We start from the raw sequence: 56,649 nt of genomic DNA, 5'->3' as shown, positions 1-56,649 counted from the left end.
CACGGTGCAGGCCGACATCCTCAAGGAGGACCAGGGCCAGAACACCTGCATCTTCTCCACCGAGTTCGCGCTCCGTTGCATGGGTGACATCCAGCAGTGGTTCATCGACCACTCGGTGCGCAACTTCTACTCGGTGTCGATTTCCGGCTACCACATCGCCGAGGCGGGGGCGAACCCGATCAGCCAGTTGGCGTTTACCCTGGCCAACGGCTTCACCTACGTGGAGTCCTACCTGGCCCGCGGGATGGACATCGACGACTTCGCGCCGAACCTGTCGTTCTTCTTCTCCAACGGCATGGACGCCGAGTACTCGGTGATCGGCCGGGTGGCCCGCCGGATCTGGGCGGTCGCGATGAAGGAGAAGTACGGGGCGGGGGAACGGTCGCAGAAGCTGAAGTACCACGTGCAGACCTCCGGCCGGTCGCTGCACGCCCAGGAGATGGACTTCAACGACATCCGCACGACGCTGCAGGCGCTGTGCGCGATCTACGACAACGCCAACAGCCTGCACACCAACGCCTACGACGAGGCGGTCACCACCCCCAGCGAGTCCTCGGTCCGCCGCGCGCTCGCGATCCAGATGATCATCGACAAGGAGTGGGGGCTGGCCGGCAACGAGAACCCGCTGCAGGGCTCCTACATCATCGAGGAGCTCACCGACCTGGTGGAGGAGGCGGTGCTGGCCGAGTTCGACCGGATCGCCGAGCGCGGCGGCGTGCTGGGTGCCATGGAGACCGGGTACCAGCGCGGCCGCATCCAGGACGAGTCGATGCTCTACGAGCACCGCAAGCACGACGGCAGCCTGCCCATCGTCGGCGTCAACACCTTCCTCGACCCGCACCGCGACGAGGCGCCGCCGCAGCCGGTCGAGCTCGCCCGCGCCACCGAGGCGGAGAAGCAGTCCCAACTGCAACGGCTGGCCGACTTCCACGCCCGGCACGCCGACGAGGCGCCCGCCGCGCTGGCCCGCCTCCAGCAGGTCGCCATGGACGGCGGCAACGTCTTCGCCGAACTCATGAACGCCGTCCAGTCCTGCTCTCTCGGGCAGATCTCCGACGCCTTCTTCGAGGTCGGCGGCCAGTACCGGCGCAACGTGTGACCGACGCAGCGGCGGCAGGGCGCGTCCCCGTGACGGTGGGCCCGCCCGGAGGCACGGCTGTCTTCTCCCTGCAGCTGCCGCAGGTGGGGAGAAGCTCCTGATGACGCCACCGCTCCCGTTCGACCCGGTGGGGCAAGCAGCCCGGCTGTGGCGCGAGCGCGGGTGGACCGAGGCTGCGGACGGCATGGCGGCGGTCACCTCGCTCATGCGTGCCCAGGCCATCGTGCAGGCCCGGGTGGACGACGTCCTGCGCCCGATGCAGCTGAGCTTCGCCCGCTACGAGCTGCTCATGCTCCTGTCGTTCACGCGCAACGGTGGCCTTCCGATGGCGAAGGCGGGCGCACGGCTGCAGGTCCACCCGGCCAGCGTCACCAACGCCGCCGGCCGGCTGGAGGCAGCCGGGCTGGTGGTGCGCCGCCCGCACCCGGGCGACGGCCGCGCCGTCCTGGTGGAGATAACCGACGCGGGCCGTGCTGTGGCCGCCGAGGGGACCGAGCGGCTCAACCGGCTGGTCTTCGGCCGGCCGGAAATGACCAGCGCCCCGATGCGGACCCTCGTGGAGATCCTGCGGGACGTGCGCCGGGAAGCCGGAGACTTCCAACCATGACCTCGGTGCCCCTGCCGGACGACCTGGGGACCCCGGTGGCGCTCGACCGGCCGCCGCGGCGGATCGTGTCGCTCGTCCCCTCGTTGACCGAGGCGCTGGCGCTCACCGTGCCCGGGCGGCTGGTCGGCGCCACCGACTGGTGCACCCACCCCGCCGATCTGGACGTCCCACGCGTGCGCGGTACGAAGAACCCTGACCGGGCGGCCATCGCGGCGCTCGCCCCGGAGCTCGTGGTGGCCAACCAGGAGGAGAACCGTCGGTTGGACGTCGAACGCCTGCGGGCGGCCGGTATCCCGGTCTGGGTGACCGTCATCGAGTCGCTCGATCAGGCGCTGCGGTCGATGCGCCGACTGCTCACCGAGGTGCTCGCTGTCGAGGAACCGGCCTGGCTCACCGCTGCGGCACGCGAGTGGGCGCGACCGGCGCCGAAGCGGACGGCCCAGGTCGTGGTCCCGGTCTGGCGCGACCCGTGGATGGTTGTGGGCAGCCGCACGTTCACCGGCGATCTGCTCGCACGCCTGGGGTTACGGAACGTGTACGGCGCGAGCGTGGAGCGGTATCCCCGCGTGGAACTCGCCGACCTCCACCGGGCCGGCGCAGAGCTGGTGGTGCTGCCCGACGAGCCCTACGTCTTCAGCCCTCACGACGGCCCCGAAGCCTTTCCGGGAGTGCGCACCGTGCTGGTGTCCGGGCGGGACATCACGTGGTACGGACCGTCGCTGGCGACGGCACGGGAGCGGCTGCTGAGGCAGATCGAGCGTTGACCTCGTCCTTCATGGGTCGCGCGACCAACCCGGCGGCGTGCGCTCCGACCGCCGGGGAGGACGTCGCTCGTGCGCATGATGCGGCTCGGTTCGGCCCCTGTTGAGGGGCACACGAACCCCGTCCCCCTGGTCAGGAGCCGCTCCACACCGGCTGCCGCTTCTCCGCGAAGGCGGTGGCTCCCTCGCGGGCGTCCGCGCTGGAGAAGACAGTCTCCATCTCCCGTTCCTGGAGCGCGTAGACCGACCTGTCCCAGTCGGTGCCGGCGCCGGTGGCGGCCCGCACCAGACGCTTGGATGCGCGCACGGCCAGCGGCGCGTTGGCGACGATCTCTGCTGCCAGGCCGAGGGCGGTGTCGAGCACCTCTGCAGCCGGAACCACCCGGTTGACGAGACCGTACCGTTCGGCGACCGCCGGCGCGATGGGCCGGCCGGTCAGGGCGTGCTCCATGGCCAGCTTGGCGGGCAGCTGGCGGGGCAGGCGGATCAGTCCGGCGGCCGCCGCGAACAGCCCACGCTTGACCTCGGGCAGGCCCAGTGCGGCATCGTCGGCCAGGACGGCGAGGTCGCTCGCGAGAACGATCTCCGTCCCGCCGCCGAGTGCGAAGCCATTGACGGCGGCGATGAGCGGTTTGGAGATCTCGTGCTCGACGAGGCCGGCGAAACCCCACTCGGGGTGGCCGGGCGCGCCGACGTCCAGGCCGGCAGCTATGGCTTTCAGATCGGCCCCCGCGCAGAAGGCCCGGCCGGCACCCGTGACGACGCAGGCCCGGATGCCGTCGTCCTGCTCGATCTCCTCCAGCGCCGCGCCAACGGACCCGGCGAGGTCGGCGTTGACGGCGTTCAAGGCCGAAGGCCGGTTCAAGGTGAGGATCGCGACACCGTCGCGCTTCTCGAGGATCGCAGCTGCGCTGTCGTTCATGAGTTCACATCCACTGGGTCGTCGTGGCGCGGGGCGGGGGAGCACCCGTGCGGCATGAGTGGCTCAGGTGCCGGCGTGCAGCGGGCGCTGCACCGGCGGTGTCGGCGCGGCCGTGGCCGGTGCGGGAAAGGCGTCGGACCGCATGAACACCCATCTGCCCTCGCGGGTCTGCTGCGCCACGGGCGAGGTCCAGAGCTGCTCCCTGTCGCGTCACAGGAGGTCGAGGCCGGCCGCCGCGACGGCCTGCACCTCGCGGTCGAGGTTCCCGAACGACTGGCCACCCATGGCGCCCGCGCTGGCGCGGACCGAGACACCCTGGGCGATGACGGCGAACTTGAAGTGCGCGAAGGCCGTGTAGAAGCCGAGTTCGCCGAGGTCGGTGCCGGTGGCGGCGGCGTACCGCTCGACCACGTCGGCGCGGGTGGGGAAGCCCGGGAGCTGGGTGACCCCGGGGGTGAGCGAGGAGACGTCGGGCTCCCCGGCGTGTCGCCAGAACAGCAGCAGCATGCCGAGGTCGGCGAGCGGGTCGCCGAGCGTGGACAGCTCCCAGTCGAGCACCGCCTTCACACGGCCGGGATCGACCGAGTCGAGGACGACGTTGTCGATGCGGTAGTCGCCGTGGACGATGGTCGCCGCCTGCTGCACCGGTATCCGGGCCGCCAGTCGGCGTCCCAGCTCCTCGACTTCGGGCACGTTGCGGGTGCGCGACTTCTCCCACTGACCGGACCACCGGCGCACCTGCCGCTCCATGAAGCCGGTGGGGCGGCCGTAGTCGCCGAGCCCCACGGCGTCCTGGTCGACCTGGTGGAGCGCCGCCAGGGTGTCGACGAAGCCGAAGGAGAGCGCGCGCCGCTCCTCCTGGGTGACGGCGTACCCGTCGGGCATGGTGTCGCGGATGACGTGCCCGTGCACCCGTCCCATGACGTAGCACTGGATGCCGATCAAGCCGCCTGGGTCGGCCAGCACGATGGGGGCCGTCGGCACGGGCGTCCCGGCCAGCGCGGACTGGATACGTGCCTCGCGCATCATGTCGTGGGCGCTGGGAAGCAGCGCGCCGGTCGGTGGACGACGGAGCACCATCTCGCCGGCGGTGCTGGTGAGCAGGAACGTCAGGTTCGACTTGCCGCCGCTGATCAGCTGCGCACGGACGTCGGACCAGCCGGGGTCGCCCGTTGCCTCCACCAGCGCCGGAGCCAGCCGGTCGGTCGGAACCAGCTCCGACTTCGCCGTCGCCTCGGTCACCGGGGCCCCTCAGACCCGTCCCGCAGCGATGCTGCGGCCGATGATGTGCTTCATGATCTCGTTGGTGCCGCCGAAGATCTTCTGCACGCGGGAGTCGCGGTAGGCCCGCCCCACCGGGTACTCCAGCATGAAGCCGTAGCCGCCGTGCAGCTGGACGCAGCGGTCGACGACCCGGTTTTGCATCTCCGCGGCCCACCACTTGGCCTGGGCGGCGTCGACATCGCTCAGCTCACCCGCGTTGTGCGCCTCGATCGCCCGGTCGATGAATGACCGGGTCACGTTGAGCTCCGTGGTCATCTCCGCCAGCTCGAAGCGGGTGTTCTGGAAGTCGATGATCGGCTGCCCGAACGCCGTCCGGGCCTTGGTGTACTCGACCGTGTCGGCCAGCACCGCGGACGCCAGGCCGACCGCCCAGGCCGCGATCGAGAGCCGCTCGAGGGGCAGCATGCGCTTGAGCTGCGCGAATCCGCCTCCGACCTCGCCCAGGACGTTGGCGTCAGGGACGAAGACGTTCTCGAAGAACAGTTCGGCGGTGTCCTGGGCGTCCAGACCGACCTTGTCGAGCTTGCGGCCACGGGTGAACCCGGCGAAGTCGCGTTCGACGGCCAGCAGAGTGAACCCGCGGGGCCCGCCTCCGGGGTCGGTGCGGCAGACGGTGATGACCACGTCGGACTGGATGCCGGAGGTGATGAACGTCTTGGCGCCGTTGACCACCCAGCCACCGTCGACCTTGGCGGCGGAGGTGCGGATGCCCTGCAGGTCCGAGCCGGTGCCCGGCTCGGTCATGGCCACCGCCATGATCAGCTCCCCGGCGATCATCGGCGGCAGCCAGCGCTGCTGCTGCTGCTCGGTACCCAGCTCCACGACGTAGGGGATGAGGATGTCGTCCTGGAGGGAGAAGGAGGAGGCCAGCGAGCTCGCGAACGCCTTGCCGAGCTCCTCGTGCACGACCATGCGGAAGCGGTAGTCGCCTCCGGCCCCGCCGAGGTGCTCGGGCGCGGTGAGGCCGAGGATGCCCTGCTTCCCTGCGGCCAGCCAGACGTCGCGGTCGATGAGGCGCTGCTGGTCCCACCGCTCCAGATTGGGCGTCACCTCGCGGGCGACGAACTCGCGGACGACCTGCCGGAATGCCTCGTGGTCCGCCGTGTACAGGTCACGCTTCACGGTGGTACTCCTTCAGGACCGCCGGGTCGAACGCCGGCTCGGGCATCGAACGGAAGATGTCGGGCAGGTCGGTACCCACCCGATCGGGGAACACAGGAGAGCGCTTCTCGAGGAAGGCGGTGAATCCTTCCTGCAGGTCGGCGCTGACGCCGCGGAGATTGATGGCCAGCGTCTCGACCTGGTGGGCGGTCATGGGGTGGGCGGCCTCCTGCATCCGCCAGAGCATCCGGCGGGCCAGCGACGCGGAGACTGGGGCGGTGTTGTCGGCGATCTCGCGGGCCAGGGCGCGGGCGGCATCGAGCAGGCCGCCGGGGGCGTGCAGGGTGCGGACCAGCTTCTGCTCGAGCGCCTCGGTCGCCGGGAAGACGCGGCCGGTGAGCACCCACTCCAGTGCGGTCTGCATGCCGACGACGCGGGGCAGGAACCATGAGGAGCACGATTCCGGCACGACCCCGCGCCGGTTGAAGACGAAGCCGAACCGGGCGTCCTCGCTGGCGAGCCGGACATCGCAGGGCAGCAGCATGGTCGCGCCGACACCGGTGGCCGGTCCGTTGACCGCCGCGATGACGGGCTTCAGCGACGAGTAGATGCGCAGTACCACGCGGCCACCACCGTCGCGTCGCATCGGCATGGACTCGCCGGGGACCTCGTACGTGGTGCCCTCCGGGGCGGTGCCGGAAGTCCGCCAGTTCACGAAGGCGGCGTCGCCGTCGCTCACGTCCATGCCGGCGCAGAAGCCGCGCCCGGCGCCGGTCAGGATGACGGCCCGCACGTCGTCGTCGGCGTCCGTGCGGTCGAACGCCTCTACGAGGCCGACCTCCATCTCGTCGGTGAAGGCGTTGAGCAGTTCGGGCCGGTTGAGGGTGATGGTGGCGATGCCCTCGTTGACGTCCAGCTGGACGACGCTCACTCGGTTCTCCTGTCCGCTCCGCGCTCAGAGCCGTTCGAGAATGGTGGCGTTGGCCATGCCGCCGCCCTCGCACATCGTCTGCAGGCCGTAGCGGCCGCCGGTCGCCTCGAGGTGGTTGACCAGGGTGGCCATCAGCCGGGTTCCGGAGCCGCCGAGGGGGTGGCCCAGGGCGATGGCGCCGCCGCGCGGGTTGACGCGGTCGATCTCGACGCCCAGCTCCTTGGCCCAGGCGAGAGGCACAGGGGCGAACGCCTCGTTCACCTCGAAGGCGTCGATGTCGTCGAGGCGGAGGCCGGAGCGCTCGATCGCCTTTCGCGTCGCCGGGATGACGCCCGAGAGCATGAGGACGGGGTCGCTGCCGGTGACCGAGAAGGTGTGGAAGCGGGCGCGGGGACGCAGCCCCAGGGCCTCGGCCTTCGCCTCGCTCATGATCAGCGCCGCGGACGCTCCGTCTGTCAGCGGCGAGGAATTGCCTGGCGTGATGTGCCACTGGATCTCGGGGTACTTCTCGGCCATGGCCTCGTCGTGGAACGACGAGCGGAGACCGGCCAGCCCCTCCACGGTGGTCGAGGGGCGCACGGTCTGATCGACGCTGTGCAGCTGCACGGTCCCGTCCTCGGCGGAGAGTTCGATGGGGACGATCTCGTCGTCGAAGCCGCCGGCGGCCGCGGTCTCGGCGGCGAGGCGGTGGGAGCGGGCGGCGAACTCGTCCAGGTCCGTGCGGTCGAGTCCCCAGCGGGCGGCCATCAGCTCGGCGCCGTAGCCCTGGGAGGGCAGCCCCTCCGGGTAGCGGACGGCAAGGGGGCCGAGCGGGTCGCCGTCGGCGACATTGGAGAACATCGGCACCCGGCTCATGGACTCGACGCCGCACGCGATCGCCACGTCGTACGCGCCGGCGATGACGCCCTGCGCGGCGAAGTGGGCGGCCTGCTGGCTCGATCCGCACTGGCGGTCGACGGTCACGCCGGGCACGTGCTCGGGAAGACCCGCGGCCAGCGCCGCAGTGCGGGCGATGTTGAGGGTCTGGTCGCCCACCTGGCCGACGCAGCCGGCGACCACGTCCTCGACCAGCTGGGGGTCGACGCCCGTGCGCTCGATGAGCGCCCGGATGGTGGTGGCGAGGAGGTCGGCCGGGTGCACGCCGGACAGGGCGCCTCCCGGCTTCCCCCGGCCGGACGCGGTGCGGACGATATCGACGATCACGGCGCTGGTCATGGGCGAGTCCTAACTAAACGTTCGTTTAGCCAATGGAAGCAGTCGAGCGCGCCGTTGGCAAGCGACGTCGCATTCCTAGTGGCCGTTCAGGGGGATGCGCGGCTCTACGAACAGGCCATCGACGGTCACGAGGGCGGTCCCGTCGTCCTCGAGCGTCGCGTGCAGCTCGCGCTTTCGCCCGTCGGCGTCGTCTGCCCAGGCCGTGAACCAGACGGGTGCACCGACCGGCACGGAGGCCCGGTACTGCACGTGCAGGCAGGCGGTCCGGGCGCGTCCCTCGCTCAGCTCCCGGCTGAGGCGGCCCAGGACGTCGTCGGCCCAGAGTCCGATCGCACCGCCGTGCGCGGTGCCGACGGAGCCGTGGTGGAAGCGGGCGAAAGTGACCGTCCCCTGCATCCGCCGGCCGTCCCAGGTGTCCACGTTGTAGACGGGGCTGAGCGTCTGTCCGCGGTTGACCGGCCCGGGACCCATGTGGAGGCGTCCCACCTCGTCGTCGGCTCCGGAGTCGCGGAGCTCGCGAGCCACCTCGGCGACGATCCCCGCGAGCTCCCGGGCCCGCCGGCCATCGATCCGGGTGCCGCGGACCTCGTCCTGCAGGGCGCGGGTCGCCTGTGCGAGTTCGGCCCGGGGTGTCCCGCGCTCGTCGAGTGGCGAGCTTCCGGGATGGGTCACACCCCGGCCTCCGTCACGGGCACGCCCATTGCCTTGGCCTCGACCCGGGCGCCCGGAACGGCCAGCGCGGCGACACCGAGAACGGTGATGAGCACGGCGCCGAAACCGGCTGCTTTCGCCGCCCGGCCGATGCCGCGGTAGACGTCCTGGACGTTGGCCTCGTCCAGGCCGACGACGTACACGTCGAGGGAGACGAGCCCCGATGCTCCCCTCCGACGCCGGCGAGCGCTGTCACCGCGTTGCTGACGGCCACCTCGGTCTGCTCCACGAGGTCGACTTCTCCGTCGCTCAGACGTGTGTCGAGGCCGGTCCAAGTCTGTCCTGCGGTGTGGTCATCGACGTCCTGACCGAGGACGAGGCCGAGGCCGTGGCCGTCGCGCGAAGGTATGTGCTGCAGATCTTGGAGACGTCGCACGATGAGTACGCCGAGCACGACCAGCGGCTGCTGCGCCATGTCGTCCCGGAGAACCGGCTCCGCGTCTATGACGTGCGCCGGGCCATGGAGCTGGTCGCCGACGTCGGATCGCTGCTCGAGGTGCGCCCGGAGTTCGGGGTCGGCATCCTGACCGCCTTCGCGCGGATCCGTGGACGGGCGGTCGGGCTCCTAGCGAACAACCCGCAGCATCTGGGCGGGGCGATAGACGCGCCCGCGGCCGAGAAGGCGGCCCGTTTCCTGCAGCTCTGCGGCGCGCACGCTCTGCCCGTCGTCTCGATGGTGGACACCCCCGGCTTCATGGTCGGGCCCGCGGCGGAGGAGACGGCGACCGTGCGGCGCTTCGGCCAGCTGTTCCTTGCGGGCGCGAACCTGCAGGTTCCCGTCGTCGCGGTCGTGCTCCGCAAGGGCTACGGACTCGGCGCGATGGCGATGACAGGGGGCGACCTCAAGGCGCCGCTCGAGACGCTGTCGTGGCCGACCGGCGAGTTCGGCGGAATGGGCCTGGAGGGGTACGTCCGACTCGGCTACCGCAAGGAGCTCGAGGCGATCGCGGACCCCGCCGCCCGGCAGCGCCGCTACCAGGAGCTGGTGGACGAGCTCTACGAGCACGGCAAGGCGCTCAACATCGCGAGCGTGCACGAGGTCGACGACGTGATCGATCCTGCCGACACCCGGTGGATCGTCTCCCAGGTCCTGTCGGCCGCTCGTCCGACGGAGCGCACCGGGCGCAGCTACATCGACGACTGGTGACGGCCGGGGAGCGCCGCCCTCACCTCCGGCGGCGGCGCTGCCCGGCCCCTGTCGTGTTCCGGGAGGCTCGGAGCGCCTCAGCGGTACCGGTACTCCGGTACGCGCTTCTCGAGGAACGCGGACCGGGCCTCGGCAGCATCCTCGGTCAGCGCGGTGATGACCTGCTGCCGGTTCTCGAACTCGATGGCCGTCGCGAGGGTCGGCATCTCCAGGGCCGCCCACATGCCCTGTTTGGTGAGCCTGACCGACGCAGGCGGGTTGAGCGCGATCTCGGCGGCCTTGGCGAGCGCCGCGTCCAACAGGGCGTCCTGCGGCACCACGCGGTGGAGCATGCCGATGCGCTCGGCCTCGTCGGCCGCGAAGCGGCGGCCGGTGAGCATCAGCTCGTGGGCGTGACCCGCACCGACGATGCGCGGCAGCAGCCACGAGACGCCGATGTCGCACGCCGAGTAGCCGGCCCGGATGAAGGAGACCGCGAAGACGGCCTCGGGGGCCGCGATCCGGATGTCGCCGGCCAGGACCAGCGCCAGCCCGCCGCCCGCCGCGGGGCCGTTCACCGCGGCGATCACCGGGTGGGGGAGGGTCTGCAGGCACTGCGTCAACCGGGCGATCTCCTGCTGCCGGTCGAGGGTCGCCAGCGGCAGGCCCATCCGCTCCTCGCGCTCCGGGTCGCCGTAGCCCCCGAGGTCGAGGCCCGCGCAGAACCCGCGTCCCGCGCCGGTGAGCACGACGGCCCGGCAGTCCCGGTCCGCGGCCACCTCGTCGAGGACCTTGTGCAGCCGGTGCACCAGCGAGCCGTTCATCGCGTTCAGCCGTTCCGGCCGGTTGAGGGTGACCTGGAGGACGCCGTCGGCCGGCCGGTCCAGCAGGACGGCGTCCTGCGCGTCGGCGGTCACGCTCCGGTTCCCATGCCGATCAGGCGCTTCCGCAGGTCCAGCTTGTCGAACTTGCCGGTGCTGGTGCGCGGGATCGCGTCGACCCGGTCGAAGCTGTCGGGGATCCACCACTTCGCCACCCGCTCCGCGAGGAAGTCCCGCAGCTCCTCCTCGTCCAGCGGCCCGTCGGTGACGACGAAGGCGTGCGGGCGCTCGCTCCACCGCGCGTCCGGGCGCCCGACCACGGCGGCCTCCCGCACCCGGGGGTGGGCCATCAAGGCGTTCTCCAGGTCGACCGAGGGAATCCACTCGCCACCGGACTTGATGGCGTCCTTCGCGCGGTCGCGGATCTGCAGCCAACCCTGCTGGTCCAGGGTGCCGACGTCGCCGGTGCGCAGCCAGCCGTCCACGGTGACCTTCTCCGAGGTCACCTCGGGGGCCTTGTAGTAGCCGCTGGCCACCGCCGGTCCGCGCACCTCCACCTCGCCGGCGGACCCCCCGTCCTGGGGGAGGACGCCGAGCTCGGGGTCGCTGATCCGGACCTGGTAGAGGGGGCTCACCCGGCCGGCCAGGCTGCGCCGGTGCCAGCGCTCCTCCCCGGGCGCGTCCGGCAGGTCCTGGCTGACTGTCGCTCCGGGGAAGATCTCGGTCATCCCCCAGCCCTGCACCACCTCGACGTCGAACCGGCGCTGGTACTCGCGCATCATCTCCGTCGGCACCTGCGTGCCACCGGAGATCACCCGGCGGAGGGACGTCAGAGAGACGTCCGCCCCGGCGGGGGAGTCGACGTGGGAGAGCAGGTCCATCCAGAGGGTCGGGACGCCGGCGGACCAGGTCGCGCGGTGCTCGGTGATGATGCGGCCGAGCGGCTCCGGCTGGAGGAACCGGCCCGGGAGGATCAGGTCCGCACCGACCGCGGAGGCGACGAACGGCAGTCCCCAGCCCATCGCGTGGAAGAGCGGAACCAGCGACAGCACCCGATCCTCGGCGGTGATCCGGTAGACCTCGGTGCCGGCCATCAGAATTGCGTGCAGGACGACGGCGCGGTGCGAGGACAGCACGCCCTTGGGGTCACCGGTGGTGCCGGAGGTGTAGCACAGCGACGCCGCGGCGTGCTCGTCCAGGTCGGGCCACGCGAAGTCCGGGGACTCGGCAGCCAGCAACGCCTCGTAGCTCAGTGCGCCGGGCACTTCCACGCCCTCGGGCAGGGTGCCGAAGACGATGACGTGTTCCACGTCCGGACAGCGTTCGAGCACTGGCAGAAACTGCTCGGCCAGGCTGGCGTCGAGCAGGACGACGCGGTCCTCGGCGTGGCGGACGGTGTAGGCGATCTGGTCGGTGTGCAGCCGCAAGTTGATGGTGTGCAGGACGGCGCCCATGCCCATCACGCCCCAGTACGCCTCGACGTGCTCCGCGGTGTTCCAGGAGAAGGTGCCGACCCGGTCGCCCTCCCGGACGCCGAGACGCGCCAGAGCCGCGGCGAGCTGCCCCGCGCGCAGAGCGGTCACCCGGAAGGACTGGGTGCGGGCGGCGCCGGAGGCCTCCTGCACCGAGACGAGCTCACGGTCGCCGTTCACCTCCAGCAGGCGGCGGTGCAGCAGCTGCGTGGTCAGCTGGACGTTCATCATCAGGCCGGGCAGCACCGGAGCAGGTAGCCGGGCGCTCGCGGGGGAGTACCGGGTGCCGACTGGCGTCGGAGCGTTCATCGTGCCTCCGGGTGTGGGGTGAGTTTGGTCAGGACCGTAGACCGGCACCGGCCCAGGAGCTAGTAAGCGCTCGCTCGGTTCGGGTCGTGCGCCTCTCTGTTAGACACGGGTTCCCAAGGGTTGACGGCCGGTGTGGCTCGCCGTAGGTTCCCGAACGATCGTTCGAATGCTCTGGACCACATGCCCTAGCGGCAGTCCAGGCCGACCGCCCCCCGCGGGGGTTCTGAGAGGACCAGCATGCGCACCAGGAAGCCCGTCGGCCTCATTGCCGCAACGTCGCTCGGCCTGCTCGCCGCGTGCGGCAGTGACGGATCGGACTCCGGGTCAGGTTCCGGCTCGGAGGTCCAGTTGACCGTGAGCAGTTTCCTCACCGAGGACCACCCGGCCTCTCGGGGCTTCGAGGCCTGGATGGAGGAGGTGACCGAGCGCACCGACGGGGCGGTCACCTTCGAGACCTTCTACAACGGCTCGCTCTGCGGAGCGGCCGACTCGATCGCCTGCGCGGAGGACCGCACGGCCGACATCGTGATGTCCGTGCCGGCGTACAACCCGGAGATGACCCTGGCCAACATCGGGTCGGTGGCCTTTCAGACCAGCGATCTCCAGGCGAACCAGGACGCCCTCAACAAGCTGTACCAGGACAACGAGGACTACCGGGCCGAATACGAGAACCGGGGCCTCACGATGCTCTACACATTCAACAACTCGATGCCGGTGCTCGCCTCCGTCGAGCCGGTGAGCTCCCTGGACCAGATCGCCGGCATGTCCCTACGGGCCTCCGGCTCCATGAGCACCGGCATCGCCGCCCTGGGCGCCAACCCCGTCGCCATCGACCCGGCCGAGATCTACGAGTCCCTGGAGCGCGGCGTCGTCGACGGCGCCACCTTCCCACTCGAGAGCGTCGTGGACTACCGGCTGACCGAGGTCGCGCCGCACGTCTACGACCTCGGCGAGTACATGGGCTCCTACGCCATGAACGCCTACACGATGAACCTCGACGCGTTCGAGTCCCTCAGCGAGGACCAGCAGGCGGTCGTGCGCGAGGTCAGCGAGGAGATCGCCGGCAGCTATGTCGAGGAGTTCCTCGTGCCGACCATGGAGGAGAACTGCAGCGCCCTCGCCGAGACCGGCACCACCGTGGAGCGTCTCGGCCCGGACGAGGTCGGCCAGGCGTGGGCCGAGCGGGCCGGGGACGCGCAGCGTGCCGCCTGGGAGGAGAGCGCCGCGGAGTTGACCGACGCGCCGGCGATGTTCGACGCCTACCTCAGCAACATCGAGGAGGCCTCCACGGGTGAGGCGCCGACCACCGCCGAGATCTGCGCCGGCGTCTGACCCACTGACACGACCGACCACCGTGACGTGGGGCCGGCCCTGCCCGGCCCCACGTCACGTGTCCCGGAGGACCGCATGAAGAAGTTGGACGACCTGGTTGGGAAGGTCTCGGCGCTGCTCGCCGTGCTCGCCGCGGTCTGCACGCTGGCCATGATGTTCACGATGATCGCCGACGTGGGCAACAGGCTCGTCGGGAACGGCTCGCTGGCGGGTGCCTACGAGTTGGCCGCCATGCTCCTGGTGATCGTGGTGTTCCTCGGCTTCGCGTACGCCGAGCGCACCGAGACCAACGTGCGGGTGACGCTCGGGACCTCGCGGATGCCGCACGCCGTCGCGCGGGTGGTCCGGCTGGTCGGCGGCGTCGTCTCGACCGTCGTGGTGGCCGTCTTCGCCAAGGCCACGTGGGAGCAGGCGATGGTCTCGATGGAGCGCGGCGAGTTCACCCAGGGCATCGTCGATTTCCCGGTCTGGCCCACCAAGCTGATCATCGCCGTCGGGTTCAGCTTCCTGACCCTCGAGTGCCTCCTCGGCCTGTGGCGCCGGTGGACCTCCCGGCCCGCGGTGGAGGGCCGGATGGAGCGGCCGGCGGAGGCGCACCTGTGAGCGTCGACCTGATCACCCTGATCGTCTTCGGGCTCTTCTTCTTCCTGCTGGCAGCGGAGACCCCCGTCTCCTTCGCCCTGGCCGCGTCGGGTGGCGTCGGCATCGCGCTGCTCCGCGACGCCGAACTGGCCACCTCGGTGCTCGGCTCCGTGCCGTTCAACGAGACCCACAAGTACAGCCTCGCGATCATCCCGATGTACATCCTGCTCGGGATGTTCGCGTTGCACGGCCGGCTGGCCGAGCGTGTCTACAGCGCCGCAACCGTCGCGCTCCGTCGGCTGCCTGGCGGACTGGGCATCGCCACTGTGGGCGCCTGTGCGGGCTTCGCCGCGGTCTCCGGCTCGTCGGTGGCCACCGCGGCCAGCATCGGCAAGATTTCGGCGCACGAGATGATGCGCCACGGCTACAAGGCACCCTTCGCCGGCGGCATCGTGGCCGTCGCCGGGACGCTCGGCATCCTCATCCCGCCGAGCGTCGCCCTGGTCCTCTACGGCGTCATCGCCCGCGAGTCGATCGCCGACCTCCTGATGGCCGGCGTGGTGCCCGGCATCGTGGCCGCGCTGGCGTACGCCGCCTTCATCGCGGCGCGCGCCCGCCAGAACGTCGTGCCCGGGCAGGTCCCGCTGGCGCAGGCGCTCGCCGCAGCGGGAGGCAAGGCGCCGTCGGCCGCGGACGAGGAGCAGGCCGAGGTAACGAATTTCCAGCGCTTCCGCGCCACCGCGTGGATCGCCGCCATCTTCGCCGCGATCCTGCTCGGGATGCTCACCGGCCTCTTCACCGTGATCGAGTCGGCGGCCATCGGAGCGCTCATCGCCCTGGTGATGCTCGTCTCCGAGAACCTCCGCAGCGGCCTCCGGCCGATGTTCTCGCGAGCCCGCGGGGCGGTGCTCGAGGCGGCGTCGGTCACCTCCATGGCCTTCGCCCTGGTGGTGGGCGCCGGAGTCCTGTCGACCTTCCTGGTGATGGCCCGGATCCCGATGCAGCTCACCCAGTGGGTCGTAGGGTTCGACGTCCCGGGCTGGGTCATCGTCGTGGGGATCCTCGCGGTCATGGTGCCGCTGGGCATGTTCCTGGAGACCCTGTCGATCCTCGTGATCGTCGTCCCGCTGGTCCACCCGGTCATCACCGAGCTCGGCTACGACGGTGTCTGGTTCGGCGTGCTGTTCGTGATGATGCTCGAGATCGGCCTCGTCACCCCACCGGTGGGCATGAACACGTTCGTGGTCTCGATGACCTCTGGTCTTCGCCTCGAGAGCGTCTTCCGCGGGGTCACGCCCTTCGTCTTCGTCTCCTTGGCCGTGGTAGCCGCGGTCTTCGTGGTCCCCGACATCGCCCTCTGGCTGCCCGGCCTGCTCGCCGAGTAGCCCACTGCCCGCAGCCGGCCGTCTGAGGGCGGGCGGGTGCCCACCTCGAGGAAGGAGCCAGCCATGGCCGCGACTCACCAGGGTGAGTCCACGGTTGGGGGAGTCATCCTGCGCGCACTGCGTCGCTATCCCCAGGACCGCACCGCCTTCACCTGGGGTGAGGGCCCGGACGCCGTCCGGGGCTCGCTGAGCTACGGCCAGGCGCTCGACGCGATCGGTCGCACGCAGACGGTGTTCGCGACCGCCGGCCTGGGACCGGGCAGCCGAATCGGGATCCTCTCGGGCAACCGGGTCGACTCGTGGCTCACCGCCACCGCCGCCTGGTGCAGCGGCCTCATCGTCACGTACCTGCACCCGCTGGGATCCCTTGCCGACCACCTGTACCAACTGGGCGACGCCGGCGTCCAGGCGCTGTTCGTCGATCCGGCGAAGTTCGCTCAGCGCGGCTGCGACCTCACCGAGCACGCCGGCCTGCAGCACCTCTTCACCTTCGGTCCCGCGGAGACGGGCCGCGACCTGCACGCCGCCCGGGAGCAGGTGGGCGCAAGCACGGCGGTGGACGTGGCGGACGCCGGCGACCTGGTGTGGCTCAACTACACCGGCGGCACCACCGGCAAACCGAAGGGCGTGCGCTACCGGCACTCCTCGGTGCTCGGGCACTCCCGCTCGGTCCTCACCGACTTCGAGCTGCCCGCCGAGCCCCGCTACCTGGCGGCCGGACCGATCACGCACGTGGCGGGCACCAAGATCCTGCCGGTCCTGCACCGCGGTGGCAGCGTGCACCTGCTCGACGGCTTCACGCCCACCGGCGCCTTGCGGGCGATCGAGGAGCACCGGATCACGATGGCGCTGTTCGTGCCGACGATGATCTACGTCCTGCTCGACGACCCGGAGCTGGACCGCACGGACATGTCGTCCCTGGAGCTCGTGCTCTACGGTGCCTCCGCCATGTCGCCGACCCGGCTGGCGGAGGGGCAGGAGCGACTGGGGGACGTCTTCGCCCAGCTGTACGGCCAGAGCGAGTGCTATCCGATCAGCTACCTGTCGCGGGAGGACCACCGCCGTGGTCGCCTGGAGGACACGGGCCTGCTCGTCTCGTGCGGATTCCCCGTTCACGGCACGTCGGTGACGCTGCTCCGGCCGGACGGGGCACCGGTGCCGACCGGGGAGGCGGGGGAGATCTGCGTTCGCGGACAGGCGGCGATGGAGGGGTACCACGACCTGCCGGAGCTCACCGAGGAGGCGCTGGCCGGCGGCTGGTTGCACACCGGCGACATTGGCACCCTCGACGGGCGCGGTTATCTGACGATCGTCGACCGCAAGAAGGACATGATCGTCACGGGTGGCTTCAACGTCTTCCCCCGCGAGGTCGAGGACGCGCTCACCGCGCACCCCGACGTGGCCAGTGCGGCGGTCTACGGTGTCCCCGACGAGAAGTGGGGCGAGGCGGTCACGGCCGCCGTGGTCCTCAAGCCGGGGGCCACGGTCGACGAGGCGGAGCTCATCGCGCGGGTCAGGGAGCTCAAGGGGCCGGTGCAGGCGCCCAAGGAGGTCCGTGTGCTCAGCGAGCTGCCGTTGACCGTCGTCGGCAAGATCGACAAGAAGGCGCTGCGGGCCCGGTGACGCCGGGCCCGCGCGGCCGTTCCTTACTCCGTCGCGTGGTACTCCGCGGTGAGCTCGTCCGTCAGCGTCGCGACGCTCGGCACGGACGCCACGGCGGAGACCGAGTGGCCGGCGCTCCAGATGTGCGTCCACCGGCGGGGGCCCTCCGCCCCCGAGCCGAACATGGCCGCCGCCGTCTCGGGCCTCACCTGCTCGTCGAGGCGCTCGGGGTCCAGACCGGCCGCCTCGATCGAGGGGCGCAGCATGCTCGTGGCCAGGCCGGTGAACGCTTTGGTGAGGACGACGTCGTCCATGCCGCTGTCGACCAGCATCTGCTTGTAGGCCGGCGCGGCGCGGCTCTCCTCTGTGGCGATGAAGCGGGTGCCGAGGTACCCCAGGTCGGCTCCCAGCGTGCGGGCGGCGCGCAACGCCACCCCGTCGCCGATGCCGCCGGCCAGGATGACGAGGCCGTCGTACCAGCGGCGCACCTCGCGCACGAACGAGAAGGGGTTCAGCCACCCCGTCTGACCACCGGCGCCCGCGGTCAGCAACACGAGCCCGTCCACCCCGGCCTCGACCGCCCGCTGCGCATGGCGCATCGTCGCCACGTCGGCGAGCACCAGGGCGCCCGCGTCGTGCAGGGCCGGGACCACCTCGGCGGGGGGGCCCACGCTGGTGATCACCATCTCGACGCGGTGACGTACGAGCGTCTCGAGGTCGTCGGCCAGGCGCGGCTGGCGGATGATCAGGTTGGGGCACCACGGGGCCCACGCCTGGTTGCCGCGCTGCGTCGCGAGGCCCGAGAGCCAATCGTCGAGCTCGCCGGTCGAACGGGCGTTCACCGTCGGGAACGCCCCGACCACGCCGCTGCGGCAGGCGGCGGCGACGAGCTCCGGGCCGCTCACAGCCAGCATTGGGGCGGCGATGGCCGGGATGCGCAGCCGCTCGGCGACGGCTGCGGGCAGGCGAGGCGCGGCGGCCATTTCGATCTCCAAACTGAACGATCGTTCGACACCTTAGGATGACCCTTGTGCTGGGTCAAGGCGCCCCGGAGCGCGTACCGTGCCTGCGACTGCGCGTGACGAGGCGAGGAGCGAAGGCATGGAGGGCATGACCGCGGCCGGCAAGCCGCGCATCCGAGGCGGCAAGGAAGTCGTCCTCCGCGCCGCGATAGCGAACTTCACCGAGCGCGGGTACCACGGCACGTCCATGCGTGACATCGCCCGGGACGCCGAGGTCACGGTGGCGTCGATCTACCACCACTACCCGTCGAAGCAGGAGATCCTGGCCGAGATCATGGCCAAGACGCTGAGCGACGTGATCGGCTCAACCCGCCAGGCGCTCATGACCGCCGGGTCGTCCCCTGCCGACCAGTTGCAGGCCGTCGTCCGGGCGTGGATCGAGTTCCACACCACTCGGCAGGCGGAGGCGCTGATCGGCGCTTCCGAGCTCCGCAGCCTGGAGTCGGCGGGACGGAGGCTGGTCGTCGCGCTCCGCGACGAGCAGGAGAGCCTCTTCCGCGACATCGTCGAGCGCGGGGTCGAGATGGGCGAGTTCGCGACGCCCTACCCCCGGGAGGCCGCCCGGGCCGTGATCAACATGGGCCGTTCCGTGGCGTCGTGGTACCGCCTAGGGGGCGGCACCAAGCCAGAGGAGATGTCCGACCGGTACGCCGAGCTTGCGCTCGCCACCGTTCGCGGTCCCGCGGTCGGCACCACTCCCGCCTGAGTTCCCCGGTCGTGCCGCGCGCCCTTGACAGCGTGCTCGCAAAGATGCATGGTTCGAAGGGTAACCGAGCGCTCGTTCAGTTCGTCAGGCGGTTCATGGTGCGCCTCTGCGCTCCTCCTGCCGCCGTGGACGTCGCGGCGGTGGCGAGGGCGACGCCGTCGCGCTGGTCACCTGCGCCGGCCGATGCCTGCCAGCACGCGACCAGGAGGACCCATGATCCGCACCACGTTCACCGAGATGTTCGGCGTCGAGCACCCCATCTCCTGCGGCGGCATGACAGCCGTCGGCACGGCCCAGCTGATCGGCGCCGTGGCGAACGCCGGAGCGCTCGGCTTCCTCACTGCGCTGACCCAGCCGACCCCCGAGGACCTGGTCAAGGAGATCGGCCGCACCCGCGACCTGACCGACAAGCCGTTCGGCGTCAACCTGACGATCCTGCCGACCATCAAGCCGGTGCCCTACGAGGAGTACCGGCAGGCGATCATCGAGTCGGGCATCACGGTGGTGGAGACGGCCGGGGCCAACCCGGGCCCGCACATGGAGCACTTCAAGTCCGCCGGGGTCAAGGTGGTGCACAAGGCGGTGTCGGTGCGGCACGCCTTGAAGGCCCAGGCGCTCGGCGTGGACATGATCAGCATCGACGGCTTCGAGTGCGCCGGCCACCCGGGGGAGGACGACGTCCCCGGGCTCGTGCTCATCCCGGCCGCGGTGAAGGCGCTCGACATCCCGGTCATCGCCTCGGGCGGTATCGCGACCGGCGCCGGGCTGGTGGCCGCGCTCGCGCTCGGAGCAGTGGGCGTCAACATGGGCACCCGGTTCATGGCGACCGACGAGGCGCCGGTCCACGACAACGTCAAGCAGCAGATCGTCCGCAACACCGAGCGCGACACCGTCCTGGTCTTCCGGGAGTTCGGCAACACCGGTCGGGTGGTCCGCAACTCGGTGTCGGAGGAGATCATCGAGCTCTCGCGGCGCCCCGGCGCGACCTTCGACGACGTCGCCCACCTCGCCAGCGGCGTCCGAGGTCGCGAGCGGGTCCTGGCCGGCGGCGACATGGAGGACGGTCTGTGGTGGGCCAGTCAGGCCCAGGGCCTCATCGACGACGTCGCGAGCTGCGAGGCGGTCGTGTCCCGCATCGTGGCCGACGCCGAGACGCTCATCCACGACCGGCTCGGCATCGCCGGCTGAGCAGGGACCAAGCGGGCATGGTCCGGACGCAGCGATCGCTCCAGCCCGTGACGGGCTCGGTCCGCCCGGCCCCGGGTGCAGCCGTGCACACTCGCGGGGACGAGGCCCAGGGGCGGCGTCGCGCTTCCTCCTCCACCAGGTCGGAGTGACTCGAGGCCGTGTTGCGCACACGGTCCGGGGGGCCGGCCGACCGCCTCGGCCCGATCGGGATAGGGGCACTTCTCGGCACGCTCATGGGCACCAGTGGCATGGGCAGCGCCGCGGCCGCAGTGGCCGTGCCGGCGGTCGTGGAGCACTACGACGTCGCCGCGGGCCGCGGCGTGTGGGTGCTCGCGGCGTACACGCTCATGGTCGCCGTCGGGACGGCGCTCTACGGCCGGCTCGGCGACAGCCGTGGCATCCGGGGGCCGCTCGGCTTCGGCGTCGCGCTGCTCGCGGTGGGGGGCGTGCTGGCCGCACTGGCGCCCACGTACGGCTTGCTCGTCGTCGCCCGGCTCCTCCAGGGAGCCGGCGCCGCGGCGGCCCCGACCCTCACCATCGCGGCGCTGCAGGTGCTCTACCCACCTGGCGTCCGCGTGCGGGCCATGGGAGTCCTGGTCGGTACGTCCGTGGGCATCAGCGCCCTCGGGCCCGTGCTGGGTGGCGTGCTGACCGATGCCGTGGGCTGGCAGTCCACCATGCTGTTCCCCGCGTTCGGGCTGCTGGGCCTCGGCCTGCTCTGGCGGGTGATCCCCCGGCAGGGTTCCGGCGCGCGGCTGGACCACCCCGGAGCGGTCGTCGTGGCAGCGGTCGCCGGCGGGGTGGTGCTCCTCGTGCAGGCACCGGTGCTCGGTCCCGGTGCGCTGCTGGCGGGAACGGCCATGGTGATCGCCGGTCTCCCGCTGGTGCTGCTCCAGGTCCGGCTCCGGCCGACGGGCTTCCTGCCCCGGGCGGTGCTGCGCCGGCACCACGTCCTGGCCGGCGCCATCGGGGCGAGTGCAGCCACCATCGCCTACTTCGGCCTGCTCGTCGTGATCCCGGCCGTCCTCACCGCGCGCGGCTGGAGTGCTGTGCGGATCGGTCTGCTCATGCTGCCGGGCGCGGTCGTCGGCGTGCTGGTCTCCCTGGGTGTCGCCCGTCTGGTCGACCGGCGCGGAGCGGGTCCGTCGGTCACGGTGGCCGCCGCCTGCGCGACCGCGGCGGTGCTCACCTCCCTGGCCGCGACCTGGATCTCGCCGTGGGGGCACGCGGTGGCGGTCGCGCTCGCGTACACCGCCTACTCGGTGGGTCAGCCGGCGATGAGCACGGTCGTGCACGACGGCGTGCCCGTGGACCTGGCCGGGGTCTCGCTGGGTCTGGCCACCCTGGTCTTCTTCGCCGGGGGGAGCCTCGGTGCCGCGGTGGCCGGACTGGGGGCCGAGCTCGGTTGGGCCGTCGCCCTGGTCCTGCTGGCACTGGTGACGGCGGCCCTGGCTGTGCTGACGCGTGGGCGGCTCGCTGCCGCCTGACCCGAAGCGGCCGGTGCGCAGGTGACTCAGCCGCGGACGCCCATGACCCCGCACAGCGGCGGATCCAGGACGGCGACGTCCCGCAGGACCATCGCGTCCAGGCTCTCGGCGACCTCGTCGGGGAACGGCACCGAGCGCCGGGTGCGCATGTCGACGTGCACCAGGACGACCTCGAGGGTGTTCGCCAGCCGGTCGTTCGTCGCGTCGACCAGGTAGACCATCGCGTGAGCGGCCCGGTCGGAGCGTGCCAGCAGCTGCGGGTGGGCGGTGATCTCCTGCCCGAGGTGCATCTCCGCCCGGTAGGTGAGGTGGTGCTCGACGGCGAAGCAGCTGAGGTGCCGGCGCTCCCGGTAGTCGTCGTCCATGCCGGCGGCGCGCAGCGCGAGGTCGACGGCCTCCGCGCCGAGTCTCAGGTACTGCGTGATGTTCATGTGCCCGTTGACGTCGATGAAGTCCTGCGTGACCTCGGCGTCGTGGCGGATCGGCAGGGTGCGGACGACGTCGATGTCTGGTGCGGTTCTCACAGCGGCTCCCGCCTCTCTGAACGAACGAACGCTAGGATACTGCCACGCAGGCGTCCGCACCTGTGGTTCCGCCGCTTCCCGACTGCGTCGCTCTGGTGGCCAGCGCGACCGCACGTCCCTGCGTCGGGGTCGGGCATGCGCCTCGCGCTGCAGGGGGTGCCACGGAGCACCGACCTACTGAACAGGTAGCGCCGCCGGAGGGTCTCCCCGGCGCGACGGAAGGAATCCCATGATCGACTTCACGACCACCACGCCGGGACGCCGGCTCTCCACCCTGTCGCGGTCGGTCGCCGGCCGGCGGGTCATCGTCACCGGGGCGGCCAGCGGCATGGGTCGGGCCACCGCCCGCGTGTTCGCCGACGAGGGCGCCCGAGTCGTGGTGGCCGACCTCGGCACGGACCGGGTCGAGGCGGTGGTCGCCGAGATCCGTGAGGCGCACGGCGACCGGGCCGCGCTCGGCGTCGTCTGCGACGTGGCGCGACCCGACGACCTCGCACGCCTGGTGCAGGAGACCGTCGCCTGGGCCGGCGGCATCGACGTGGTGATCAACAATGCCGGGATCTCGGTCCGCAACGACTGCGTCCAGGAGGAGGCAGAGTTCGAGGAGTTGTGGTCACGGTCCCTCGATGTCAACGTCACGGCGCAGGTCCGGTTGGTGCGGTACGCGCTGCCGCACCTGCTGGCGTCCGACAGTGCGCGCGTCGTGAACATCGCCTCGACCGAGGCCGTCATGGCGATGTCGGGCCTGGTGGGCTACGCGGCCAGCAAGGCGGCAGTCGCGGGCCTCACCCGGAGCCTGGCGGTGGAGCTCGGCCCGCAGGGTGTCACCGTCAACTGCATACTGCCCGGGCCCATCGAGACGGCGATGACCGAGCGTTTCCCGGTCGACAAGAAGAAGGCCTACGCCCGGCGCCGGGTCCCGCTGGGTCGATACGGGTTCGCGGAGGAGGTCGCGCAGATGACGCTCAGCCTGTGCCTGCCGGCGTCGGGCTACGTCACCGGCGCGAGTATCCCGGTCGACGGCGGGCTCACCATCAAGCACATGTGACGCCGCGGGGCGCCGACGGCCGGCTCAGGTGCCTGGGTGGGCCCAGCGCGGGGTGCGCTTCGCGAAGAAGGCGGCGATGCCCTCGGCGCGATCGGGGGACGCCGCGGCCTCGGCGGCCGCGCGCTCGGTGAGCTCCCACTCGTCCGCCTCCCGCCGGGTGCGGGAGGCGAAGGCAGCGCGGAGCGTGGCGGCGACGGCGTCGGGGCTCGCCCCGCACACCTCGGTCGCGAGCTCCAGTGCGGTGTCCAGGGCGGCGCCCGGAGGGGCGAGTCGATTGACCAGCCCCAGCGCGTGCGCGCGCGGCGCGGCGAGCCGGCTGCCGGTGAGCAGCAGCTCCATCGCGACCTGCGGGCCGAGCCGCTCGGGCGCCCGGAACAGGGCGCCGCAGTTGGCGACCACGCCGCGCAGCGTCTCCGGCAGCCCCAGGACCGCGTCCTCCGCGGCCACGACCAGGTCGCAGGCCAGGACCATCTCCATGCCGCCACCCAGGGCAAACCCCTCCACGGCGGCGATGAGCGGCCGCGTCCTCGACCTCCGCACGAAGCCGTACTCGCCGCCGTCCGGGGTGGTGGGGCTGGCCTCCAGCGTCAGATCCGTGCCGGCGGAGAAGTAGCCACCGTCCCCGGTGAGCACGCCGACCCGGAGACCGTCCTCGTGCTCGAGCCGGTGCATGGCCGCGTCGATGGCGTCGGCCAGCGGTTGGTCGACGGCGTTGCGCCGCTCCGGACGCTGCATCGTCATGACGAGCACTCCGCCGTGGCGGTGCTCCACCCGGAGCGTCCTCGCGGGGTCGGTCGGCGTCATGACTCCTCCTCGGTGGCGGGCGTCCGCGCATCTGTGGCATGCCACTCGTATGCGTTTATAGTGCATGCGTTGTAGCATCTAATGCACCTGACTCAATACGCAGGAAGTGGGCACACCATGTGGGGCTTCGAGACCGAACCCGAGTTCCAGGCGGAGCTGGACTGGATCGAGACGTTCGTCCGGGAGAAGGTGCAGCCGCTGGACTACATCCTGGGCAGCCAGTGGGACATCCACGCCCCGGAGTTCGAGCGGCTCGTGCGGCCGCTGCAGCGGGAGGTCAGGGAGCGGGGGCTGTGGGCGTGCCACCTGGGGCCGGAGCTGGGCGGCCCCGGCTACGGGCAGCTGAAGCTGGCGCTGATGAACGAGAAGTTCGGGATGTCCCGGTTCGGGCCGATCGTGTTCGGATCCCAGGCGCCCGACACCGGCAACTCCGAGATCCTGGCGCACTACGCCACGCCGGAGCAGAAGAAGAAGTACCTCGAGCCACTCCTCGCCAACGAGGTGGTCTCCTGCTTCTCGATGACGGAGCCGCAGGGCGGTGCCGATCCGACCGCGTTCGAGACCCGCGCGGTGCTGGACGGGGACACCTACGTCATCAACGGGGAGAAGTGGTTCGCCTCCGAGGCCGACACCGCGGCCTTCCTCATCATGATGGTCGTGACCGACCCCGACCACCCCGACCCCTACAAGCGGTCGTCGATGTTCATCGTGGACAGGGGCACCCCGGGCATCGAGAACCTGCGCAACTACGGCTTCTACGGCGAGCCGGAGCCCACCCACGCACACCTGCGGCTGACCGACGTGCGGGTGCACGAGTCGCAGATGCTCGGACCGCGGGGCGAGGCGTTCGCGGTCGCCCAGACCCGGCTGGGTGGCGGCCGGATGCACCATGCGATGCGCACCCTCGCCCAGGCCACCCGGGCCTTCGACCTGACCTGCCAGCGGGTGCTGTCGCGCACCACCAAGGGCGAGCTCCTCTCGGACAAGCAGATGGTCCAGGAGCGCATCGCCGACATGTGGGTGCAGATCAGGCAGTTCCGGCTGCTGGTCCTGGAGACCGCATGGCTGGCCGACCAGGGGCACGACTGGAAATCGCTGCGCAAGAACGTGTCCGCGGTGAAGATGGTGATGCCCAAGGTGCTGCACGACATCGCTTCGACCGCGCTGCACCTGCACGGGTCGCTGGGCCTCTCCCACGACATGCCCTTCGCGGAGCTGGTGATCAACTCCTTCCACGTCGGCCTGGCCGACGGTCCCACGGAGGTGCACAAGATGGTGGTCGCCCGGCAGGTGCTCAGGGACTACAAGCCGGCCGACGGCGACATCCCCTCGTACACCCGGCCCGAGCAGGAGCGACGGGCACGGGCCCTCTACCCCGAAGAGGCCTGACCGTGGCAGGCGGCACCCCGCCCCGGCGCCGCACGGCCGAGGTCCGGTCACCCGATAGCGGGGTGGAGGACCTGGTCGACGTGGCCGCTCTCCAGGACTGGATGCAGTCGCAGGGCGTCACCGACGGCCCCGTGCGGCTGGGGGAGACGCTTGGGGGCGGAACGCAGAACGTGCTGATCAAGGTCCGCACCGGCGACCGCGACATGGTGCTGCGTCGCGGCCCCCGCCACCTCCGGCCGCGGACCAACGACATGCTGCGCCGCGAGATGCGGGTCCTCGAGGCGCTGAGCGGCACCGAGGTGCCGCACGCCCGCTTGATCGCCGCCTGCCCCGACGAGGAGGTGCTCGGAGGGGCCGTCTTCTACTTGATGGAGGAGGTGGACGGGTTCAATCCCGCCGTCGGGCTCTCCGGAGCGGCGTCCCGCTCCCTGGATGTCCGGCGCCACCTCTGCCTGTCCACCGCGGCGGCCGCCGCCACGCTGGCCGCCGTCGACCACGAGGCCGTCGGCCTGGGCGACATGGGGAACCCGACCGGCTTCCTCGAGCGCCAGGTCGGCCGATGGCGCTCGGAGCTGGTCTCCTACAGCTCGTTCGCGGGGTACGACGGGCCGGACCTCCCTGGGGTCGAAGCGCTGGGGGACTGGCTCGACGACAACCGCCCCGCGCAGTGGCGACCCGGCATCCTGCACGGCGACTACCACCTGGCCAACGTCCTGTGCGACCACCGGACGGGCTCCGTCGCCGCGGTCGTCGACTGGGAGATGACCACCATCGGCGACCCGCTGCTCGACCTCGGGTGGCTGCTCGCCACCTGGCCGCGGGGAGACGGGCCCGAGATCCTGTCCGACGGCGTCCGCGCGCTCGCCGGCGTCGTGGACCGCGACGACCTGGTCCGGGAGTACGCCGAGCGCTCCACCCGTGACCTGTCCTCGGTCGACTGGTACGTCGTCCTGGCCTGCTACAAGCTCGCGATCGTGCAGGAGGGCACCTATGCCCGTGCGTGCGCCGGCCTCGCCCCCCGCGAGGTGGGCGACCGGCTCCACGCCGGCAGTCTCGTGCTCCTGGCGCGTGCCCGCGAGATCACCGGAACCTGATGACCGGCGGAGAAGGAGCACACAGATGAGCCGACCCCTGGAAGGCGTCCGAGTCCTGGAGATGGCCGGCATCGGACCCGGCCCGCACGCATGCATGATGCTCGCCGACCTCGGTGCCGAGGTGGTCCGCGTCGAGCGCCCAGGGCGCCGGGAGGCCGCCACCGACCGGCACACGCTGCGAGGGCGAACGGTGGCCGAGGCCGACCTGAAGTGGCCGGAGGACCTCGAGCGGGTCCGCACCCTCGCGGCCCGCGCCGACGTGCTGGTGGAGGGCTTCCGGCCCGGCGTGATGGAGCGACTGGGGCTCGGTCCGCAGGGCCTGCTGACCGACAACCCCCGGCTCATCTACGCCCGGATGACCGGGTGGGGCCAGGACGGTCCGCTGGCTCCCCGCGCCGGGCACGACATCAACTACATCTCGCTCACCGGGGCCCTGCACGCGGTCGGGCCGGCGGAGCGGCCGTTCCCGCCGCTGAACCTGGTCGGGGACTACGGGGGCGGGTCGATGATGCTCGTCGTAGGCGTGCTCGGCGCGCTGGTCGAGCGCGCGCGCACCGGCGAAGGCCAGGTCGTGGACGCGGCGATGGTGGACGGCGCGAGCGTTCTGGTGCAGGCGCTGCTCGAGTTGCGGGACATCGGTCTCTGGAACGACACGCGCGGCGACAACCTGCTGGACGGCGCTGCGCCGTACTACCGGACATACCGGTGCGCCGACGGCCGCTTCATGGCCGTGGGATCCATCGAGCCGCAGTTCTACGCGCTGCTGGTGGACGGACTCGGCCTCCGCCTCGACGAGTTGCCCGACCGCGACGACCGAGCAAACTGGCAGGAGCTGGCGAAGCTCTTCGCCGACCGGTTCGCCGAGCACGACCGCGACCACTGGGTGGCGGTGTTCGAGGACACCGACGCCTGCGTAACGCCGGTGCTGACCTTCGCCGAGGCGCCGGCCCATCGGCACGTCACCGCCCGCCGCTCGCTCGTCGACGCCGGCGACAGCTCGGTGGTGGCCGTGCGGGCGCCCCGCTTCCTCCCCGCGGCCGGCGCGGATGCCGTCGGGTCGGACCGCTCCACCGAGGTGCCGGGCGCGCCGCGCGAGGCCGAACTGGCCGACGTCGTCGCCGCCTGGGGCGCCGGGGACGGCTGAGTCGCCGGGCTCAGCGATGCTCGGCGCGGCGCTCCTCCAGCAGACGGCTCGTCTCCTCGGACAGCTGCGCGCCGAGCACGGCCGCGACCAGATCGGTCAGCTGGCTGGCGAACAGCTCCGCCGGCTGCCCGGGCGCGATCCGGGCGCGGCGGCCGAGCTCGATATGCGTGAACCGCAGCGCGGCGAACCGCCGGTGCAGCGGGGGACCGGCGGTGCCGGCGGGCATCAGGGGCTCCACCAGGACCGACCACCGCTCCAAGCTCCCCTCCGGGTCATAGACCAGGGCACCCAGGGCGTCGTGTGGGTTGACCAGTGCCTCGGAGCGGTTGACCAGCTGGGCGGCCACCTGGAGGAAGTCGGAGCCGTCCTCGTCCTGCAGCTCGGTCACCAGGGGGTCCACCAGGATGCCGGCTGCCTCCCGCAGGGTGACGTCCCCCCGGGCGGTGAGGTGGTCGAGCAGCGCGTGCCGGCGTACCGACACGCGCGGGACGTGCAGGTCCATGAGCGCCCGGAGCAGACCCTCCCGGTCGCCGAAGTGGTACTGCAGCGCGGTCGTGTTGCGGTGCCCGGCGGACCGGGTGATCTCCCGCAGGGACACGCCCTCGAGGCCCTTCACGGCCAGCAGCCGGGCCGCCGCCCGCAGGATGCGGGTCCGCGCGTCTGCGCCGGGTAGCCGGTCGGCCCGCGACCGCGAGGCGCCCGCCTGGTCCGCCGCGCGGAGCGATGCTTCTGTCATGCGAGAACCGTAGCAAGGTAAGTCAGTAAAGACCGGCGCTCATACATCAGCACTAGTACTTGTGGCAGACGACTTAAGCCGCATAGCATCCCTGCGTCGAACGACATGGCGTGGATCACACCTCAGGAGGATTCGGATGGGCAAGCTCCGGTCGATGCACAAGGCCCTCGGCGTGGCCGCTGCCACGGCGCTGGCGCTCACCGGCTGCGGTGGCGGTGCCGACGCGGGGGGTGCGACCGGCAGCGCGGGTGAGGACGGCGTCATCACGGTCAAGCTCGGCGTCGTCGGTCCCAAGACGGGGCCCGCATCCCTCTATTACGAGTACATGGACCAGACCTTCGAGACGTTCTCCGACGACTTCGAGGAGAAGTACGACGTCCGGTTCGAGGTGATCAGCGAGGACGACCAGGCGTCCCCGGAGGAGACGGCCCGTGCAGTCAGCCGGCTCATCAACGAGAAGGGCGTGCACGCCCTGATGGGTCCGCCGCTCTCGGGCAACTCCCTCCAGGTCGCCGACGTGGTGCAGAAGAGCCAGCTGCCGTGGCTGCTCCCTGGTCCGAACGCGGACGAGATCATCAACTACGACATCCAGCCCAACTGGGCCTTCATGACCAACTTCACCAACCAGCAGATCATGGCGGTCCTCGGTGAGCGGCTGTGGGCGAACGGGCAGAAGGTCGGCATCGTCTACTCCGCCGACGGGTTCGGTCAGTCCAACCTCCAGCACCTGAAGTCCTGGGCGGAGGAGAACGGCCACGAGGTCACCGCTGAGGAGACCATCCAGCCTGGCGCGAGCGACGCCAACGCCATCATCCAGCGCTTCAAGGATTCGGGCGTCGACTCGGTGTTCATGGGCATCACGCAGGGCGCGGACACCGCGACCGTCACCCGGGCGATCGAGCAGGCCGGCTTCGAGCCGAAGACCATCATGACGACGGGCACCATCCTCACCAACTACAAGGACGTCGCCGACCCGTCGCAGTGGGAGAAGATCCAGATCGTCGACCCGCGGAACTTCCTCGAGGGCGGCGACTCCGAGGTGCTGGCCGCGGTCCGGGAGGCGACGGGCGAGGCCCCGGCGATCCCGACCAACAACATCAGCACCTACGCGATACTGGACATCTACGCACAGGCCGTCCAGGAGGTCGGTGACGCCACCGACTTCGAGGCGGTGCGCCAGGCGATCGAGGACATCGAGACCGTCCACATCGGTGACAGCCTGACGATCGAGAACCCGTTCTCCGAGGACGACCACGTCCTCTACGACGACGACCCGGCGAAGTGGCACACCTACGGCTTCGACGAGAACTTCGAGCTGGTGCACCTCGGCACGGCTGCCGAGTGCCTGCAGAAGAGCTGCTGACGCAGGTCATCGGCGAGGACTGGAAACCATGGACGCCCTTGTTCTCGGGCTGGTGCTGGGAGGGCTCTACGCCCTCCTGGCCCAGTCCTTCGTACTGACCTTCATCACCACCAAGACGCTGAACTTCGCCGTCGGTGAGTTCGTGGCGCTGGGTGCCTTCGTCGTGCTCGCGGTCGCCGGCTGGTCGTGGCTGCCCGACGTCGGCAAGCTCGCCGTCGGGGTGCTCGTCGCCGCGGTGGTGGGCGCGGCGGCCTACCGCTTCCTGGTGGTGCCGTTCATGACCGAGGGCGAGCACGACGTCCGGTGGCTGCTGTCCACCGTCGCCCTGTCGTTCGTGATGCTCAACCTCATCACGAACGTCGAGGGGCCTTCGCCGCAGCGCTCCGAGACGGCCCGGCTGTCCGGCGCCGTCGACGTGCTCGGTGCAGGGGTCAGCAAGCAGCAGCTCCTGATCGCCGTCCTAGCGGTGGTCGTCACGGTGCTGCTGGTCGTGGCGTCGAAGAAGACGTCTGCCGGCCTGGTCATGCGGGCGGTGTCGCAGGACCCCGAGACGACCTCGCTCATGGGCGTCTCGCCGCGGCTGGTCGGCATGGTGACCTACGCCGTCGCCATGGGCATCGCTGCGCTCACCGGCACCCTCTACGCCGCGACCGTCGGGGCGTCGCCGGTGATGGGGGCTCCGCTGCTGGTCGCCTCGATCGCGGTGGCCGTGGTGGGTGGCCTGTCCTCGCTCTGGGGACCGCTGCTCGGCGGCGCCCTCTACGGCGTACTCAGCGAGGTCACCAGCTACGAGTTCGGCGCCATCTGGGGGGAGACCGCCGGTCTGCTGCTGGTGATCGTCGTCCTGGTGTGGCGGCCCCAGGGACTGCTCGGACGACGCACGGAGGTCAAGCTGTGAGCATCCTCGACCAGGAGTCGCGCAGCGCGCCTCCGACCAGGGAGTCGTCCCGCCGACCGGCCCGCTGGCCGGCACGGCCCTGGGCGCGCGACGCGCTGTTCGCCGTCGCCGCCCTGGCGGTCGCGTTCATCGCCATCCTCCCGGGGCGTGACGGCGCCGGCCCCTCCATCTCCCTGATGCAGCTGGTGGCGTCGATGGCGGCGATGACCGTCGCCGCCGTCGGCCTCAACCTGCTCATGGGGTACGCCAAGCTGGTCTCGCTCGGGCAGGGCGGCTTCTACGCGATCGGCGCCTACGCGACCGCGTGGCTGGTGCTCGACGGCGGCTGGCACCCGCTGCTCGCCATCGCCGGCGCGCTCGCGCTCTGCGGGGCCGTCGGGGCGGTGGTCGCCGTCGCCTCGATGCAGCTGCGCGGTCCGCAGTTCTCCGTCATCACCCTGGTGCTGGCCATCCTGGTGGAGCGGATCCTCAACGAGGGCGCCCTCTTCGGCCGACTGGCCGGCTACCCCAACCACGCCCAGCACGGCACGACCGGGCTGCCCCCCATCGAGGTCCTCGGTTTCACCCTCGAGCCGCCGATGATCGCCAACACGGTCGCCACCGTCATGGTGCCCGTCGTGGTCGTGACCGCGCTGGTCGTCATCGTCTCCCGCAACATCGCCCGGTCACCGTGGGGGAGTTCGCTCAGTGCCATCGGCGAGAGCGAGATGCTGGCGTCGCACCTGGGCGTCGACGTCTTCCACCGCAAGGTCTCGGTCTTCGTCCTCGCGTCGGTCTTCGGTGGTCTCGGCGGCGTGATCACGACGCTGTGCTTCGCCCACCTGCAGCCCGAGACCTTCGACATCTTCCTCACCATCACGATCGTGCTCGCCGTCGTGTTCGGGGGCAGCGGCACGGTGCTGGGCCCGCTCGTCGGAGCGGTCGGCATCGTCTGGCTCGAGCAGTCCGACATCCTGGCCCAGCTCGGTGACCTGCAGCAGGAGTACATCTCCTCCCAGTGGTACCTCTCGACGCCGGGCCTGGTCGGCGTCCTGTTCGTCCTGACCCTGTTCCTCATGCCCAAGGGCATCGTCGGCACCATCGGCGCTCTGGTCATGGGACGTCGGCAGCGGGCCGACGTGGCCGAGGACGACGGCGCCGGCCTTCAGGAGACCGCCGGCCTGCCTGCCACAGCAGAGGCGGTGTCCGACGCCTCGGTCGACGGCGCCTCGCCGGCGGGGCGCGCGGGCGAGCCGCTGCTCGTGATGAGGGGGGTTGGCAAGAACTTCGGCGGGCTCAAGGCCGTGGCCGACATGGACCTGACAGTGGGCCGCGGGCAGATCCACGCGGTCATCGGGCCGAACGGAGCCGGCAAGTCCACGCTCGCCAACCTGCTCACCGGTGTCTACAAGCCCAGCTCGGGTTCCGTGCGGTTCGAGGGGCGGGAGATCACGGGCCTGGCGCCGCACAAGGTGGCGCGCGCGGGAGTGGCGCGCACGTTCCAGACGCCTCAGCTCTTCCACGACGCGACGGTGCTCGACAACGTGCTCGCCGGTTTCCCCGACACGGGGCGCACACCGTTGTGGGCGGCAGCGCTCAAGCCGCCGTCGCGCTACCGGCGGGACGCGGAGATGCGTGCCGAAGCGGAGCGCCTCCTGAACTTGGTGGGCCTTACCGAGTTCACCAGGCTCCGGGCCGGTGAGCTGCCCTACGGCAAGCAACGTGCACTCGAGATCGCCCGGGCCTTGGCGAGCCAGCCGGAGCTCATCGTGCTGGACGAGCCGGCCGCCGGACTGCTCGCCACCGAGACCGCCGGCCTCGGTGACCTGCTGTTGTCACTCCGGGCGCACGGCTACGCGTTGATCGTGGTGGAGCACCACATGGACCTCGTGGCGAGGATCGCCGACCAGGTCACCTGCATGGATCAGGGGCGCCTGCTGTCGCGCGGCACCCCGCAGCAGGTCCTGTCCGACGAGGGCGTCGTCTCGGCATACCTCGGCAAGCCGATGGAGGAGCACTCATGAGCCTGGAAGTCGACCGGCTGGAGTGCGGCTACGACCGCGCGCCGATCCTGCACGGTGTCAGCCTGCGGGTCGGCCCGGGGGAGCTCGTCGCCGTCGTGGGGTCCAACGGGGCGGGGAAGACCACGCTGGTGCGGACCATCGCCGGTCTGCTGACCGTCCGCTCTGGCGACCTGCGGGTCGACGGCAGCTCCTTCGCCCGGACCTCTGCCGCGCGGCGAGCCCGGTCGGGGATCGTCATGGTGCCTGAGGGCCGCCGGCTGTTCCCCCAGCTGACCGTGGGGGAGAACATCGAGATGGGCCGCCGCGCCGCCCGCGGGCGCACGGGCGGGGAGGACCCTGTCGCCGCGCTGCTCGACGCGTTCCCGATCCTCACCGAGCGCTGGGACCAGCAGGCGAACCTGCTGTCGGGAGGCGAGCAGCAGATGGTGGCGCTGACCCGGGCCGTGGCCGCCCGGCCGCGGTACCTGCTGCTCGACGAGCCGTCGCTGGGGCTGAGCCCCCTGAAGACGCTGGAGGTCTTCCGCCTCATCGAGATGATCCGCGAGCGCACCGGTGCCGGGATCCTGCTGGTGGAGCAGATGGCCGACCAGGCCTTGCAGGCCGCCGACCGCGCCTACGTGCTCGAACTAGGACGGGTGTCCATGGAAGGTCCGGCCGCCGAGGTGCGGGCCTCCGACGAGGTGCGCCGGGCCTACCTCGGCGTCGCCGGCTGAGGAGCAGAAGATGTTCGACTTCGGGCCCCGTTCCCAGGAGCTGGTCGTGCGCATGCACGACTTCCTGGCCGACCACGTCTACCCGGCGGAGGCGGTGTTCGCCCGGCAGGTCGAGGAAGCCGGGTATCCCCGTCCGACGCCGCCGGTGCTCCAGGAGCTCAAGGAGACCGCACGCGGGCTCGCGTTGTGGAACCTTTTCCTCCCGCACCCGGAGAAGGACCACGAGCCCCTCTCCAACCTCGAGTACGCGCCGATCGCTGAGCTGAGCGGCCGTAGCCTCGAGCTCGCGCCGGAGGCCATGAACTGTGCGGCTCCGGACACCGGGAACATGGAGCTGCTCTCCATGTTCGGGACGCCGGAGCAGAAGGAGGAGTGGCTGCAGCCGCTCATGGCCGGCGAAATCCGGTCGGCGTACGTGATGACCGAGCCGCAGGTCGCGTCGTCCGACGCCGGCAACATCGAGACCACGATCGAGCGGGACGGCGACGAATGGGTCGTCAACGGCCGCAAGTGGTGGATCTCCGGTCCGATGCGGGAGGACTGCCGGCTGCTGATCCTGATGGGCATCACCGATCAGGATCCCGGCGCCTCCCGGCACCGTCGGCACAGCATGGTCCTGATCCCGCGCGACGCCCCCGGGGTGGAGGTGGTACGCGAGCTCGACGTGTTCGGCTACAAGCCGTTCGAGACCCACGTGGAGATGCGGTTCACCGATGTCCGGGTGCCGGTCGACAACCTGCTGGGCGAACCGGGGGCCGGCTTCGCCATGTCGCAGGCGCGCCTCGGCCCCGGGCGCATCCACCACTGCATGCGGCTGATCGGCGCCGCGGAGCGAGCCCAGGAGCTGATGATCGACCGGGCGGGGCGCCGTTCGACGTTCGGCAGCCCCCTGGTCGAGCGCGGCGTGATCCGGGAGTGGATCGCCGACTCCAGGATGGAGATCGACCAGGCCCGGCTGTACACCCTGCGCACGGCGTACCTGATGGACACCGTGGGCAACCGCGAGGCGGCCAGCGAGATCTCGGGCATCAAGGTGGTCGTGCCGAACATGGCGCGCCGCGTGGTCGACCGGGCGATGCAGGTCTTCGGGGGCGCCGGCCTCTGCCAGGACACCCCCCTCGCGCGGATGTACGCGGAGACGCGGATCGTCCGCATCGCCGACGGCCCCGACGAGGTGCACCGCCGAGCACTGGCGCGGACCGAGCTGCGTCGCTTCGAGGCGGTCACGACCCCGGTACCGCGCGGTGCCACCAGTCACCTGGCGCTCTGAGCGCAACCACACACGAGGGGAGCAGGCGCGGGCCATGGGTCTGTCACGCAACGTCTTCGGGATGCTCGAGCGCACTGCCGAGTCGCACGCGGGTGACCGTCCGGGGTACGGCTTCGAGGGGGAGGTGCGCACCTTCCGCCAGATGCGCGACGCCGCCCTCGCGGTGGCCGGCGGGCTGTACGCCCAGGGCGTCCGCCCCGGCGACAAGGTCGCCGTGATGATGGGCAACCGGCTGGAGTGGGTGGAGGTGTACTTCGGCCTCGCAGCGCTCGGCGCGGTCTGCGTCCCGGTGAACGTGCTGCTCACCGGCCCGGAGATCGCCCACGTGTGCCGTGACAGTGCCGCCCGGTGCCTGGTCATGGACGAGGTCGCCTCTCGCGGGCTGGCGGGGCTCGAGCACGACTTCGACCTGGTCGTCACGGTAGGTCACGTGGCCGTCCCCGGAGGGGCCCGGCAGGTGACCTGGCAGGAGGTCACGGCCGGCCACGGGCTGCCCGAGGAGCACGTCGGGCCGGACCTGGACGACACGTTCCTGCTCTACTACAGCTCCGGTACGACCGGGTTGCCGAAGGCGGCCGAGCACAGCCACAACGGCGTGCTGTGGAACGCGATGGGGCAGCTGCAGGGGCTGTCGCTGCAGAGCCATCACCGCTACTTCGTCATCCCGTCGCTCTCCTGGGCGGCAGGGTTCCACAACCTGGTGATGGCGCTCACGTGGAACGGCGGGTACGTCGAGCTGCGGCGGACGGGTGGCGGTTCCATGGAGAACATCGTGGCCTCCGTCGAGGAGCACCGGATCACCCACGTGATGCTCGTGCCGAGCCTGCTCCGGGAGCTGGTCAGCCGGCCGGACCTCATGGAACGGCTCTCCGCCAGCACGCTGGAGTGGATCGTCACCGGAGCCGAGCCGGTGCCGCGCAAGGTCATCGAGACCGTGTGTCGCGGCGTCCCGGGCGTCGACGTCTGCCAGGGCTACGGCCTGTCGGAGTTCCCGACGATCACCACGGTCCTCCTGGCCGACGAGGTCTTCGACCACGAGGGGTCCGCCGGGCGTCCGCTGCCGCACACCGAGGTCGCGGTGCGCGACGACGAGGGGCGGATCCGCCGCCACGGCCGCGGTGAACTGCTGATCCGGTCGCTCGCCTCGATGAAGGGCTACCACGACCGGCCGGAGCAGACGGCCGAGGTGTTCCGCGACGGCTGGCTGCACACCGGCGACCTGGTCGAGCTCGACGAGGAAGGCTTCGTCACCATCGTCGGCCGGACCAAAGACATGATCATCTCGGGGGGCCTGAACATCTACCCCAAGGAGATCGAGGACGTCATCCACCGGATTCCCGGCGTCCAGGAGTGCGCGGTCGTCGGCGTTCCACACGAGCGTTTCGGCGAGTCGGCGGTGGCCATCGTGGTGACCGACGACCCGGCGTTCGACGATGCCGAGATCCGGCGCGCGTGCGAGGCGCAGCTCGCGTCCTACAAGCGACCGCGCCAGGTGATCGTGCGCGGTGAGCCGCTGCCGCGGAACGCGAACGCCAAGCTGCTCAAGCGTGAGCTGCGCCCCTGGGCGGCCGAGCGCCTCGGCGTGGCGGAGTGACGACGGCGTGAGTGCCGCGCAGCGGTGGGGGATGACCGTCCCGCTGGAAGGGCTGCCGCTGACGAGGCAGGCCGACGTCGCTCGCGAGCTGGAGGACCTGGGGTACACCGACCTCTGGACCGCCGAGGGCATGGGCACGGACGGCTTCACCCCGCTCGCCGTCGCGGCGGCGGTCACCAGCACGGTGCACCTCGGGGTGGCCGTGGCCCCCGCCTTCACCCGCGGACCGGCGCTGCTGGCGCAGACGGCCGCGACGATGGTGGCGACCGCGCCCGGGCGCTTCACGCTGGGCATCGGCGCGTCGTCCGACGTGATCGTCCAGCAGTGGAACGGCATCCCCTACGAACGGCCGCTGTCCCGCTGCCGCGACCTGCTGCGCTTCCTGCGAACGGTGCTGGCGGGCAACCAGGCCGACCATCGGTACGAGACCTTCGCGGTGCACGGCTTCCGGCTCGGCGTGGTGCCCGACCCGCCACCGCGCCTGCTGCTGGCTGGGCTGCGCGACAAGATGCTCGGTCTGGCCGGCGCGGAAGCCGACGGTGCGGTGCTCAACTGGATCTCCGCCGACGACGTCGCTCGTGTCGTGCCGCAGGTCCACGCCGGCGGACCGGGTAAGGAGGTGGTCGCGCGGATCCTCGTCGCGCCCACCGCCGACGCCGAGCACGCCCGCGCGGTCGGCCGGCGGTTGATCACCGCCTACCTCAACGTGCCCGTCTACCGGGCCTTCTACGTCGCGCTGGGCCGGGACGACCTGGAGCCGATGTGGAAGCTCTGGGCCGACGGGGACCGTCGGGGTGCCGTCGACGCCGTGCCCGACCACGTGGTCGACCAACTCGTCGTGCACGGATCGCCGGAGGAGTGCCGGGAGCACGTCCGGCGTTTCGTGGACCGTGGCGTCACGGTGCCGGTGGCGCACCTGCTGCCCGTGGGGGTCGACCCGTTGCAGGCGTGCCGCGACCTGGCCCCTCGCTGAACCGGGGTCGCACGAGAGCCGCGACCGATGAGCAGACCGATCGAAGCAGACCGACGAGGAGAGACATGGAGCAGGAGTTCGCGGGCAAGGTCGTGCTGGTCACCGGCGGCAGCCGGGGGATGGGCCGGGAGATCGTCCACGCCTTCGCCGAGCGCGGTGCCGACGTGGTCGTCGCCAGCCGCAAGCTGGAGAACTGCGAGACAGTTGCCGCCGAGGTCCGGGACAAGTACCGGGTGCGGGCCCTGCCGCTCGGCGTCAACGTGAGCTCGTGGGCCGACTGCGACCGTCTCGTCGACGACGTCTACGGCGAGTTCGGCCAGGTCGACGTGCTGATCAACAACGCCGGGGCCTCGCCGCTGTACCCCAGCCTCGACCAGGTCACCGAGCAGTACTTCGACAAGGTGATGGGCATCAACCTCAAGGGCCCGTTCCGCCTCAGCGCGCTGATCGGCACGCGGATGGCCGAGGGGGACGGCGGCTCGATCGTGAACATCGGGTCGATCGAGGCCATCCGGCCCCAGCCGATGGCGCTGCCGTACGCGGCGGCCAAGTCGGGCCTGCACACCCTCAGCGAGGGCTTCGCCCAGGCGTTCGGCCCGAAGGTCCGGGTGAACACCATCCAGGCCGGAGCCTTCCTGACCGACATCTCCCAGGGCTGGCCCGACGGGCTCAAGGAGGAGATGGAGAAGAAGGTGGCCCTCGGCCGGTGCGCCGAGCCCTCCGAGGTCGTCGGAGCAGCCCTGTTCCTGGCCGGCTCCGCCTCCTCCTACGTCACCGGGGCAGTACTGCGTGTCGACGGGGGGTGGCGGTAGGCCGCCCGGGCGGACGGCGACTCGCGACATGGCCGCACCACCGCGCCCGAGCCCGTCGGTGCGCCATCCGGGCTCACCCCGCACCAGCCGCCGCGACGTGATCCTGCGGCCGGCGATCGACCGGCTCACCGCCGTCGGCTATCACGGCACGTCGCTCCGGGACATCGCCGACGGTGCCGGCGTCACGACGACCTCGATCTCCCACCACTCCGGGTCCGAGCAGGAGTCCTGCGCGAGATCAGGGTGGCGGCGATCTCCGAGGCCGTGGAGCTGACCCGGGGCGGCCTTCCGGGCTGCGCCCGACGACCCGGTCGAGCAACGGGCTCTACCCAGCGGGAAGGACATGTGATGGACCTGCTTGAGGCGATGCGCACGACCGGGACCTGCCGCCGGTACGACACCCGGGACGTGCCCGACGCCGTGCTGTACCGGGCCTTCGAGGCGGCCCGATTCGGCCCGCAGGGCGGCAACCGCCAGGCGGTCCGCTGGGTCGTCGTCCGGGACCCAGAGCTCAGGGAGCGGCTGCAGGAGCTGTACCTGCGGCACTGGGATCCGTACCACCGGAGCATCACCGAGGGACAGGTGCGCGTCGGCGGGAGCACCGGAATGCTGACCGCCGCGGACCAGTTCGCCCGGACGCTGGCCGCCGTGCCGGCGCTGGTGGTGGTCTGCGCCCGGATCGAGGACCTGCAGGTGACCGACGTCGACACCGGGCGGGTCAGCGTCGTCGGCGGAGCGTCGATCTACCCGCTGGTGCAGAACCTGTGCCTCGCCCTACGCGACCAGGGCGTGGCCACCGCGGTCACCACCCTGCTGTGCCGGGAGGAGGCTGCGGTGCGCGCGCTGCTCGGAATCGCTGACGACCACCTCACGGCGGCGACCCTCGCCATCGGCTACCCCGCCCGGGGGTTCCCGACGAAGCTGCGGCGTCTGCCCGTCGAGGAGGTGGCCTACGCCGACCGGTTCGGCTCACCGTTGTTCGACGGGCCGCTCCCGGGGGCGCCCGGCGGTCCCGACCGGTCCACGCGGTAGCGGACGGCTGCCCGGGACCGATGGACGCCGTCCCACCGCTCGTGGCGCGGTGGTGGATGCCTGCTGCGATCCGGCCCACCGTCGGGTCGACCGAACGACCGAGAGGATGAGACCTTGGAACTGGCCGAACTCCTGCGCACCCGGTACTCCTGCCGGGCATTCCGCCCCGACCCGGTGCCCGACGACGTCATCGACGAGGTCTTCCGGCTCGCCCAGGCGACGCCGTCGTGGTGCAACACCCAGCCGTGGCAGGTCCACCTGCTCAGCGGCGAGGCGACCGCCCGGTTCGGCAAGGCGCTCGGGGAGCATGTGCTCAGCGGCGCCGAGGAGGCGGCCGACCTCGGACTGCCGGCGTACACCGGCGTGCACGCCGAGCGGCGCCGCGAGTCCGGCTACGGTCTCTACTCGGCGCTCGGCATCGCGCGCGAGGACCGCACCGCGCGAGCGGTCCAGATGTTCAAGAACTTCTCGTTCTTCGGCGCCCCCCACACGGCGGTGGTGACCTCCGACCGCGCCCTCGGCACCTACGGCGCCGTGGACTGCGGCGCCTACGTCGGCACGCTGATGCTGGCGGCCCGCTCGGTCGGCCTCGGCGTCATCGCCCAGGGTGCCGTCGCGACGCGCTCGGACTTCGTCCGCGAGTGGCTCGGCCTCGGCGACGACCGGCTCGTCGTCTGTGCGGTCTCCTTCGGCTACGCCGACGGCGCCGACCCCGTCAACGGCTTCCGGACCAGCCGCGCGAACCTCGACGCCGTCCTCCACCGCGTCGACTCCTGACGCACCTCCGCCCGTCGCTGCCCATGACGCGGCACGGCCCCGGCTCGTGGAGCCGGGGCCGTGCCACCGGAGCCGGGCGCCTACTTGGGTGGCATCCGGATGCCACCGTCGACGCGCACCGTCGCGCCGTTCATGTAGGAGTTGGTCACGCACTCCACGACCATGCTGGCGAGCTCGTCGCCGGTGCCGAGGCGGTGGGGAAAAAGCACGGACTCACCGAGCTTGGCCTTGAACTTCTCGGCCTCCTCGCCCTGGCCGTAGATGGGGGTGTCGATGAGACCCGGCGCGACGGTGTTGACCCGGACGCCGATGGCGGCCAGGTCACGGGCCACCGGCAGGGTCATCCCGACGACCCCGCCCTTGGAGGAGGAGTACGCCGCCTGGCCGATCTGGCCGTCGAAGGCGGCCACGGAGGCGAGGTTGCAGACGGCGCCGCGCTCGCCGGACTCCAGCGGCTCGGTACGGCTCATGGCGGTCGCCGCGAGCCGGATGGCGTCGAAGGTGCCGATCAGGTTGATGGCGATGACTCGCTTGTAGGCGTCGAGGTCGTGCGCGGACCCGAACTCGCCGTCCCGGCCGACGGTGCGCTGCGCCCAACCGACACCTGCGGAGTTCACTAACACGCGCAGCGGACCGAGCTCGACGGCGGCGGCGACGGCCGCCTTCAGCTGCTCGGTGTCGGTGACGTCGACGTGCACGAAGGTGCCGCCGATCTCGTCGGCCAGCGCCTGGCCGGCCTCGTCCTGCACGTCCGAGACGACGACGCGGGCGCCGAGCCCGGCGAGCCGGCGAGCGACAGCGGCGCCGATGCCCGACGCGCCCCCTGTGACTATGGCGGATGCTCCGGTGATGTCCATGCGCGCAGCCTAACGAAGCGAACGTTCGCTTAAACGGTCGATAGGATGGATCCAGCCACCGATCACCTGCTTGCCGGCCGATGCGATTGCTTGACCACGAGCCGTTCGACGACGCCCGGTGGGAAGAACGGGCCTGCATCCTGAGGACGAGAAGGGAACGTCATGGTCATGCGTCGAGTACTGGCCCGGGAGTTCGGCCCCCCGGAGGACCTTGTGGTGGAGAAAGCCGCTGTTCCGTCACCTGACGAGGGCCGCGTGCTGGTGGAGATGCGCGCCGGCGTCGTCAGCTTCGTGAACTCCCTCCTCGTCCGGGGTGCGTACCAGGTCAGGCACCCGCTGCCCTTCGTCCCCGGCACCACGGGCGTGGGCATCGTCCGTGCGGTCGGACCCGGCTGCGGCACCTCCTGGGTGGGCAGGAGGGTGGCGATCACCCAGCTGGAGGGCGGGTGCCTCGCCACGCACACCCTCGTCCGGCGCGACGCACTGGCGCTCGTGCCCGACGACGTCCCGGACCCCCTCGGGCCGCGGTGCTGGAGGCCTGGTCCACGATGCAGCTCGCCCTGACGCGCAGGCATCGTCTGCGGCCCGGCGAGACGGTCCTGGTCCTCGGTGCCGGCGGCGCGATCGGTCGGGCTGCCGTTGACGTGGCGAGCGCGCTCGGTGGTCGGGTCATCGCCGCCGGCTCCAGCCGGGGCCGGATCGAGTGGGCGGCCGATCGGGCGGGTGTCGACCTGCTGGACCTCTCGGCCTCGGGCCTCGCCGATGGCGTGCGCGACCTCGCGCCCGGTGGCATCGATGTCGTGGTCGACCCGGTGGGCGGCCCGCTGGCGTCGGAGGCGCTCAAGTCCCTCGCCCCGTTCGGGACCCATCTCGTGCTCGGCTTTGCCTCGGGCGACATCCCGCGCTTCGGCGCGAACCGGGTCCTGATCGCCAACAAGACCGTCGTCGGCGTTGACCTGGGGCACGCGCTCGGTCACGACCCGACCCTCGCCGAACGGCTCATGTCCGAGGTCCTGGAAGCGGTGTCGGCGGGACGCTATCGCCCCTGCGAGCCCGCCGAGTGCGAGCTGGAAGACGTTCCGGGCGTGCTCGCGGACATCGAGCGCGGTTCGCGCAGCGGGCAGGTGGTGGCGACCATACGGGGTTCGACCGGCTAGTGGCCGGACGCGCCCCGGCCCTGGCGGCCGCCGCCGTCATCCGGGCGGCAGCAGCGGCGCACGGCCCAGCTCGGCCTTCGCGATCGAGCGGAGGTGGACCTCGTCCGGACCGTCGAACAGCCGCATCGCGCGGTGCCACCCGTACATGCCGGCCAGCGGGGTCACGTCCGTGACCCCGGCGCCGCCGTGCAGCTGGATGGCGCGGTCGATGACCCGGGTCGCGGCCCGGGGAACGCTGACCTTCGCCATCGCGACCAGGTCGCGCGCGGCCTTGTTGCCCTGCGTGTCGATGACGTGGCAGGCGTGGTGGCACAGCAGCCGGGCCTGCTCGATCTCGAGCCGGGACTCGGCGATCTGCTGCTGCACGACGCCCTGGTCGGCGAGCGGCCCGCCGAAGGCCACCCGCTCGCGGGCCCGCTGCACCATCAGCGCCAGCGCCCGCTCGGCTGCGCCCAGCGCGCGCATGCAGTGGTGGATCCGTCCGGGGCCGAGGCGTGCCTGCGCCGCAGCGAAACCGCCGCCCTCCTCACCGATGACGGAGGTGGCCGGCACACGCACGCCGTCGAAGCGCACCTCGGCGTGGCCGTGCTGGTCGTGGTGCCCCATGACCGGGTAGTCGCGCACGACCTCGACACCGGGGGTGTTGCGCGGCACCAGGACCATGGTCTGCTGCCGGTGCGGCGAGGCCGTCGGGTCGGACTTGCCCATGAGGATGAAGAAGGCGCACCGGGGATCCATCGCGCCGCTGGTCCACCACTTCCGGCCGGTGATGACGAGCTCGTCGCCCTCCCGCTCGATCCGGGTGGCGATGTTGGTGGCATCGCTGCTGGCGACGTCCGGCTCGGTCATCGCGAACGCCGAGCGGACCTCGCCCGCGAGCAGCGGCTCGAGCCACTGCTCCTTCTGCTCCTCGGTGCCGAGCAGGTGGAGCAGCTCCATGTTGCCGGTGTCCGGCGCCGCGCAGTTGATCGCCTCGGGGGCCAGCTCCAGGCTCCAGCCCGACAGTTCCGCGATCGGTGCGTACTCCAGCTGCGTCAGGCCGGACTCCGCCGGGAGGAAGAGGTTCCACAGCCCCTCGGCCCGGGCCTCTGCCTTCAACCGCTCGACGACCGGTGGGACGTCGTGCCCGTCGGGGCCCGAGGCCCTCCGGTGACGCCGGTACTCGGCTTCCGAGGGCAGGACGCTGTTCTGCATGAACGCGACCATGCGCTCGCGCAGCTCGCGTGCCTCGGGGGAGGGGGAGGGGAGGGCGTACTCGAGCACGGGCACTCCTGAACAAACCGATCAATTGGTCGGTCTGAACCTAGGGTCCGGCCGTCCCTCCGTCAACGCACGGCGCGGACGACGTCCCGGGCGAACTCGACGTAGTCGCGGGCGACCACCTCGGGGGACGAGGGGCCGGTAGGTGACCACCACGTCGGCAGAGCGGTGCACATCGTGACGACGGCACGCGCCGCCTGGCGCGGCAGGGGCGTGGCCATGAGGCCGCGCCGGCAGCCCTCGGACACCTCCTCGTCCACCATCCGCTGCACGGCCAGTCGCGCGGCCGCGATCCGGCTGCGGTCCGGCTCGTCGACGCTACGCATCTCGCTGGCGCCGATGAAGCCCAGCTCGCGGCGATGAGTGTGGTACAGCGCCAGGCACTCGACGAGCCGGGCGAAACGCTCGACCGGCCCATCACCCTCGGCCCGCGCGGTGCGGGCGCGATCGAGCAGGTCGTCCATCGTGAGGTCGAGCAGTGCCACGAGGAGGTGCTGCTTGGTCGGCCAATGGTGGTAGATGCCCGCAACGGACAGCCCGGCGCGCTGAGATATGTCGCGGATGCTCGCGCCGTGGTAGCCGAGCTCCACGAAAGCGCTCAGTGCACCGGCGAGCGGTGGCGCCAGTTCCAGCCGGGGGAAGTCGCGCCAGGTCCGGTCCGGAACCGAACCCCGGGTCGGGGGAGGTCTCAGATCGTCGGGTTCGGTGCCGAACAGCCTCGCGGCCGCGGCCAGCCGGGGTTCGCTGATGCCGGTGTGCCCGTTCTCCACGGCGCTCCACGTGGCTGCGCTGACGTCGAGCGCCCGGGCGGTGTCCCGCAGGGTCAGGCCGGCGGCGCGGCGGGCCTCCCGCAGACGCAGGCCCAGCGGCTCGCGGGCCGCCGCTGTGCTCGTCCCCTCGGACGGTCGCACCCTGCTGTCTCCTCCCGACGCGAGCCTCCGGACGGCTTGACAAGCCCGGCCGACGAGTGGAAGGTACCAGCCATCTGTTCAGATCTACCGATCGATCGATCGGCTCTCTCCGGGAGGATGGCGTGCCGATCCCCAGGACGGATCCGCCGTCGACGTCCCCCGACGACGCGGGAACGTCCCTCGGCGGCCGGGTCCGCCCGCGGGGCGCGATCCGCGTGACGCCCCGCTGACGCCTGCGCGGCACGCTCCCTCCATCGACCGGCTCGTACGAAGGACCGCCATGTTCCCGGGTATCCACGCAGCGCAGGCGCCGGACCGGCCGGCAGTCATCATGGCCGGCCGAGATGCCCGGCTGACCTACGGGGAGCTGGAGGAGAACTCCCGGCGGCTGGCGCACCGGCTCCGCGCGGAGGGCTTCCGGCGAGGAGACGTCATCGGCCTGCTCTCGGGCAACGACGTCCGCGTCTTCGAGGTCTACTGGGCCGCGCAGCGCACCGGCCTCTACGTCACCGCGATCAACAAGCACCTGAGTCATGACGAGATCCGGTACATCCTGGAGGACAGTGGCGCGAAGGCCCTGTTCCTGGGTCCGGGGATCGGGGAGCTCGCGACGGGGTTGAGCACCCACGCGGGCGTGCGCTACGCGGTGGCCATGGACGGGGCACCGCAGGACTGCGGCGTCTGGCACCGCTACGCGGACGAGCTCGCCGCCGCCCCGGACGAGTCGCTTGCCGACCAGCCACGGGGTGGCGACATGCTGTACTCGTCGGGCACGACGGGACGGCCGAAGGGCATCCGCCCTCCGCTGCCCGACCGGCAGGTCGACGAGCCCGGGGACACCATGGTCGCGCTCTTCGGGGACCGCATCGGCCTTGGGCCGGACACGGTTTACCTGTCACCCGCGCCGCTCTACCACGCCGCGCCGCTGCGCGTGTGCGCCACGGTGCAGGCCCTCGGGGGCACCGTGGTGGTGATGGAGAGGTTCGATGCGGAGCAGGCCCTGGCCGCCATCGAGCGGTACCGCGTGACCCACAGCCAGTGGGTGCCCACCATGTTCGTGCGCATGCTCAAGCTGCCGGCCGAGGTCCGCGACCGCTACGACGTCTCCAGCCTGCGGGTCGCCGTGCACGCGGCCGCGCCGTGCCCGGCCGACGTCAAGCGGCAGATGATGGACTGGTGGGGGCCCATCCTGCAGGAGTACTACTCCTCGACCGAGGTGGCCGGGATGACATGGGTCGACTCGGACGAGTGGCTGACCCACCCGGGCTCGGTCGGACGGTCCATCCTCGGCACGCTGCACATCTGCGACGAGAGCGGCGAGGAGCTGCCGACCGGCGCCGTCGGGACGGTGTACTTCGAGCGCGACGCCCGCCCCTTCGAATACCACAACGACCCGGAGAAGACCCGGTCGGCCGAGCACCCGCAGCACCCGAACTGGACGACGGTCGGCGACATCGGTTACGTCGACGAGGACGGCTACCTTTACCTCACCGACCGCAAGGCCTTCCTGATCATCTCCGGCGGGGTGAACATCTACCCGCAGGAGATCGAGGACGCGCTCGCGCTGCACCCCGCCGTCGCCGACGTGGCCGTGATCGGCATCCCCGACGACGAGATGGGCGAGCAGGTGAAGGCCGTCGTCCAGGCCGCCCCCGGGGTGGAGGTCGGCGAGGAGCTCGCCGCGCAGCTGATCGCCCACGTCCGCTCGCGGCTGGCCGGCTACAAGGTGCCGCGCAGCGTGGACTTCGTCGACGAGCTGCCGCGGACGCCTACCGGGAAGCTGGTCAAGGGCCCGCTCCGCGACCGCTACCGCGCGAGCGCCACGCCGGTCGCCCAGTGACGGGCGCCCACCCGTCCCCGGAGGAGCCGCCGCTGGAGGCGGACCTTGCCCTCGTCCTGCTGGAGGAGTGCCCGTGACTGCCGTCCGGTACGAGCAGCGTGACGGCGTCGCCCGCATCACGCTCAGCGACCCCGATCGCGGGAACGCGCTGAGCCCGCCGACGGTCGCCGAGCTGGCCAGGGCGGTGCGGCGAGCACGAGCCGACGACGTGCACGTGGTCGTGCTCGCCGGCGAGGGCCGCGCCTTCAGCGTCGGTGGCGACGTGTCGGCGTTCGCGGCGGCCGAGGACACCGAGCAGATGGTCGACGACCTCGCGGAGGCCCTGCACCGTGTGGTCAGCGACCTGCACCGAATGGACGCCGTCGTGGTCTCGGTCGTGCAGGGCACGGCGGCCGGTGCGGGGGTGCCGCTGGCCGCGGCGGCAGACCTGGTGCTCGCCGCTGTGTCGGCCCGCTTCACCCTCGCCTACACGAAGATCGGGTTCTCCCCGGACGGTGGCAGCACGTTGCTGACGGCATCGCTGGGACTGCACCGCGCGCTCCGGCTCGCCCTGCTCAACTCCGTCCTGACGGCCGAGGACCTGCGTGCCGCGGGGCTGGTCGCGCAGGTCTACCCGGACGACGAACTGGCAGCGGCCGTCGAGGACGTGGTCGCCGGCCTGCGGGCCGGGTCGAGGGAGGCCCAGGTCGCGGCCAAGCGGCTCCTCCGCGAGACGGCCACGCCGGCGGCGGAGGCCGCGCTCCGCCGGGAGACGCTCTCGATCCGGGCGCGTGCGGGGAGTCCCGACGGCCGCGAAGGCGTGGCGGCCTTCCTCGCGAAACGGACACCCAGCTTCCCCAGCAGCCTGCGATGACGCAGGACGAGCCGCTGCCGGACCAGCCTCTCGTAACCGGAACCCCGGACGAGCACCCAGGCAGGACGAAAGGACGACGGACATGCGCGACGCAGTGATCGTGGAGGCCGTGCGGACGCCGGTCGGCAAGCGCAACGGTGGGCTGGCGGGGACGCACCCGGCTGATCTGTCGGCGCACGTGCTGACCTCCCTGGTCGAGCGGGCGGCGCTGGACCCGGCGCTGGTCGACGACGTCGTCTGGGGCTGCGTGTCCCAGGTCGGCGAGCAGACGTTCGACATCGCCCGGACCGCAGTGCTCGCTGCCGGCTGGCCCGAGACGGTCACGGGCGTGACCGTGGACCGGCAGTGCGGGTCCTCGCAGCAGTCGGTGCACTTCGCCGCCGCCGGCCTGATCGCCGGGCAGTACGACGTCGTGGTGGCAGGCGGGGTCGAGTCGATGAGCCGGGTGCCGATGGGCGCCGCCGTCGGGCACGCGGACCCCTTCGGCACGCGCTTCGCCGCCCGCTACGACGGCGTGTTCCCCAACCAGGGCATAGGCGCGGAGATGATCGCCGAGCGGTGGGGGCTCTCCCGGCAGCAGCTCGACGAGTACTCGGTCGCCTCGCACGAGAAGGCCGCAGCCGCCCGCACCGAGGGACGGTTCGAGGCGCAGATCGCCCCCGTCGACACCGACTCAGGGGTCGTCGCACAGGACGAGGGCATCCGCGAGAGCACGGTGGAGAAGTTGGGCACGCTGAAGAGGGTGTTCAAGCCCGAAGGGGGTGTCATCACCGCCGGGAACTCCTCGCAGATTTCCGACGGTTCCGCGGCGCTGCTCATGACCACCAGCGAGAAGGCCGCCGAGCTGGGCCTGCGCCCGATCGCCCGCGTGCACACCGCCGTCCTGGCGGGCGCGGACCCGGTCATCATGCTGACCGCGCCGATCCCGGCCACGCAGAAGGCGTTGGCGAAGTCGGGGCTGTCGATCGACGAGATCGGGGCGTTCGAGGTCAACGAGGCCTTCGCCCCCGTCCCGCTCGCGTGGCTGGCCGACCTCGGTGCCGATCCGAAGGCGCTCAACCCGAACGGCGGCGCCATCGCGCTGGGCCACCCGCTCGGCGGCTCGGGTGCGCGGTTGATGACCACCCTCGTGCACCACATGCGCGACAACGGCATCCGCTACGGCCTGCAGACCATGTGCGAGGGCGGCGGTCAGGCCAACGCCACCATCCTCGAGCTGCTCTGAGCCGTCGCCGGCCTTACCGAACGCCGTGCCGGGTGCCGCGTCATCGAAGTTGCCGGGATCGGTCCCGGCCCGCCCGCCGCCATGAGGTACCGACATCGGTGGTGACGGGGGGCCGCAGCGGGCGTGCCGCCCCGGACGGCGGATCGGCGACGCGGAGTCTCGCCCCCATCGTGGGCGGCCCACGGTACGTGCCCGTAGGCCGGAAGACCTTGCTGCGCCTCGACGAGCGCGCGGACGTGCCGCCTGCAGGAGGTCGGTCGGGGTGCCCCGAACGGGGGGCGTCGGACCGGCCGACTGCCGGGCGTCAAGCCACTCCGGTCCACGGCTGGACGACCGGTCGCGGCCCGGCCGGCGGAGTCGATCCGTCCACCTGGGGAAAGGGAGAACCTCACGGGCAGAGCCCGTGGGGTTTGGAACGGTGTCCGAGGGGCGACACGCTACATACGCACACGCTTGAAACTGCCAGCCCGCTGAGTGTCGAGGCGACCTGTTCCCGGGTGGTCCCGGGGCGGTTCAGACCGGGCCCTTGCGCTCGACTGCCGGTCGACCGGAGTGGCCCGGTCCTGCTACATGAGACGGTCGAGGCACCACTGACCATGGCAAGCAGATCCAACAGTTTTCCGGATGCTGGATCAGCAGGCCGAACGCAACTGCGCCGAAGACGAGGAGGACGAGGACCAGGAGGAGGACGCCAGGCGCCGTTGAGGCCGGGCCGCCAGCCGGGGGTCTCCGGCCGCAGTTCGGGCAAGCGGGTGCGTTGCGTGCCACGGGGTAGTGCCCGCAACTTCGGCAGCGACGGAAGCTCAACATGGTCGTGTCCTCTGCTCCGTGCCATCCCCCGGCGTGGTTCGAGTCCTGGGCGGGGCCAGCGGCTGTCGGCACGGCACCCGTACGAGCGGCCACAGCCGTCGGCATGACTATGAGCACCTCCCGGCGGGGATGTGTCCCGTTCGCCGGAGCCGATTGCCCGGACGTGACCGCTGGAATGCCAAGGCTGGCTTCTCGAGCCGCCGAAGACCGGGATGGTTTCCCGTCGGTGACCACCCGATGGGTGTCCTCCCGGTGGCCGGCACCGCCGAGAGGACACCCCGGTGTCCCTCAGGCCCAGGCGGGCCGGAGGACGAGGATCGGGCAGAGATGGAAGCCGACGGGCGGGTTCCAGCAAGTGCCCTCGGCCGGCCGGTAGGCAACCGGGTCGAGGACGCCGACCGTCTCCGGAGGGACCGGGGAGGTGCCAGCGGTAGCCGGTGAGGCCAGCGCCAGAGGGCTCGCGAGAGCGGCGCTCGCGACGAGCGCGAGTGCGGTGGGACGGATTCGCATGACGGGTCCTTTCAGCGGGATGAGGGGGCGGCCGGGTGTCCGGGCCGGCGGCCGCGGGCAGTGGTTCCGTGCGTCGTCCGTGTCGGGCTGGTCACGTCTCCCAGGACCGGCAGTCCGGGTGTGCGCGTCGGCCGGCATGTCGTTGCCGTGTACGTGCTGCCGGCGACGAGCGTCCGGTCGACCACGCCGTCGCCGCAGAATGCGGGCGCCCGGTTGTGTCCGTCGATGAAGCCGCCGGCGGACTCGAACGGGTCGGCCGGATCGTCGGGAACAGCGACCTCGAAGTGCAGGTGCACGCCATCCGCGCAGCCGATGTCGTCCTCGTAGCCGAGGAACGTGCCGCGCTCGACGACGTCCCCCTCGCTGAGGCCGGCGTCGTCTCGCACCGACCCGGGGGACAGGTGCGAGTACTTCGTCCACTCCCCGGAGGCGTGCCGGATCCACACGTAGTTGTTGGGCGCATAGGTGCGGGTGCAGTGCTGCTCGGAGTGGACCGTGTTGCCGTCCTCGATGGCCACGACCCGCCCGGCGTCTGCGGCCACGACCTGGTGGGGACCCCGGCCGCCGACCCCCACGAGGTCGAGGCGGCCACGCACCGGGCTGTGGGTCTCGGCGTCCCGGGTCACGCGCACCCGCGTGCCATCGGCGTAGGGAATCCGGTAGAGCCCTTTGGAGCCCTCCAGAGTGGCGGCGCCCAGGGGCGTGATCACCCGGGGCGGGTCCTGCGGTGGGGTATTGGCCGCCGCAGGCCCGGGCCACAGAATCGGAGTGAGCAGCAGGGCGCCGCATGTCACGAGGGGTCCGAGCGATCTCCGTCCAGCGTTCATCGTCGCCTCCCGTCAGGTGGGATGAGGGTTCGGTGCCGGCGCTAGCGCATCCGGATCCAGGGGCCGCTGCAGTCTTGGACCTTGAAGGTCCGGCTCGGGTACGCCGAGTCCCAGCCGACCGTGACCGGTGAGACACACGGAAAGCCCTCGTCGACGAGGACGGTGCCGGTGGTGCCGGTCACCACCACGCGCCGAATGCCGTCGGGGTCGGATACCCGGCACTCGACGTGGTTGGGGACGGCGCAGTCGATGGTGGTGTCCGTGGTGCGGGCGGTGAGGTCCCCAATGACCGGAACGGGGATCGAGGCGGCCGCCGCGGGGGCGGCGGTGATGATCAGGGCGGTGCCGGCAACTGCCGCGGAGGTGGCGATCCGGTTCATGAGGATCTCCCAGAGATCGTCTGTTGGGCTGCTCGGAGAGCCGAGCGCGGACACCAGCAACGCTGGCGGGCACGGGGGGTGCGGGGACAGGGGGCAGGCCTGCCTCCTGGGCGCGGGTCCACACGACCGAACGGGGGCGCCGGATCCGGGGATCACCCCCCGCCGCGGAGCATGCGGGCGGCCAGAGCGCGCAGCCTCAGGCCTGGGCCGGTGGTGCCTGCACGAAGGCGCAGGGTCGGGTCTGCACCCTGGCCGGCGACCGCCAGCGGAGTCAGCCTGCTCCGGTGGACGAGGTCGACGCTTGCCCGGTCGTGGTGGTCGACGACCACCCGGGGGCCAGGCGCGCCCTGGCCGGGGTGGTGGCGGCCACGCCCGGGCTGCGCCTCACGGCCAGCCTGAACTCAGGAGAGTCGGCGGTCGCCCACCTGGTGGTGGCGACCGCACCGGTCCTCGTGGTGATGGACGTGCGGATGCCCGGGCTCGGCGGAGCGGAGGCGGCCGCCCGGATCGCCGACCTCGGCCGGGGCCACGTGGTGGTCCTGGTGTCCGCCGACGACGACGTCGGGCTGCTCCTGGCCGACCGGCCCGGCGTCGCCTTCGTCAGCAAGTCCCGGCTCACCGGGCGTCGCCTGCTGGAGGCCTGGCACGCCCGGTAGGGGCGGCCCGCGGCCGTTGTTGCCGATCGGGACGCTCAGTACCGTCGAAGCGTGAGCGGTCAGGGGGACCCGCCCCGGTCTCGTCGCACCCCGGCACTTGATGATGTTGCCGGGCCGCTGGAGCAGGACCTCGTGCCGCTGCCGGTGCTGGTCCGCAGGCTGTCCCGGTCGGTCGTCCTGAGCGCCGCCGCGGGCCTGGCCGGGATCCTCGGCGTGGCGCTGGTCTATGCGGCGGTCCTGCGGTCAGGCTGGGTGCTGCTGATCCTGGTCACCGCGGTGCTCCATCAGGCCGCGCTCGCGTGGATCCTGCTGCTGTGCCGACGCGGTGCCGTCGCGCGGGCCGCGGTCCTCTTTTGCCTGGCCGACTGGCTGATCGTCGTCGCGGTGCTCCTGGTGGTTCCCGAGGTGGCCCCCGCCCTGGTGCCGATCATCGTGGCGCGGATCGTCAGCACCCTGCCGTACCTGGACCGGGCAGCGCTGCTGCGACTCGTCGCGGCCTCCCTCGCCGTCGGCCTCGCCGTGGGGACCCTGAGCCGGCTGCACCCCCTCGGTGTCGAGCACATGATCCCCGGCTGGGTGATCACGGCCTTCGTCGTCGTCTTCGTGCCGGTCGCGCTGGGGATCGTCGGGCTGGACCTGTGGCAGCACTCGGCGACGCTGCTGGAGCTCACCCAGCGGGCGCTGCGCGCCAACGCCCGGCTGCAGGCCTCCGAGCGGGCACTCGCCGAGCAGGCCGCGGAGCTTCGTCGGTCCCGGGCGCGCCTGGTCGCCGCCGCCGACGAGGAGCGCCGACGGGTCGAGCGAGACCTGCACGACGGCGCGCAGCAGACCCTCATCGGCCTGTGCCTCGAGGTGTCCCTCCTCGCCGAGCAGGCACCGGAGGGCGCCCGCCTCCGCACCCAGCTGCGCCGCCTCGAGGAGACCGCGCAGGAGGCCGTCACGGAGCTGCGCGAACTCGCCCACGGCCTCTATCCCCCCGTGTTGGCGACGCAGGGTCTGGCGTCGGCGTTGCAGGCGGTGCTGCGCCGCTCACGGCTGCCCGTCCGGGCGGAGGTGGCGGCGATCGGCCGACGCCCGCCCGAACAGGAGGCGGCGGTGTACTTCTGCTGCCGGGAGGCCCTCCAGAACGTGGAGAAGCACGCCGGCCCGGGGGCCGAGGCCCGCGTCGCGCTGGCCGAGGACCCCGACGGAACGCTGCGGTTCTCGGTCGTCGACTCCGGTCGCGGCTTGGACCCCGGGCGGCCCGATGGGCACGGGCTGATCAGCATGCGCGACCGGCTGGCCGCGGTCGGGGGATACCTGGAGGTGTCCTCCTCCCCGCGGGGCGGCACCCGCGTCGCGGGGACGATCCCGCCGGCCCACCCCGGCGCGGTCGGGCTGGCTCCCACCGTCGCCGCGGGAGACTCGACGTGACGGTCACCGTGGTCGTCGCCGAGGACCACCTGCTGGTCCGCGAAGGGCTGCGGCAGCTGCTGGACGGTGGCGACACGACGGTCCTGGCCACCGCGGACGACCTGCCCTCCCTGCAGGCCGCCGTCACCGAGCACCGTCCGGCTGTGGTCATCACCGACCTCCGGATGCCACCGACCGGCACCGACGAGGGCATCCGCGCCGCACGGTGGCTTCGCGAGGCGCATCCCGACACCGGCCTGCTGCTGCTCAGCCAGTACCTCGACGTCGGCGGGGCGCTGGCGCTGCTGGCCGACGGCGGGCGGGGGCGGGGCTACCTGCTCAAGCAGCACGTCACCCGGCCCGACGTCGTCCGCCGAGCGGTCCGGGAGGTCGGCGACGGCGGCTGCTACGTCGACCCCGACGTGGTCGAGCTCCTCGTGCACCGCGCCTCCTCCCGCAGCCGCCTGGCCGCGCTCACCTCCCGGGAACTCGAGGTCCTCGCGCAGATGGCCCAGGGGCGAAGCAACACGGCGATCGCCCGGGAGCTGTTCGTCACCTACCGCGCGGTCGAGAAGCACATCAACTCGCTGTTCGCCAAGCTCGGGCTGGCCGAGGAGGACAGCGTTCACCGCCGAGTTGCGGCGGTGCTCATGTACCTCGACGAGCAGCCCTGAGCTGACGGCGCGGCCGCGCGGGCCGGAGCCGTGCCGGTCCTGAACTGTGGTGCCCACCTCCGACAGGTGCTCGCGCTGGCCCCCTCGTCGGGCCGCCGGAGCGGCCCGACCATCGGTCGCAGCGCTCCTCGACCGCTCGAGCGCCGTCCTGATCGGAGGAAGGCAGATGGCCCGCAACCTCACCCTCTACAACGTCCTGAAGGACGCCGCGTTCGTCCTGCCGCGCATCGACGCCGACGGTCTGCACGAGACCGAGGAGCTGACCTTCGACCCGCCGGACGACATCGTCCTCGACGACGGTGACGTCCGGTACTGGCCGGTCCTGTCCTACCGAGCCGACCCGTCGAACGGCGCGGACGACGTCAAGCTGACGGTGTCGGTACGGGACAACAGCGGCGCCACCCGGGAAGCCAGTTCGTTCACCCTGGGCGGAACCGTCTCCCGTGCCGTCTTCGAGGCGGTGAAGCCGAGTCACCTGCACTCGGGACGAAGCAAGATCATCTTTTCGACCGACGCCTCGCACGGCTCAGGCGAGGTCGCGGTCAGCGACGTGATCGTGTGGTTCACCCGTCGCGTGAGCAGCTGGGGCTGACGATGGCGTCGACAGCGAGCTCGTCGTCGGCTGGGCCTCGCCGGCCGTACCCCACGCCGATGGCCTCTGCCGCCAGAGGTCGGTCAGGACCCGGGGTGCTCCCGGACGTGGTCGCGGGTCGGCAGCACTCCGGCACCGGCCGGCGTCACGGAGCAGTTCGGGGCTGCCCGCGCCTCGGGCCGCCCGCCGGGGCCCTGGTCGCCGGACCGCGGGGGGCCGCCGCATGACCGTTCCCGCGATCACGTTCTCCGTCGAGCCGGATGTGGCCGGCAGCATCGTCTGCCTGCGCATCGCACCGGAGCGCGCCGGAGCGGCTCCGCTCGCGATGATGGGGCTGCGCATCAGGATCAAGAACAACGAGGCCGATGCGGTCGTCCTGAGCCGCATCGACGTGCTCTTCCCCGGACGCCCCGACCTGACCGCCCAGATCCCCCGATCCCAGCGCATCGGCGCGAGCGCGACCGAGACGGTGTACCTCGCGCCGTCGGAGGCCATCAGGATCGAGGGCCAGCTGCCGGCCGTCGTCCGGGTCCGGCTGTCCTTCAACGGGTTCGACGAGCCCAAGGAGATCGAGCGCCCACTCCGGCCGCACCGATCCGGGGTCCCGGCCGGCAGCTACGCCTTTCCCGGCCGCGCGGCGGATCTGGAGACGGACGAGTACTTCACGCACAACCGACGTCACACCGGCGGCGAGCAGTTCTTCGGCTACGACATCGGTGTGCAGGGCTGGGACCCGGATCAGCAGGAGTTCACCCCCTTCCGACCGGGAGCGGACCGGGACACGAACGCCGGCCGGCGCGCCTGGAGCACACCGGTGTACGCGATGGCGGACGGAGCCGTCATCACCGGCCGCAACGACCGGGAGGACAACCCCTCACCCGGCACACGGGTCGTGCAACGACGCGGGGACGCGTCGACCGGCAGCGTCAGCGCCATGGCGCTCGCACGGTTGTCCTCCGAGCGTGTCGCCAGCGTGCGCCGGTCCGGGCGGGGACGGCTCCAGCTCGACGTCTGGGACCTGGAGGACGACGGGGCGGAGGTGATCCGGCGGGGACAGGCCGGCACGGACCCGGTCACCGACGTCGCCGCCGAAGCGCTGACCGCCACACGCCTGGCCACGGCGGCCCGAAGGCCGGACGGCGTGCTCGACGTCACGGTGTGGTCGGTCTCCGCCGACGGGACCCACGCGACCCCCGCAGCGAGCCGGACGGCGAGCGCGGTCCTGCGGCTGTCGCTCGCCGCGCTCGACCGGCGCCGGTTCGTCACCGCGGTCGCGACCGCCGAGGACGCGCTGCGGGTCATCGTCTGGGAGGACGCCGGGGCCGAACTTTCCCTCACGGCCCACGCATTCGCCGGCCAGGTGCGGGACGTCGCGGTCGTCGGCCTCGGCAGCAGGCAGTTCGTCACCGCCGTCCGCACGGAGCAGAACGGACTCAAGCTCATCAGCTGGCGTGTTGGTGCGGACGGGCGGACCCTCACCCGGGGCGCCTCGGCCGCTGCCGGGCCGGTCACGGACCTCGCCTGCACGCGGCTCAGCCCGGAAACGGTCGCCACGTGCGCTCGGGGGGCGTCGGGCCGGCTCGACATCCGGGTGTGGCGCATCGGCCGGGACGACGGGGGCATCGAGGCGGTGACCACGACGACCTGGGAGCCGGTCGGAACGGTGGCGGCGGCGGCCACGTTCGAGAACTCCTTCGTCACGGCGGTCACCGTCGACGGGACGCTGCGCGTGCTCCTGTGGCGGTACGACACCGATGACGAGCGGATCGTGTTGTGGGGGGAGGGCCGCGCCGGGCACACGGACCTCGTAGCGGTCACGGCGGTCGGTCGACACGGGGCCGGGGTCGTCACCGCGGTGCGAACCGACGCGGGGGCCCTGAAGCTCATCGCCTGGCACCTGGGCAGCGGCGGGGGCAACAGCCTGCGGATCCTCCACGGTGACGAGCTAGTCCTCTACGCCCATCTGCGGAGCGGTTCGGTGCCCGACGCTCTCACCGTGCCCGGCCGTGTGGTCGCCCGGGGACAACGCCTGGGGTTGCTCGGCAACTCAGGTTCCTCCAGCGCTCCGCACCTGCACGTTCACGCCCAGCGGGTTCCCGCGGGGACGTCGCCGGCCGACCTGATCGCCGCGATGAACGGCGGCGACCCGCCGGCCATGCCGTTCCGGCCCCTGCCCTTCGGCGGGGCCCGGGCGATGCGACTCGACGAGGTTGTCCCTGAGGGGCAGGGACAGAACCCGTTCACCGAACTCGACGGGCACGGTCTCTACTTCTTCAAGGCGGCGGTCCGGCCGGACTGATGCTCGGCGCCGCGACGATGCGGGTTTGCGGTGCCCGGAAACTTTCAGGACGTGCTCGCTGCTCGCACACGGCTTCGGCCGCCCGGCTGAGCGCTGCCCCATCGGTCACCGAAGAGACGTGGTAGCGGGCAGGACAAGGCATCAGCAGCCGCTCGTCGGCCACTGGCGCTGGACGGCTCACCGGGCAAGGAGGCCGCACCCGCGACCCTCCGCGGCGGCCCGATGGTGAGCGGGGTGGGCCGAAAACCGACACGGCGTGGCCGGTGCCCAAGTCCAGGAACAGGTGGTCCGGGCTGCACGCCATCGGGCACCGACACGTCCCGGACGTCGCTGTCCCACGTCGACCTGTGCGGAATGTCGGCCAGCAGCCCACTGCACCAGACCGAAGGACTTCGGCCTGCCGGCGCCGAAGATGGCGATGACCTGCGGCTCGAGCTTCACGCCGGGTCTCCACGCCGAGAAGCACTCGAAGGGGGCGTCCGAACGGGACACGTGAACTGCCAGCCGTGCCCGGGCGGTTGGCCTTCCCTCACGCGTCGTCCTCACCTACCGTGCCGCAGGTCCGGTTC

The 56,649-nt window shown here is 71.6% G+C and carries 55 protein-coding genes (1 of these 55 only partly in view); 36 read left to right on the top strand and 19 right to left on the bottom strand.

From position 1 onward, the window contains the following. The 3 genes from icmF to CHB94_RS20050 form a co-directional block, all read left to right on the top strand. On the top strand, positions 1-1,099 hold the 3' portion of the coding sequence (gene icmF, locus CHB94_RS20060; RefSeq protein ID WP_089338330.1) for a fused isobutyryl-CoA mutase/GTPase IcmF. Its footprint begins 2,147 nt before the window's first position; the window shows 1,099 of its 3,246 coding nt (coding positions 2,148-3,246); the start codon falls outside the window, past its left edge; the stop codon is at positions 1,097-1,099. Between the two features lie 100 nt (positions 1,100-1,199). Continuing rightward, the gene (locus CHB94_RS20055; protein ID WP_089338329.1) at positions 1,200-1,706 is read left to right on the top strand and encodes a MarR family winged helix-turn-helix transcriptional regulator; all 507 of its coding nucleotides are present in this window, start codon (positions 1,200-1,202) and stop codon (positions 1,704-1,706) included. Further along, complete coding sequence (locus CHB94_RS20050) at positions 1,703-2,470, top strand: helical backbone metal receptor (protein ID WP_089338328.1); 768 nt, start codon at positions 1,703-1,705, stop codon at positions 2,468-2,470. Before CHB94_RS20055 ends, CHB94_RS20050 begins: the two co-directional genes overlap by 4 nt. Before the next feature lie 130 nt (positions 2,471-2,600). Here CHB94_RS20050 and CHB94_RS20045 read toward each other — a convergent pair whose 3' ends face one another. The 7 genes from CHB94_RS20045 to CHB94_RS20015 form a co-directional block, all read right to left on the bottom strand. Continuing rightward, positions 2,601-3,389, bottom strand: coding sequence for a crotonase/enoyl-CoA hydratase family protein (locus tag CHB94_RS20045; RefSeq protein ID WP_089338327.1), 789 nt, complete (start codon positions 3,387-3,389; stop codon positions 2,601-2,603). Positions 3,390-3,599: 210 nt separating this feature from the next. Beyond that, positions 3,600-4,631 (bottom strand): phosphotransferase family protein, encoded by a 1,032-nt coding sequence (locus tag CHB94_RS20040; RefSeq protein ID WP_089338326.1) that lies wholly within the window; start codon positions 4,629-4,631, stop codon positions 3,600-3,602. Between the two features lie 9 nt (positions 4,632-4,640). After that, the gene (locus CHB94_RS20035) at positions 4,641-5,795 is read right to left on the bottom strand and encodes an acyl-CoA dehydrogenase family protein (RefSeq protein WP_089338325.1); all 1,155 of its coding nucleotides are present in this window, start codon (positions 5,793-5,795) and stop codon (positions 4,641-4,643) included. Next, positions 5,785-6,705: a crotonase/enoyl-CoA hydratase family protein gene (locus CHB94_RS20030; protein ID WP_089338324.1), complete on the bottom strand. Its 921-nt coding sequence runs from the start codon at positions 6,703-6,705 to the stop codon at positions 5,785-5,787. Before CHB94_RS20030 ends, CHB94_RS20035 begins: the two co-directional genes overlap by 11 nt. 24 nt (positions 6,706-6,729) lie before the next feature. Further along, the gene (locus CHB94_RS20025) at positions 6,730-7,920 is read right to left on the bottom strand and encodes a thiolase family protein (RefSeq protein ID WP_089338323.1); all 1,191 of its coding nucleotides are present in this window, start codon (positions 7,918-7,920) and stop codon (positions 6,730-6,732) included. A gap of 75 nt (positions 7,921-7,995) precedes the next feature. After that, complete coding sequence (locus CHB94_RS20020) at positions 7,996-8,592, bottom strand: PaaI family thioesterase (RefSeq protein ID WP_089338322.1); 597 nt, start codon at positions 8,590-8,592, stop codon at positions 7,996-7,998. Next, complete coding sequence (locus CHB94_RS20015) at positions 8,589-8,774, bottom strand: hypothetical protein (RefSeq protein WP_089338321.1); 186 nt, start codon at positions 8,772-8,774, stop codon at positions 8,589-8,591. Before CHB94_RS20015 ends, CHB94_RS20020 begins: the two co-directional genes overlap by 4 nt. A gap of 20 nt (positions 8,775-8,794) precedes the next feature. Between CHB94_RS20015 and CHB94_RS20010 the strand changes: the two genes are divergently transcribed. Continuing rightward, on the top strand, positions 8,795-9,778 hold the full coding sequence (locus CHB94_RS20010) for a carboxyl transferase domain-containing protein (protein WP_089338320.1): 984 nt from the start codon (positions 8,795-8,797) through the stop codon (positions 9,776-9,778). A 77-nt stretch (positions 9,779-9,855) separates the two neighbouring features. On the opposite strand, the gene CHB94_RS20005 is transcribed toward CHB94_RS20010, so the two are convergent. Next, the gene (locus CHB94_RS20005) at positions 9,856-10,674 is read right to left on the bottom strand and encodes an enoyl-CoA hydratase/isomerase family protein (protein WP_089338319.1); all 819 of its coding nucleotides are present in this window, start codon (positions 10,672-10,674) and stop codon (positions 9,856-9,858) included. Continuing rightward, the gene (locus CHB94_RS20000; protein WP_217899395.1) at positions 10,671-12,359 is read right to left on the bottom strand and encodes a long-chain-fatty-acid--CoA ligase; all 1,689 of its coding nucleotides are present in this window, start codon (positions 12,357-12,359) and stop codon (positions 10,671-10,673) included. Before CHB94_RS20000 ends, CHB94_RS20005 begins: the two co-directional genes overlap by 4 nt. Positions 12,360-12,713: 354 nt before the next feature. Between CHB94_RS20000 and dctP the strand changes: the two genes are divergently transcribed. The 4 genes from dctP (at position 12,714) to CHB94_RS19980 (ending at position 17,281) form a co-directional block, all read left to right on the top strand. Next, positions 12,714-13,691 (top strand): TRAP transporter substrate-binding protein DctP, encoded by a 978-nt coding sequence (gene dctP, locus CHB94_RS19995; RefSeq protein ID WP_176445661.1) that lies wholly within the window; start codon positions 12,714-12,716, stop codon positions 13,689-13,691. Positions 13,692-13,766: 75 nt separating this feature from the next. Further along, positions 13,767-14,294 carry a TRAP transporter small permease subunit gene (locus tag CHB94_RS19990; RefSeq protein ID WP_089338317.1) on the top strand — a complete coding sequence of 176 codons (528 nt, stop codon included), beginning with the start codon at positions 13,767-13,769 and terminating at the stop codon, positions 14,292-14,294. Further along, complete coding sequence (locus tag CHB94_RS19985) at positions 14,291-15,658, top strand: TRAP transporter large permease (protein ID WP_089338316.1); 1,368 nt, start codon at positions 14,291-14,293, stop codon at positions 15,656-15,658. Before CHB94_RS19990 ends, CHB94_RS19985 begins: the two co-directional genes overlap by 4 nt. Positions 15,659-15,721: 63 nt before the next feature. After that, positions 15,722-17,281, top strand: coding sequence for an AMP-binding protein (locus CHB94_RS19980; protein WP_089338315.1), 1,560 nt, complete (start codon positions 15,722-15,724; stop codon positions 17,279-17,281). 23 nt (positions 17,282-17,304) lie between these two features. On the opposite strand, the gene CHB94_RS19975 is transcribed toward CHB94_RS19980, so the two are convergent. Beyond that, positions 17,305-18,243 carry an NAD(P)H-dependent flavin oxidoreductase gene (locus CHB94_RS19975; protein WP_089338314.1) on the bottom strand — a complete coding sequence of 313 codons (939 nt, stop codon included), beginning with the start codon at positions 18,241-18,243 and terminating at the stop codon, positions 17,305-17,307. Between the two features lie 118 nt (positions 18,244-18,361). On the opposite strand from CHB94_RS19975, the gene CHB94_RS19970 reads away from it, so the two are divergent. The 3 genes from CHB94_RS19970 (at position 18,362) to CHB94_RS19960 (ending at position 21,663) form a co-directional block, all read left to right on the top strand. Continuing rightward, entirely contained in the window at positions 18,362-18,988 is a 627-nt protein-coding gene (locus CHB94_RS19970) for a TetR/AcrR family transcriptional regulator (protein WP_089338313.1), read from the top strand. Positions 18,989-19,201: 213 nt separating this feature from the next. Next, positions 19,202-20,176, top strand: coding sequence for an NAD(P)H-dependent flavin oxidoreductase (locus CHB94_RS19965; RefSeq protein ID WP_089338312.1), 975 nt, complete (start codon positions 19,202-19,204; stop codon positions 20,174-20,176). A 158-nt stretch (positions 20,177-20,334) separates the two neighbouring features. Beyond that, complete coding sequence (locus tag CHB94_RS19960) at positions 20,335-21,663, top strand: MFS transporter (RefSeq protein WP_141137574.1); 1,329 nt, start codon at positions 20,335-20,337, stop codon at positions 21,661-21,663. 26 nt (positions 21,664-21,689) lie between these two features. On the opposite strand, the gene CHB94_RS19955 is transcribed toward CHB94_RS19960, so the two are convergent. Next, positions 21,690-22,187, bottom strand: a complete 498-nt coding sequence (locus CHB94_RS19955; protein ID WP_089338310.1) for a thioesterase family protein — start codon at positions 22,185-22,187, stop codon at positions 21,690-21,692. Between the two features lie 229 nt (positions 22,188-22,416). On the opposite strand from CHB94_RS19955, the gene CHB94_RS19950 reads away from it, so the two are divergent. After that, complete coding sequence (locus CHB94_RS19950) at positions 22,417-23,235, top strand: SDR family NAD(P)-dependent oxidoreductase (protein WP_089338309.1); 819 nt, start codon at positions 22,417-22,419, stop codon at positions 23,233-23,235. Between the two features lie 24 nt (positions 23,236-23,259). Here CHB94_RS19950 and CHB94_RS19945 read toward each other — a convergent pair whose 3' ends face one another. Next, on the bottom strand, positions 23,260-24,039 hold the full coding sequence (locus CHB94_RS19945; RefSeq protein WP_089338308.1) for an enoyl-CoA hydratase-related protein: 780 nt from the start codon (positions 24,037-24,039) through the stop codon (positions 23,260-23,262). 117 nt (positions 24,040-24,156) lie between these two features. Here CHB94_RS19945 and CHB94_RS19940 point away from each other — a divergent pair, with 117 nt between their 5' ends. From CHB94_RS19940 to CHB94_RS19930, 3 genes are read left to right on the top strand one after another with little or no spacing between them, the layout of a single operon-like run. Beyond that, on the top strand, positions 24,157-25,428 hold the full coding sequence (locus CHB94_RS19940) for an acyl-CoA dehydrogenase family protein (protein ID WP_089338307.1): 1,272 nt from the start codon (positions 24,157-24,159) through the stop codon (positions 25,426-25,428). A 2-nt stretch (positions 25,429-25,430) separates the two neighbouring features. Next, positions 25,431-26,522 (top strand): phosphotransferase family protein, encoded by a 1,092-nt coding sequence (locus tag CHB94_RS19935; protein ID WP_217899394.1) that lies wholly within the window; start codon positions 25,431-25,433, stop codon positions 26,520-26,522. A gap of 25 nt (positions 26,523-26,547) precedes the next feature. Continuing rightward, entirely contained in the window at positions 26,548-27,666 is a 1,119-nt protein-coding gene (locus tag CHB94_RS19930; RefSeq protein ID WP_089338306.1) for a CaiB/BaiF CoA transferase family protein, read from the top strand. Positions 27,667-27,676: 10 nt separating this feature from the next. Here the strand turns inward: CHB94_RS19930 and CHB94_RS19925 are convergent, their stop codons facing one another. Further along, entirely contained in the window at positions 27,677-28,402 is a 726-nt protein-coding gene (locus tag CHB94_RS19925) for a TetR/AcrR family transcriptional regulator (RefSeq protein WP_089338305.1), read from the bottom strand. A 136-nt stretch (positions 28,403-28,538) separates the two neighbouring features. On the opposite strand from CHB94_RS19925, the gene CHB94_RS19920 reads away from it, so the two are divergent. The 11 genes from CHB94_RS19920 (at position 28,539) to CHB94_RS19870 (ending at position 39,837) form a co-directional block, all read left to right on the top strand. Then, on the top strand, positions 28,539-29,765 hold the full coding sequence (locus CHB94_RS19920) for an ABC transporter substrate-binding protein (RefSeq protein ID WP_089338304.1): 1,227 nt from the start codon (positions 28,539-28,541) through the stop codon (positions 29,763-29,765). Positions 29,766-29,793: 28 nt separating this feature from the next. After that, positions 29,794-30,663, top strand: a complete 870-nt coding sequence (locus CHB94_RS19915) for a branched-chain amino acid ABC transporter permease (protein WP_089338303.1) — start codon at positions 29,794-29,796, stop codon at positions 30,661-30,663. Next, a complete protein-coding gene (locus CHB94_RS19910; RefSeq protein ID WP_089338302.1) occupies positions 30,660-32,666 on the top strand; it encodes a branched-chain amino acid ABC transporter ATP-binding protein/permease in 2,007 nt (668 codons plus the stop codon). Before CHB94_RS19915 ends, CHB94_RS19910 begins: the two co-directional genes overlap by 4 nt. Then, a complete protein-coding gene (locus tag CHB94_RS19905) occupies positions 32,663-33,379 on the top strand; it encodes an ABC transporter ATP-binding protein (RefSeq protein WP_089338301.1) in 717 nt (238 codons plus the stop codon). Before CHB94_RS19910 ends, CHB94_RS19905 begins: the two co-directional genes overlap by 4 nt. A 10-nt stretch (positions 33,380-33,389) precedes the next feature. Then, on the top strand, positions 33,390-34,649 hold the full coding sequence (locus CHB94_RS19900; RefSeq protein ID WP_089338300.1) for an acyl-CoA dehydrogenase family protein: 1,260 nt from the start codon (positions 33,390-33,392) through the stop codon (positions 34,647-34,649). A 34-nt stretch (positions 34,650-34,683) separates the two neighbouring features. Beyond that, a complete protein-coding gene (locus CHB94_RS19895; RefSeq protein ID WP_089338299.1) occupies positions 34,684-36,243 on the top strand; it encodes a class I adenylate-forming enzyme family protein in 1,560 nt (519 codons plus the stop codon). 7 nt (positions 36,244-36,250) lie between these two features. Next, positions 36,251-37,216 (top strand): LLM class F420-dependent oxidoreductase, encoded by a 966-nt coding sequence (locus tag CHB94_RS19890; RefSeq protein WP_089338334.1) that lies wholly within the window; start codon positions 36,251-36,253, stop codon positions 37,214-37,216. 65 nt (positions 37,217-37,281) lie between these two features. Next, positions 37,282-38,028 (top strand): SDR family NAD(P)-dependent oxidoreductase, encoded by a 747-nt coding sequence (locus CHB94_RS19885; RefSeq protein WP_089338298.1) that lies wholly within the window; start codon positions 37,282-37,284, stop codon positions 38,026-38,028. Positions 38,029-38,056: 28 nt separating this feature from the next. Next, on the top strand, positions 38,057-38,302 hold the full coding sequence (locus tag CHB94_RS19880) for a TetR/AcrR family transcriptional regulator (RefSeq protein WP_089338297.1): 246 nt from the start codon (positions 38,057-38,059) through the stop codon (positions 38,300-38,302). Between the two features lie 74 nt (positions 38,303-38,376). Further along, on the top strand, positions 38,377-39,060 hold the full coding sequence (locus CHB94_RS19875) for a nitroreductase family protein (protein WP_089338296.1): 684 nt from the start codon (positions 38,377-38,379) through the stop codon (positions 39,058-39,060). Positions 39,061-39,174: 114 nt separating this feature from the next. After that, positions 39,175-39,837 (top strand): nitroreductase, encoded by a 663-nt coding sequence (locus CHB94_RS19870; RefSeq protein WP_217899393.1) that lies wholly within the window; start codon positions 39,175-39,177, stop codon positions 39,835-39,837. 80 nt (positions 39,838-39,917) lie between these two features. On the opposite strand, the gene CHB94_RS19865 is transcribed toward CHB94_RS19870, so the two are convergent. Next, entirely contained in the window at positions 39,918-40,694 is a 777-nt protein-coding gene (locus tag CHB94_RS19865; RefSeq protein ID WP_089338294.1) for an SDR family NAD(P)-dependent oxidoreductase, read from the bottom strand. Between the two features lie 162 nt (positions 40,695-40,856). Here CHB94_RS19865 and CHB94_RS19860 point away from each other — a divergent pair, with 162 nt between their 5' ends. Both CHB94_RS19860 and CHB94_RS19855 read left to right on the top strand, forming a co-directional pair. After that, positions 40,857-41,258: an alcohol dehydrogenase catalytic domain-containing protein gene (locus CHB94_RS19860; protein WP_089338293.1), complete on the top strand. Its 402-nt coding sequence runs from the start codon at positions 40,857-40,859 to the stop codon at positions 41,256-41,258. After that, positions 41,243-41,851, top strand: a complete 609-nt coding sequence (locus tag CHB94_RS19855) for a zinc-binding dehydrogenase (RefSeq protein ID WP_141137573.1) — start codon at positions 41,243-41,245, stop codon at positions 41,849-41,851. Before CHB94_RS19860 ends, CHB94_RS19855 begins: the two co-directional genes overlap by 16 nt. 36 nt (positions 41,852-41,887) lie before the next feature. On the opposite strand, the gene CHB94_RS19850 is transcribed toward CHB94_RS19855, so the two are convergent. Both CHB94_RS19850 and CHB94_RS19845 read right to left on the bottom strand, forming a co-directional pair. Then, positions 41,888-43,114 (bottom strand): acyl-CoA dehydrogenase family protein, encoded by a 1,227-nt coding sequence (locus CHB94_RS19850; protein ID WP_089338291.1) that lies wholly within the window; start codon positions 43,112-43,114, stop codon positions 41,888-41,890. A gap of 62 nt (positions 43,115-43,176) precedes the next feature. Beyond that, positions 43,177-44,022: a TetR-type transcription factor C-terminal domain-containing protein gene (locus tag CHB94_RS19845; RefSeq protein ID WP_254920794.1), complete on the bottom strand. Its 846-nt coding sequence runs from the start codon at positions 44,020-44,022 to the stop codon at positions 43,177-43,179. A 280-nt stretch (positions 44,023-44,302) separates the two neighbouring features. Between CHB94_RS19845 and CHB94_RS19840 the strand changes: the two genes are divergently transcribed. The 3 genes from CHB94_RS19840 (at position 44,303) to CHB94_RS19830 (ending at position 47,940) form a co-directional block, all read left to right on the top strand. Continuing rightward, the gene (locus tag CHB94_RS19840; RefSeq protein ID WP_089338290.1) at positions 44,303-45,862 is read left to right on the top strand and encodes an acyl-CoA synthetase; all 1,560 of its coding nucleotides are present in this window, start codon (positions 44,303-44,305) and stop codon (positions 45,860-45,862) included. A gap of 73 nt (positions 45,863-45,935) precedes the next feature. Next, positions 45,936-46,715: an enoyl-CoA hydratase-related protein gene (locus CHB94_RS19835; protein ID WP_089338289.1), complete on the top strand. Its 780-nt coding sequence runs from the start codon at positions 45,936-45,938 to the stop codon at positions 46,713-46,715. A gap of 82 nt (positions 46,716-46,797) precedes the next feature. Continuing rightward, the gene (locus CHB94_RS19830; RefSeq protein ID WP_089338288.1) at positions 46,798-47,940 is read left to right on the top strand and encodes a thiolase family protein; all 1,143 of its coding nucleotides are present in this window, start codon (positions 46,798-46,800) and stop codon (positions 47,938-47,940) included. A gap of 1,098 nt (positions 47,941-49,038) precedes the next feature. Here CHB94_RS19830 and CHB94_RS19825 read toward each other — a convergent pair. The 3 genes from CHB94_RS19825 to CHB94_RS19815 form a co-directional block, all read right to left on the bottom strand. Further along, on the bottom strand, positions 49,039-49,260 hold the full coding sequence (locus CHB94_RS19825) for a hypothetical protein (RefSeq protein WP_089338287.1): 222 nt from the start codon (positions 49,258-49,260) through the stop codon (positions 49,039-49,041). A gap of 11 nt (positions 49,261-49,271) precedes the next feature. After that, complete coding sequence (locus tag CHB94_RS19820; protein ID WP_176445660.1) at positions 49,272-49,970, bottom strand: M23 family metallopeptidase; 699 nt, start codon at positions 49,968-49,970, stop codon at positions 49,272-49,274. A 158-nt stretch (positions 49,971-50,128) separates the two neighbouring features. Beyond that, on the bottom strand, positions 50,129-50,467 hold the full coding sequence (locus tag CHB94_RS19815) for a hypothetical protein (protein WP_089338285.1): 339 nt from the start codon (positions 50,465-50,467) through the stop codon (positions 50,129-50,131). Positions 50,468-50,751: 284 nt separating this feature from the next. On the opposite strand from CHB94_RS19815, the gene CHB94_RS25375 reads away from it, so the two are divergent. The 5 genes from CHB94_RS25375 to CHB94_RS19790 all read left to right on the top strand — a co-directional run bounded on the left by CHB94_RS25375 (position 50,752) and on the right by CHB94_RS19790 (position 56,080). Next, the gene (locus CHB94_RS25375) at positions 50,752-51,123 is read left to right on the top strand and encodes a response regulator (protein ID WP_176445659.1); all 372 of its coding nucleotides are present in this window, start codon (positions 50,752-50,754) and stop codon (positions 51,121-51,123) included. Between the two features lie 51 nt (positions 51,124-51,174). Then, positions 51,175-52,536, top strand: a complete 1,362-nt coding sequence (locus CHB94_RS19805) for a sensor histidine kinase (RefSeq protein WP_141137572.1) — start codon at positions 51,175-51,177, stop codon at positions 52,534-52,536. Further along, positions 52,533-53,189, top strand: a complete 657-nt coding sequence (locus tag CHB94_RS19800; RefSeq protein WP_089338282.1) for a response regulator transcription factor — start codon at positions 52,533-52,535, stop codon at positions 53,187-53,189. The genes CHB94_RS19805 and CHB94_RS19800 overlap by 4 nt, the downstream gene beginning before the upstream one ends. Positions 53,190-53,355: 166 nt before the next feature. Then, entirely contained in the window at positions 53,356-53,781 is a 426-nt protein-coding gene (locus CHB94_RS19795; RefSeq protein WP_089338281.1) for a hypothetical protein, read from the top strand. Positions 53,782-54,004: 223 nt separating this feature from the next. After that, a complete protein-coding gene (locus CHB94_RS19790; protein WP_217899392.1) occupies positions 54,005-56,080 on the top strand; it encodes a M23 family metallopeptidase in 2,076 nt (691 codons plus the stop codon). Positions 56,081-56,649 lie beyond the last annotated feature (569 nt).

This window comes from Blastococcus mobilis (genome assembly GCF_900188025.1).
Classification (GTDB): domain Bacteria; phylum Actinomycetota; class Actinomycetes; order Mycobacteriales; family Geodermatophilaceae; genus Blastococcus_B; species Blastococcus_B mobilis.
The sequence above is the reverse complement of the archived record's forward strand: the minus strand, read 5'-3'. Positions and strand labels throughout refer to the sequence as shown.

Bases quoted from the DNA above. Each gene is read 5' to 3' on its own strand.
- CHB94_RS19790 (WP_217899392.1), top strand. From the start codon at position 54,005: ATGACCGTTCCCGCGATCACGTTCTCCGTCGAGCCGGATGTGGCCGGC.
- CHB94_RS19930 (WP_089338306.1), top strand. From the start codon at position 26,548: ATGAGCCGACCCCTGGAAGGCGTCCGAGTCCTGGAGATGGCCGGCATC.
- CHB94_RS19860 (WP_089338293.1), top strand. From the start codon at position 40,857: ATGGTCATGCGTCGAGTACTGGCCCGGGAGTTCGGCCCCCCGGAGGAC.
- CHB94_RS20050 (WP_089338328.1), top strand. From the start codon at position 1,703: ATGACCTCGGTGCCCCTGCCGGACGACCTGGGGACCCCGGTGGCGCTC.
- CHB94_RS19875 (WP_089338296.1), top strand. From the start codon at position 38,377: ATGGACCTGCTTGAGGCGATGCGCACGACCGGGACCTGCCGCCGGTAC.
- CHB94_RS19915 (WP_089338303.1), top strand. From the start codon at position 29,794: ATGGACGCCCTTGTTCTCGGGCTGGTGCTGGGAGGGCTCTACGCCCTC.
- CHB94_RS19825 (WP_089338287.1), bottom strand. From the start codon at position 49,260: ATGCGAATCCGTCCCACCGCACTCGCGCTCGTCGCGAGCGCCGCTCTC.
- CHB94_RS19885 (WP_089338298.1), top strand. From the start codon at position 37,282: ATGGAGCAGGAGTTCGCGGGCAAGGTCGTGCTGGTCACCGGCGGCAGC.
- CHB94_RS19975 (WP_089338314.1), bottom strand. From the start codon at position 18,243: ATGGCCGCCGCGCCTCGCCTGCCCGCAGCCGTCGCCGAGCGGCTGCGC.
- CHB94_RS20025 (WP_089338323.1), bottom strand. From the start codon at position 7,920: ATGACCAGCGCCGTGATCGTCGATATCGTCCGCACCGCGTCCGGCCGG.
- CHB94_RS19830 (WP_089338288.1), top strand. From the start codon at position 46,798: ATGCGCGACGCAGTGATCGTGGAGGCCGTGCGGACGCCGGTCGGCAAG.
- CHB94_RS19855 (WP_141137573.1), top strand. From the start codon at position 41,243: ATGCAGCTCGCCCTGACGCGCAGGCATCGTCTGCGGCCCGGCGAGACG.
- CHB94_RS19900 (WP_089338300.1), top strand. From the start codon at position 33,390: ATGTTCGACTTCGGGCCCCGTTCCCAGGAGCTGGTCGTGCGCATGCAC.
- CHB94_RS19865 (WP_089338294.1), bottom strand. From the start codon at position 40,694: ATGGACATCACCGGAGCATCCGCCATAGTCACAGGGGGCGCGTCGGGC.
- CHB94_RS20000 (WP_217899395.1), bottom strand. From the start codon at position 12,359: ATGAACGCTCCGACGCCAGTCGGCACCCGGTACTCCCCCGCGAGCGCC.
- CHB94_RS19895 (WP_089338299.1), top strand. From the start codon at position 34,684: ATGGGTCTGTCACGCAACGTCTTCGGGATGCTCGAGCGCACTGCCGAG.
- CHB94_RS19815 (WP_089338285.1), bottom strand. From the start codon at position 50,467: ATGAACCGGATCGCCACCTCCGCGGCAGTTGCCGGCACCGCCCTGATC.
- CHB94_RS19940 (WP_089338307.1), top strand. From the start codon at position 24,157: ATGTGGGGCTTCGAGACCGAACCCGAGTTCCAGGCGGAGCTGGACTGG.
- CHB94_RS20010 (WP_089338320.1), top strand. From the start codon at position 8,795: ATGCTCCCCTCCGACGCCGGCGAGCGCTGTCACCGCGTTGCTGACGGC.
- CHB94_RS19970 (WP_089338313.1), top strand. From the start codon at position 18,362: ATGGAGGGCATGACCGCGGCCGGCAAGCCGCGCATCCGAGGCGGCAAG.
- CHB94_RS20045 (WP_089338327.1), bottom strand. From the start codon at position 3,389: ATGAACGACAGCGCAGCTGCGATCCTCGAGAAGCGCGACGGTGTCGCG.
- CHB94_RS19920 (WP_089338304.1), top strand. From the start codon at position 28,539: ATGGGCAAGCTCCGGTCGATGCACAAGGCCCTCGGCGTGGCCGCTGCC.
- CHB94_RS19925 (WP_089338305.1), bottom strand. From the start codon at position 28,402: ATGACAGAAGCATCGCTCCGCGCGGCGGACCAGGCGGGCGCCTCGCGG.
- CHB94_RS19950 (WP_089338309.1), top strand. From the start codon at position 22,417: ATGATCGACTTCACGACCACCACGCCGGGACGCCGGCTCTCCACCCTG.
- CHB94_RS20055 (WP_089338329.1), top strand. From the start codon at position 1,200: ATGACGCCACCGCTCCCGTTCGACCCGGTGGGGCAAGCAGCCCGGCTG.
- CHB94_RS19990 (WP_089338317.1), top strand. From the start codon at position 13,767: ATGAAGAAGTTGGACGACCTGGTTGGGAAGGTCTCGGCGCTGCTCGCC.
- CHB94_RS19980 (WP_089338315.1), top strand. From the start codon at position 15,722: ATGGCCGCGACTCACCAGGGTGAGTCCACGGTTGGGGGAGTCATCCTG.
- CHB94_RS19840 (WP_089338290.1), top strand. From the start codon at position 44,303: ATGTTCCCGGGTATCCACGCAGCGCAGGCGCCGGACCGGCCGGCAGTC.
- CHB94_RS19795 (WP_089338281.1), top strand. From the start codon at position 53,356: ATGGCCCGCAACCTCACCCTCTACAACGTCCTGAAGGACGCCGCGTTC.
- CHB94_RS19945 (WP_089338308.1), bottom strand. From the start codon at position 24,039: ATGACGCCGACCGACCCCGCGAGGACGCTCCGGGTGGAGCACCGCCAC.
- CHB94_RS19880 (WP_089338297.1), top strand. From the start codon at position 38,057: ATGGCCGCACCACCGCGCCCGAGCCCGTCGGTGCGCCATCCGGGCTCA.
- CHB94_RS19965 (WP_089338312.1), top strand. From the start codon at position 19,202: ATGATCCGCACCACGTTCACCGAGATGTTCGGCGTCGAGCACCCCATC.
- CHB94_RS19905 (WP_089338301.1), top strand. From the start codon at position 32,663: ATGAGCCTGGAAGTCGACCGGCTGGAGTGCGGCTACGACCGCGCGCCG.